General features: G+C 63.8%; 37 protein-coding genes. 18 read left to right on the top strand and 19 right to left on the bottom strand.

Features of this window, described 5'->3' with window-relative positions:
- Both KGA89_RS19005 and gspH read right to left on the bottom strand, forming a co-directional pair.
- On the bottom strand, positions 1–247 hold a 247-nt coding region (locus tag KGA89_RS19005), incomplete at its 3' end, for a type II secretion system protein J (protein ID WP_223472268.1).
- The gene (gene gspH, locus KGA89_RS19000; protein ID WP_003202620.1) at positions 244–696 is read right to left on the bottom strand and encodes a type II secretion system minor pseudopilin GspH; all 453 of its coding nucleotides are present in this window, start codon (positions 694–696) and stop codon (positions 244–246) included. The genes gspH and KGA89_RS19005, both read right to left, overlap by 4 nt.
- Before the next feature lie 117 nt (positions 697–813).
- Between gspH and KGA89_RS18995 the strand changes: the two genes are divergently transcribed.
- The gene (locus KGA89_RS18995; RefSeq protein ID WP_003202618.1) at positions 814–1284 is read left to right on the top strand and encodes a type II secretion system protein N; all 471 of its coding nucleotides are present in this window, start codon (positions 814–816) and stop codon (positions 1282–1284) included.
- Between the two features lie 75 nt (positions 1285–1359).
- Here the strand turns inward: KGA89_RS18995 and gspI are convergent, their stop codons facing one another.
- Positions 1360–1737, bottom strand: a complete 378-nt coding sequence (gene gspI / locus KGA89_RS18990; RefSeq protein WP_003202616.1) for a type II secretion system minor pseudopilin GspI — start codon at positions 1735–1737, stop codon at positions 1360–1362.
- A gap of 148 nt (positions 1738–1885) precedes the next feature.
- On the opposite strand from gspI, the gene gspG reads away from it, so the two are divergent.
- The 9 genes from gspG to KGA89_RS18945 all read left to right on the top strand — a co-directional run bounded on the left by gspG (position 1886) and on the right by KGA89_RS18945 (position 24603).
- Positions 1886–2335: a type II secretion system major pseudopilin GspG gene (gspG, locus tag KGA89_RS18985; protein ID WP_003202615.1), complete on the top strand. Its 450-nt coding sequence runs from the start codon at positions 1886–1888 to the stop codon at positions 2333–2335.
- A gap of 8 nt (positions 2336–2343) precedes the next feature.
- Complete coding sequence (gspK, locus tag KGA89_RS18980) at positions 2344–3330, top strand: type II secretion system minor pseudopilin GspK (RefSeq protein WP_223472267.1); 987 nt, start codon at positions 2344–2346, stop codon at positions 3328–3330.
- Positions 3327–4499, top strand: a complete 1173-nt coding sequence (gspL, locus tag KGA89_RS18975) for a type II secretion system protein GspL (protein WP_223472266.1) — start codon at positions 3327–3329, stop codon at positions 4497–4499. The genes gspK and gspL overlap by 4 nt, the downstream gene beginning before the upstream one ends.
- Complete coding sequence (gene gspM / locus KGA89_RS18970) at positions 4492–5070, top strand: type II secretion system protein GspM (protein WP_223472265.1); 579 nt, start codon at positions 4492–4494, stop codon at positions 5068–5070. Before gspL ends, gspM begins: the two co-directional genes overlap by 8 nt.
- Entirely contained in the window at positions 5067–7427 is a 2361-nt protein-coding gene (gspD, locus tag KGA89_RS18965; RefSeq protein WP_223472264.1) for a type II secretion system secretin GspD, read from the top strand. The genes gspM and gspD overlap by 4 nt, the downstream gene beginning before the upstream one ends.
- A gap of 139 nt (positions 7428–7566) precedes the next feature.
- A complete protein-coding gene (gspE, locus tag KGA89_RS18960; protein WP_223472263.1) occupies positions 7567–8985 on the top strand; it encodes a type II secretion system ATPase GspE in 1419 nt (472 codons plus the stop codon).
- Positions 8985–10196, top strand: coding sequence for a type II secretion system inner membrane protein GspF (gspF, locus tag KGA89_RS18955; RefSeq protein ID WP_223472262.1), 1212 nt, complete (start codon positions 8985–8987; stop codon positions 10194–10196). Before gspE ends, gspF begins: the two co-directional genes overlap by 1 nt.
- A 396-nt stretch (positions 10197–10592) precedes the next feature.
- Entirely contained in the window at positions 10593–11768 is a 1176-nt protein-coding gene (locus KGA89_RS18950) for a substrate-binding domain-containing protein (RefSeq protein WP_060613926.1), read from the top strand.
- Between the two features lie 211 nt (positions 11769–11979).
- On the top strand, positions 11980–24603 hold the full coding sequence (locus KGA89_RS18945; RefSeq protein ID WP_223472261.1) for a filamentous hemagglutinin family protein: 12624 nt from the start codon (positions 11980–11982) through the stop codon (positions 24601–24603).
- 148 nt (positions 24604–24751) lie between these two features.
- Here the strand turns inward: KGA89_RS18945 and KGA89_RS18940 are convergent, their stop codons facing one another.
- The 6 genes from KGA89_RS18940 to KGA89_RS18915 all read right to left on the bottom strand — a co-directional run bounded on the left by KGA89_RS18940 (position 24752) and on the right by KGA89_RS18915 (position 33038).
- Positions 24752–27325, bottom strand: a complete 2574-nt coding sequence (locus tag KGA89_RS18940; RefSeq protein ID WP_223472260.1) for an EAL domain-containing protein — start codon at positions 27323–27325, stop codon at positions 24752–24754.
- Positions 27326–27438: 113 nt separating this feature from the next.
- The gene (locus tag KGA89_RS18935) at positions 27439–28119 is read right to left on the bottom strand and encodes a DUF2238 domain-containing protein (protein WP_003202596.1); all 681 of its coding nucleotides are present in this window, start codon (positions 28117–28119) and stop codon (positions 27439–27441) included.
- A gap of 11 nt (positions 28120–28130) precedes the next feature.
- Positions 28131–29930 (bottom strand): thiamine pyrophosphate-requiring protein, encoded by a 1800-nt coding sequence (locus KGA89_RS18930; RefSeq protein ID WP_223472259.1) that lies wholly within the window; start codon positions 29928–29930, stop codon positions 28131–28133.
- Between the two features lie 143 nt (positions 29931–30073).
- Positions 30074–30715, bottom strand: coding sequence for a ferric reductase-like transmembrane domain-containing protein (locus KGA89_RS18925; RefSeq protein WP_003202593.1), 642 nt, complete (start codon positions 30713–30715; stop codon positions 30074–30076).
- A gap of 275 nt (positions 30716–30990) precedes the next feature.
- The gene (locus tag KGA89_RS18920) at positions 30991–32301 is read right to left on the bottom strand and encodes an ATP-binding protein (protein WP_223472258.1); all 1311 of its coding nucleotides are present in this window, start codon (positions 32299–32301) and stop codon (positions 30991–30993) included.
- A complete protein-coding gene (locus KGA89_RS18915; RefSeq protein ID WP_003202589.1) occupies positions 32298–33038 on the bottom strand; it encodes a response regulator in 741 nt (246 codons plus the stop codon). Before KGA89_RS18915 ends, KGA89_RS18920 begins: the two co-directional genes overlap by 4 nt.
- A gap of 223 nt (positions 33039–33261) precedes the next feature.
- Between KGA89_RS18915 and KGA89_RS18910 the strand changes: the two genes are divergently transcribed.
- From KGA89_RS18910 to KGA89_RS18900, 3 genes are all read left to right on the top strand, one after another.
- Complete coding sequence (locus KGA89_RS18910; protein WP_223472257.1) at positions 33262–33525, top strand: DUF2790 domain-containing protein; 264 nt, start codon at positions 33262–33264, stop codon at positions 33523–33525.
- A gap of 183 nt (positions 33526–33708) precedes the next feature.
- Positions 33709–34920: a cytochrome c biogenesis protein DipZ gene (locus tag KGA89_RS18905; protein WP_223472256.1), complete on the top strand. Its 1212-nt coding sequence runs from the start codon at positions 33709–33711 to the stop codon at positions 34918–34920.
- Between the two features lie 221 nt (positions 34921–35141).
- Entirely contained in the window at positions 35142–35471 is a 330-nt protein-coding gene (locus KGA89_RS18900) for a hypothetical protein (RefSeq protein WP_027911912.1), read from the top strand.
- 4 nt (positions 35472–35475) lie between these two features.
- On the opposite strand, the gene KGA89_RS18895 is transcribed toward KGA89_RS18900, so the two are convergent.
- Positions 35476–37341 carry a sigma-54-dependent Fis family transcriptional regulator gene (locus KGA89_RS18895; protein ID WP_223472255.1) on the bottom strand — a complete coding sequence of 622 codons (1866 nt, stop codon included), beginning with the start codon at positions 37339–37341 and terminating at the stop codon, positions 35476–35478.
- Positions 37342–37682: 341 nt separating this feature from the next.
- Between KGA89_RS18895 and KGA89_RS18890 the strand changes: the two genes are divergently transcribed.
- The 5 genes from KGA89_RS18890 (at position 37683) to KGA89_RS18870 (ending at position 43050) form a co-directional block, all read left to right on the top strand.
- Positions 37683–38756: an ATP-NAD kinase family protein gene (locus tag KGA89_RS18890; RefSeq protein ID WP_024616710.1), complete on the top strand. Its 1074-nt coding sequence runs from the start codon at positions 37683–37685 to the stop codon at positions 38754–38756.
- Positions 38757–38758: 2 nt separating this feature from the next.
- The gene (locus KGA89_RS18885; protein WP_003202577.1) at positions 38759–39736 is read left to right on the top strand and encodes a thiamine pyrophosphate-dependent dehydrogenase E1 component subunit alpha; all 978 of its coding nucleotides are present in this window, start codon (positions 38759–38761) and stop codon (positions 39734–39736) included.
- Positions 39737–39772: 36 nt separating this feature from the next.
- Positions 39773–40789, top strand: a complete 1017-nt coding sequence (locus tag KGA89_RS18880) for an alpha-ketoacid dehydrogenase subunit beta (RefSeq protein WP_013693530.1) — start codon at positions 39773–39775, stop codon at positions 40787–40789.
- Positions 40789–41901, top strand: a complete 1113-nt coding sequence (locus KGA89_RS18875) for an acetoin dehydrogenase dihydrolipoyllysine-residue acetyltransferase subunit (protein WP_223472254.1) — start codon at positions 40789–40791, stop codon at positions 41899–41901. The genes KGA89_RS18880 and KGA89_RS18875 overlap by 1 nt, the downstream gene beginning before the upstream one ends.
- An 84-nt stretch (positions 41902–41985) precedes the next feature.
- Positions 41986–43050: a 2,3-butanediol dehydrogenase gene (locus KGA89_RS18870; RefSeq protein WP_223472269.1), complete on the top strand. Its 1065-nt coding sequence runs from the start codon at positions 41986–41988 to the stop codon at positions 43048–43050.
- Positions 43051–43121: 71 nt separating this feature from the next.
- Here the strand turns inward: KGA89_RS18870 and KGA89_RS18865 are convergent, their stop codons facing one another.
- From KGA89_RS18865 to KGA89_RS18825, 9 genes are all read right to left on the bottom strand, one after another.
- Positions 43122–43676 carry a DinB family protein gene (locus tag KGA89_RS18865; protein ID WP_223472253.1) on the bottom strand — a complete coding sequence of 185 codons (555 nt, stop codon included), beginning with the start codon at positions 43674–43676 and terminating at the stop codon, positions 43122–43124.
- Positions 43677–43895: 219 nt separating this feature from the next.
- On the bottom strand, positions 43896–44813 hold the full coding sequence (locus tag KGA89_RS18860; RefSeq protein WP_003202565.1) for a dihydrodipicolinate synthase family protein: 918 nt from the start codon (positions 44811–44813) through the stop codon (positions 43896–43898).
- A gap of 109 nt (positions 44814–44922) precedes the next feature.
- Positions 44923–45951, bottom strand: coding sequence for a trans-3-hydroxy-L-proline dehydratase (locus tag KGA89_RS18855; RefSeq protein ID WP_223472252.1), 1029 nt, complete (start codon positions 45949–45951; stop codon positions 44923–44925).
- Positions 45952–46070: 119 nt separating this feature from the next.
- Positions 46071–46793, bottom strand: a complete 723-nt coding sequence (locus tag KGA89_RS18850; protein ID WP_003202562.1) for an amino acid ABC transporter ATP-binding protein — start codon at positions 46791–46793, stop codon at positions 46071–46073.
- On the bottom strand, positions 46786–47436 hold the full coding sequence (locus KGA89_RS18845; RefSeq protein WP_003202560.1) for an amino acid ABC transporter permease: 651 nt from the start codon (positions 47434–47436) through the stop codon (positions 46786–46788). Before KGA89_RS18845 ends, KGA89_RS18850 begins: the two co-directional genes overlap by 8 nt.
- Before the next feature lie 12 nt (positions 47437–47448).
- Entirely contained in the window at positions 47449–48114 is a 666-nt protein-coding gene (locus tag KGA89_RS18840; protein WP_013693525.1) for an amino acid ABC transporter permease, read from the bottom strand.
- The gene (locus KGA89_RS18835; RefSeq protein WP_028236925.1) at positions 48107–49885 is read right to left on the bottom strand and encodes an aconitase X; all 1779 of its coding nucleotides are present in this window, start codon (positions 49883–49885) and stop codon (positions 48107–48109) included. Before KGA89_RS18835 ends, KGA89_RS18840 begins: the two co-directional genes overlap by 8 nt.
- Before the next feature lie 10 nt (positions 49886–49895).
- On the bottom strand, positions 49896–50714 hold the full coding sequence (locus KGA89_RS18830; protein WP_014339130.1) for a transporter substrate-binding domain-containing protein: 819 nt from the start codon (positions 50712–50714) through the stop codon (positions 49896–49898).
- A gap of 234 nt (positions 50715–50948) precedes the next feature.
- The gene (locus tag KGA89_RS18825; RefSeq protein WP_223472251.1) at positions 50949–51698 is read right to left on the bottom strand and encodes an AraC family transcriptional regulator; all 750 of its coding nucleotides are present in this window, start codon (positions 51696–51698) and stop codon (positions 50949–50951) included.
- Positions 51699–51854 lie beyond the last annotated feature (156 nt).

Below are 51854 nucleotides of genomic sequence, written 5' to 3'. Positions count from 1 at the left end.
AGGGCGGGTCGTCGACGCCGGGTTTTACCGGTTCACTCAGCTCGATGCTGGCGCGCAGGGCCACGTCGCGCTCCAGTTGGTTCAATACCCGCAACAAGGCTTCGGTCTGTTCGGTACTGGTCTGCAAATGGCTGTCGGCACGGGTCACGCTGTCCAGCCCGCGCCAGGCGATCAGGCTGACCACCGCCATCAGCAGGATCGCCACCATCACTTCCAGCAAGGTGAAGCCGGTCTGCCGGGCGCTCATTGGAGTTGCACCCGCCCGGCGGCACTGCGTTGCACCGTGAGACTGTTCAGGCCGTCCGACAAGCGGATCTGCAAGGGCTCGCCGAGCCATTCGGCATTGAGCACGACCCGCTGCCTGGGTTCCACGCGAACCTCCATCGACGGGCTCTGCCAACGACGGGAATGCAATTGCGGATCGTCCTTGAAGCGATCCAGCCCCACGCCTTGATCGGCGCGACGACTGAAGCCGAACCCCTTGGCATCCCAGCGCCAGGTAATCGGCCGTCCGTCAGTGCGGGCTTCGGTCTGGGCCAGTTGCAACAGTTGCACCAGTCGCTCGCCATCCTGGCGCAGCAACTTCAACGGATCCGGCTTGATGCTCAGGCTCACGGCGGCGCTGGCAATGCCGATGATCACCAGCACCACCATCAATTCGATCAGGGTGAAACCGCGTTGCTTGCCGAGGTTCATGCGCGCTCCTTTGCGTGAAAGCCATCCTGCACGGTGAAGATGATAAGGATGTGAAATAAAACGGAGAGAATTGACGCGTACGCTGGACGCTGGAACCAAAAAAAGGAGATTCAGGCCATGACGTTCATAGAGCGTGTGTCCCCGGCGCAAATCGTCCAGGCCGTGGGCCTGTTGGCGGCGTTGGCCGGGGTGGCGACCTGGTCTTCGCTGCTGCTCACATCGGCCGAGTCGCGCACGCCGGATGTCGCCCCGCAACGCATGGCCGAGCGTTCCGATAACCCGGCGCTGCAATGGTTCTCCAACCAGCCGGCAGCAGTGGACATCAAGGTCAGCGGCGTGATGGCCGGCACTCGCACGCCCGTGGCGATCCTCAGTCTCAACGACGGACCGCCGCGCAGTTTCCTGGTGGGTGAACGGGTGGCCCAAGGGGTACGGTTGGTGGCGATCGAGGCGCAGGCGGTGGTCATCGAGCGCGGCAATGAGCAGACCCGGCTGGTCCTGGCTCGGTTGCCGGATTCGGTGAGTCTGCCTTCTCTGTGGGAGCAAGGCTTGCCCGCGATGAAGACGACGCAGTCTCCGAGGAAATGAGGCGCCTGCATCGCGGGCAAGCCTTGCTCCCACAGATAAACCCCTCGCCACAGGAGATGTGTCAGCCCACACCACTCAAGGCTTTTCCCGGCTGACCAACGTCTCCAACCGAGCCAACGGCGGTGCTTCGCGACTGCGGTCCGACACGCTCAGTTCGACCCGCAGCAGCCTACCGTTTTCCGCCGGGCGCAAGTTCTGTTCGCAACGCAACAGCAATCGCCCCTGATCGCATTCGAACACTTTCGAGCCCTGGGCAAAACGGCCTTCCAGACGCAACTGCGCCAGTTGGCTACGGGCGGCCAGCAGGGCGATGGATTTGTCGCGCAGCAGGCCGTTGCTCTGGGTCATCACCGCAGCCACGCGCACCGCGGCCGACATGGCCACGGCGATGATCGCCAGGGCCACCAGCACTTCGATCAGGGTGAAGCCGGCTTGCGGCGCAGGGCGTGACATGGCGCGGGCTCGGGGGCGAGGGCAGCCTTCAAGGCTAGCCGCCGTTCATGACCAATTGACGACGCAAGCTCCAGAGCAATTTCAATATCACTGACATATTTTCTTGCAACACTGCGCCTCGAATCGAATCCAGCGAAGGACCGTCGAGATGCAGATTGCCCGTTACAAAGCCCGTTTCCCAGGCCCTCGCGGGCAGTCGGGTTTCACCCTGATCGAAATCATGGTCGTGGTGGTGATCCTCGGCATCCTGGCGGCGATGGTGGTGCCCAAGGTACTCGACCGCCCTGACCAGGCGCGGGCAACGGCGGCGAAACAGGACATTGGCGGCCTGATGCAAGCCCTGAAGCTGTATCGCCTGGACCACGGCAGTTACCCGAGCATGAACCAGGGCCTCAAAGTGCTGGTGGAAAAGCCGGCCGATGCGAAAAACAGCACCTGGCGCTCTTATCTGGAGCGCCTGCCCAACGACCCATGGGGCCGTCCATATAACTACCTCAACCCGGGTGCCAACGGCGAAGTCGATATCTTTTCCCTGGGGGCCGACGGTCAGCCTGACGGCGACGGCGTGAATGCCGACATTGGCTCCTGGCAGTTGTAAGGGCCGTGATGCAGACGGATTCGCCCCTCGCGGCGAAGCAGCGCGGCATGGCGGTCATCAGTGCCTTGCTGATCGCTGCCGTGGTGGCGGTCATCGCCGGCGGCATGCTGACCCGCCAGACCCTGTTCACCCGCAGCCTGGAGGCCGAGCAGTTGCGCGTCCAGGGCACGGCGCGGTTGCAGGGTGGCCTGCAACTGAGTCGCCAGTTGCTCTGGGACGCCCGCCAGCGCGATCCGCTGACGCGCTTTGGCCAACCCTGGGCCAAACCCATCGTGATGCCGGGCTCGGGCCAGGTCGACACGCCGTTCGAAGGCCAGCTGGAAGATGAGCAAGGCAAGTTCAACCTGCGCAATCTCGTCGCCAATGAGCGTGTGGATGAAGAACAAGTGCGCGCCTTCGAACGCTTGTGCCAGCAGTTGGGTGTGGCCGCGACGGTTCGCACACGCATCGTCGAAAGGGTGGTCGAGGCCTATCCGCGCCTGTTGAATCCGCCGCGGGTGGGCCAGGCGCCAAAGGCCAACACCTTTAACAGCGGCCGCGAAACCTCGCCACAGGCCGACAACACGCCGCAGGCACCGACGCGCCCGATGCTGCGCACCTTGCAAGACTTGCGCAGCGTCAAGGGCGTCAATGCGCGGTTGCTGGAAACACTGGCGCCTTACGTGACGATCCTGCCGACCAACACCTGGCTCAACGGCAACACTGCCAGTGCCCCGGTGCTGGCCGCCTACGTGCCGGGACTGTCGCTGCAACGGGCCGAGGCACTGGTCAGGGAACGCGACGGTGGCCACTGGTTTATCAATCGTGGGGATTTCGTCAATCGCCTGCGCATGCCGGAGCTGGACACCGCCAGCGTCAAGGTTGGCATCACCAGCGACTGGTTTCTCCTGCGAGGCCAGGCACGCAGCGGACAGCGGCGGGTCGAACTGGAGGCGTTGCTGCAACGCACCGAGGACCGCTTGCCCCAGGTGATCTGGTCAAGGGTGGGCGTATGACGCGCTTGCGCATCGCCCTGGCGCCGCTGGGCAGTCTGGATCTCGACAGTGAGGTGGCATTTGCCTGGCTGGATCGCCAGGGCCAGGTTCGTGAGCAGGGCCGCAGCAGCCTCCGGGCGTTGGGCCAAGGCGGTAAGACTATTTCTGTGGAGTGCTTCCTTCATCCCCGCGACAGCCTGTTGACTCGCCTGGAGTTACCGTCGTTGCCAGCGGCCAAGATCACCGCCGCAGTGACGTGCGCAGCCCAGGCCCTGATGCTCGGTGCCAGCGAACACATGCAGGTGGCCCACAGTCCGCGCGGCGTCGACGGGCAGGTGCAGATCGCCTGGCTGGACCGTGAATCCCTCGCCACGCTGGGCCGGCTTGTGCACCAGGCTGGCATGAAGCTGCGTGGCCTCTATCCGGCGGCCTACACCTTGCCGGTGCTGTCGGGGCCGGTGGCCTGTATCGAGGACGGCCACCTGCTGGTGCGCCATGACCTGCAGCACGCCGTGGTGCAACCGTTGCAGGAGGAGGCGCTGGACGAATGGCTGCTGGAAACGGGGCCTGGGTTGCACTGGGTGGGCGAGGCGCCGCCGCAATCTTCGATCAGCACCTTGGCCGAAACCCAACGCTGGATGGGTGCTGCGCCAGGTTGGGGGCTGCATGCCGGCCTTGCACGCAACGCGGCCGAGCGCGGCGGTTGGGGCCGGGCGGCGGCGATCTGCGCGACAGCGCTGGCGGTATGGGTGATCGGGCTGAACCTCTACGCCGCCCGCGAAGCGGCCCAGGGCCAACGGCTCAAGGCGCAGATGAGCCACCGGGTGAAGCAGGCGTTTCCCGAGTTGCCGGTGATTCTCAACCCGCTGCAACAGGCGCGCCAGCAAATCGCGGCGCGCCAGAGCGGTGCGGCGACCGACCCGGCCCAACGCTTTGCCAGCCTGGTGCAGCAGGCGGGCAGTGCCATGCCGTTCATGAGCGGCAATGTCCAGGCGCTGGTATTCGAGAACGGTGAGTTGCGCCTGAATGTCGTGGCCGAGGCGCAGAAAACCACTGCCGAAGAGGATTGGAAAATTCCCCTGGTCCAGGCCGGCATTGACGTCGCTGCCATCGATCAGGGTTGGACCCTGCGTGTGGCTCCGGCCGGCCAGGGCAGCTCCGACGAAACTCCGGACGCCGAAGATGAATAAGCAATCCCTGGCCCTGGCGTGGGGGCGCTGGCAAGCCTGTCGCACGCGTTTGCGCACGTTCTGGCAGGGGCTGGCAGTGCGCGAGCAAGCCGCCGTGGCCCTGGCTGCGCTGTTGTTGGGCGGCTGCCTGGTCTGGCTCGCACTGATCCAGCCACCGCTCAAGACCATCGCCTACTGGCAAGCCGAAACCCCGAAGCTGCGTTCACAGACCGAAGCCCTCGAAGTGCTGTTGCGTGACGTCGCAGGGCTTGCGCCCGACCAGCCTCTTGAAGCGGCCTTGCGCCAGAGCCTGGACGCCAGCGGCTTGAGCGAGCACTACCAACTGCGAGCGCCCGACGCCGAGCGCCCCAACGCCTGGCAGCTCACGTTCGACCAGGCTCCGGCAGAGGCGGTGATCAGCTGGCTATTGGGCAACCCACGGCAATTCTCCCTGGAAGTGATCGAGGCCCGTTTGCAGCGCACCGCCCTTGCCAATCCCGACAACCACGACAACGACACCGACAACACCGCCGGCACACTGTCCGGAACCGTTCGCATGGATCAGGCGCAAGGCGCTAAGGAAGCTTCATGAAAGGGGCCAGATACCCACGTCATTGGCGCAAGGCTGCACCGCTGTTGTTGCTCGCGTTGAGTGCGTGCAACAGCACGCCACCCGCGTCGCAGCCGCCGTTGCTGGTGGACAGCGAGTTGGGTATTCCATTGGGGAGTACCCAGCGCAGTGGCGATGCATTACTCGATCGCCAGCGGGCCCAGGACCTGCGTGAACATAAGCCCGCGGTGCGGCACCAGGTCGACCTTACCGCCCGTGCCCGTGAGCCGCGCAGCAATGCGCCGGCGCGCACACCCTTGGGCGATCAACCGGTGACGCTGAATTTCGTCGAGGCCGATATCCAGGCGGTAGTGCGGGCCTTGTCCCGTTCCACCGGCCAACAGTTCCTGGTAGACCCGCGCGTCAAGGGCAACCTGACGCTGGTGTCCGAAGGCCAGGTGCCGGCCCACCAGGCCTACGACATGCTGCTGGCCGCGCTGCGCATGCAAGGCTTCAGCGTGGTCGACGTCGGCGGCGTGGCCCAGGTGGTGCCGGAGGCCGATGCCAAGCTGCTGGGTGGACCGATCTACAGCGCCGACAAACCGGCCGGCAACGGCATGCTGACCCGCACCTTCCGCCTGCAATATGAAAACGCGGTGAACCTGATCCCGGTGCTGCGCCCGATCGTGTCGCCGAACAACCCGATCAATGCCTACCCGGGCAACAACACCATTGTCGTCACCGATTACGCCGAAAACCTGTCGCGGGTCGCGCAACTCATCGAAGGCATCGACACCCCGAGCGCCATCGACACCGACGTGGTGCCGATCCACAACGGCATCGCCGTCGACATCGCGCAAATGGTCTCCGACCTGCTGGAAACCCAGGGCGGCGACCAGACCCAGAAGATCAATGTGATTGGCGATCCGCGCTCCAACTCCATCATCATCCGCGCCGGCAGCCCCGAACGCACGGAGCTGGCGCGCAACCTGATCTACAAACTCGACAACGCCCAGAACAACCCGAGCAACCTGCATGTGGTGTACCTGCGCAATGCCCAGGCCGGCAAACTGGCCCAGGCCCTGCGCGGATTGCTCACCGGGGAAAGCGAAGGCGAGGGCAGCGACAACTCGCGTTCGGTGCTCAGCGGCATGGGCGGCAACACCAATGGCCAGAGCGGGCAGAGCAGCAGTGGCGATGGCTCCAGCAGCACCACCGGCGGCAGTGCGTCGACCAGCGGCAACGGCTACGCCCAGGGCAGCAACAGCACGACCTCCGCTTCGCCGAAAAACGAACAGGGCACTGCCTTCAGCGCTGGCGGCGTGACCATCCAGGCCGACGCCACCACCAACACCTTGCTGATCTCCGCGCCAGACCCGCTGTACCGCAACCTGCGGGAAGTCATCGACCTGCTGGACCAGCGTCGCGCCCAGGTGGTGATCGAGAGCCTGATCGTCGAGGTCGGCGAGGACGACGCCAGCGAATTCGGCGTGCAATGGCAGACCGGCAACCTCGGTGGCAGCGGCGTGATCGGCGGGGTCAATCTCGGCGGCACGGGGCTCAATCTCAATGGCAAGACCAGCATCGACGTGCTGCCCCAGGGCCTGAACCTGGGAGTGGTCAACGGCACGGTGGACATTCCCGGTATCGGCAAGATTCTTGACCTCAAGGTCCTGGCCCGGGCCTTGAAGAGCAAGGGTGGCACCAATGTGTTGTCGACACCGAACCTGCTGACCCTGGACAACGAAGCAGCGAGCATTTTTGTCGGCCAGACCATTCCCTTTGTCAGCGGTAGCTACGTCACCGGCGGAGGCGGCACCAGCAACAACCCGTTCCAGACCGTGACCCGCGAGGAGGTGGGTTTGAAGCTCAATGTCCGGCCGCAGATTTCCGAAGGCGGGACGGTCAAGCTCGATATCTATCAGGAAGTCAGCAGCGTCGACAATCGCGCCTCGAGCACCACGGGTATCGTTACCAACAAGCGCGCCATCGACACCAGCATCCTGCTCGACGACGGGCAGATCATGGTCCTTGGCGGGCTGCTGCAGGATGGCTACAGCCAGAGCAATGACGCGGTGCCATGGTTGTCGACGATCCCGGGGATTGGCGCGCTGTTTCGCAACGAGCGTCGGCAGATCACCAAGACCAACCTGATGGTGTTCCTGCGGCCCTACATCATCCGCGACACGGCGGCGGGCCGCGGCATCACCCTCAACCGCTACGACTTCATGCGCCGCGCCCAGGGCCTGCTGCAACCGGAGCGCAGCTGGGCACTGCCGGACATGCAAGCCCCGCAACTACCGGCCTCGGCCCGGGCCATCCCCGGGGCTGCGCCGGTGAGCTTGCAGACACCCAGGGCGGTGATCAAGGCGGTGCCCGTCGAAGGAGGCACCCGCTGATGAACACCAACCCTGTGGGAGCGAGCCTGCTCGCGATGACGGCGCCCCGATCGATAGCCATGCAGGCTGACACACCGCTATCGCGAGCAGGTTCGCTCCCACAGGGGGCGTGTGTGTGTCTTGGGCCTGGGGGGGCAACATGAACACCCTCCCATACGCCTGGGCCAAGGCCCAACGCCTGGTGTTGCGCCAGTCCGAAGAAGGGGCGGTGCTGATGGTGTGTCCGTCCACGCCGGGCTGGTCCATCAGTGAAGTGCGCCGCCAGTTTGGCGAGGTGCGGTTGGAGCGGGTGCGCGACGAGGAGCTCGATGGGCTGCTCAACAGCGCCTATGCCGACACCGGCAGCGCCGCCGCAGTCGTGGGGGCGGCGGAAAACGAAGTCGACCTCGACCGGCTGATGCAGGACATCCCCGAGATCACCGACCTGCTGGACACCCAGGACGGTGCGCCGGTGATTCGCATGATCAACGCCTTGCTGACCCAGGCCGCGCGGGACGAGGCCAGCGACATCCACATCGAACCCTACGAGAGCCATTCGGTGGTGCGCTACCGCGTCGACGGCACCCTGCGCGATGTGGTTTCGCCGCGCAAGGCTCTGCACGGCGCGCTGGTGTCGCGGATCAAGATCATGGCCCAGCTCGACATCGCCGAAAAACGCCTGCCCCAGGACGGGCGCATCGCCCTGCGCGTCGCCGGGCGACCGATCGATATCCGCGTCTCGACGGTGCCCACCGGCCACGGCGAACGGGTGGTGATGCGCCTGCTGGACAAGCAGGCCGGACGCCTGCAACTGGAAACGTTGGGGATGGACTCGGACGTGCTGGGCAAGCTCGATCACCTGATTCGCCAGCCCCACGGCATCGTCCTGGTCACCGGCCCCACCGGCAGCGGCAAGACCACCAGTCTCTACGCCGCCCTGGCTCGGCTGGACGCCAGCGTCCACAACATCCTCACGGTGGAAGACCCGGTGGAATACGACCTGCCGGGCATCAGCCAGATCCAGGTCAACGCCAAGATCGACATGACTTTCGCCCTGGCTCTGCGGGCGATCCTGCGCCAGGACCCGGACATCATCATGATCGGCGAAATCCGCGACCTGGAAACCGCGCAAATCGCCGTGCAAGCCTCCCTCACCGGGCACCTGGTGCTGGCGACGCTGCACACCAACGATGCGGTGTCGGCCGTCAACCGCTTGATCGACATGGGCGTCGAGCCGTTCCTGCTGGCCTCATCGATGCTCGGCGTACTCGCCCAGCGTCTGGTGCGCAGGTTGTGCCCGCAGTGCAAACAGCCGGATCCGGCCACGCCCGGCGCCTGGCGGCCGGTGGGTTGCCCGACCTGTAACCAGACCGGCTACAGCGGCCGCACCGGCATCCATGAATTGTTCTGCATTGACGATGACATCCGCATGATGATCCACCAGGGGGCAGGGGAGCAGGCACTGCGCGCCGCTGCCCGCCGAGCGGGGATGTTCAGCATGCGCGAGGACGGCGAGCGCTGGGTGCGCAGTGGCACCACGGCCCCTGAAGAAATCTTGCGCGTAACACGGGACGCCTGATGAATCGCTACCGTTTCGAGGCCGCCGACGCCCAGGGCAAGATCGAATCCGGACACTTGGAAGCCGACAGCCAGGGGGCGGCCTTCAACCTGTTGCGCAGCCGTGGGCTGACGGCATTGCAGGTGCAGGTTGAGCGCAATACGCCGCCAGCCAACGGCGGTGGCTTGTTCAGCGCCAAGCTTTCGGACAACGACCTGGCCTGGGCCACCCGGCAACTGGCGAGCCTGCTGGGCGCAAGCCTGCCGTTGGAAGCGGCGTTGAGCGCCACGGTGGAACAGGCCGAGCGCAAGCACATCGCCCAGACCCTGAGCGCGGTGCGCGCCGATGTGCGCAGCGGCATGCGCCTGGCCGAGGCCCTGGCGGCGCGGCCACGGGATTTTCCGGAAATCTACCGGGCGTTGATTGCCGCCGGTGAAGAGTCCGGTGACCTGGCCCAGGTGATGGAGCGGTTGGCGGACTACATCGAGGAACGCAATAACCTGCGGGGCAAGATTCTCACGGCGTTCATCTACCCCGGGGTGGTGGGGCTGGTGTCGATCGCCATCGTGATTTTCCTCCTCAGCTATGTGGTGCCGCAGGTGGTCAGTGCGTTCTCCCAGGCCCGGCAAGACCTGCCCGCGCTGACGGTGGCGATGCTCACCGCCAGTGATTTCATTCGTGCCTGGGGTTGGTTGTGTTTTGGCGTGCTGGCCGGTGGCTACTGGAGTTGGCGCATGTACTTGCGCAAACCGGCGGCGCGGTTGAACTGGCACGCGCGGGTGCTGCGCCTGCCGCTGATCGGGCGTTTTGTACTGGGCCTCAACACCGCGCGTTTTGCCTCGACCCTGGCGATTCTCGGCGGAGCCGGGGTGCCGTTGCTGCGGGCGCTGGAGGCCGCGCGCCAGACGCTGTCCAACGATCGCCTGAGCCAGAGTGTCAGCGAGGCCACGGCCAAGGTCCGCGAAGGCGTCAACCTGGCGGCGGCGCTGCGGGTGGAAAAAGTCTTCCCGCCGGTGCTGATCCATCTGATCGCCAGCGGCGAGAAAACCGGCTGCCTGCCACCGATGCTCGAACGCGCCGCGCAAACCCTGTCCCGAGACATCGAACGCCGGGCGATGGGCATGACTGCGCTGCTGGAGCCGTTGATGATCGTGGTCATGGGCGGCGTGGTGCTGGTGATCGTCATGGCGGTGTTGTTGCCGATTATCGAGATCAATCAGTTGGTTCAGTAAATCCACACACCTCTTGGCAGGCACGGCCCCTGTGGCGATCAGCCAGTTATTTTTGCCGTGCCGCAACACCTCCCGACCCTCGCCAGCGCCAAACTCGGGTTCCTCGTTCTGTCATCTTCAGCCGCCCGGCAACCGTGCGCCGCCACCTCCACGGCCAGCCCTCGCCATCCCCCTGGAAAATCCGCCTGAACCCACGGCGCAGAGCCCTCGAACACCCGAGGAAAAAACTCGAAAAACAGCCCCCAGCTCCCGAGGTTTTTTCCTTTATCTGTCACCGGAAACTGCGAATTTCTAACCCATGGCCTCACCCCATCGCCATCGGCACAGGACCGAGCGCCATGACGGCAAGCACGCGTCACCCAACCTACGTACGAACACGATGAAAGGAGATTCTTCATGTTTAAGCGCAACGTTCTCGCGGTATCCCTGACCCTCGCCGGCCTCTGCGCCGCTCAGGCCGCCATGGCTGATGTCAACGGCGGTGGTGCTACCTTGCCTCAGCCGCTGTACCAGACCTCCGGCGTACTGACTGCCGGTTTTGCCCCTTACATCGGCGTGGGCAGCGGTGCTGGCAAGTCGGCTTTCCTGACCAACGACTACACCAAGTTCGTGCCTGGCGACACCAGCGGCAAGAAAGTGCACTGGGCTGGTAGCGACTCCAAGCTCAGCGCCACCGAACTGAGCACCTACGTCAGCGCCCACGGTGCCGCCTGGGGTCCATTGATCCAGGTGCCTTCGGTCGCCACTTCGGTTGCCATTCCGTTCAACAAGACCGGCACTGCCAACGTCGACCTGAGCGTCAACCAACTGTGCGGCGTGTTCTCCGGCCGTCTGACCGACTGGAGCCAGATCACTGGTTCGGGCCGTACCGGCGCGATCACCGTGGTTTACCGTGCCGAGAGCAGCGGCACCTCCGAGCTGTTCACCCGCTTCCTGAACGCCAAGTGCGCTGAAACCGGCACCTTTGCCATCACCACCAACTTCGCTTCCAGCTACAGTGGTGGTCTGCCAGCCAGCGCCGTATCCGCTACTGGCAGCCAGGCTGTAATGACAGCGTTGAACGCTGCCCAAGGTCGTATCACCTACATGAGCCCGGATTACGCCGCTACCACCCTGGCCGGTCTGGACGACGCCACCAAGGTTGCTCGCGTTGCCGGCGTTTCCCCAGCGCCAGCCAACGTATCGGCCGCTATCGCTCTTGTTCCAGTACCCGCCGCCGCCAACCGCGCCGACCCGAACGCCTGGGTGCCGGTGTTCGCCGCAACCACTAACGCTAACGACCCAAGTGTCGTGGCTTACCCAACCAGCGGCTATCCGATCCTGGGCTTCACAAATGTGATCTTCAGCCAGTGCTACGCCAACGCCGCCCAAAGCACCCAAGTGCGTGATTTCTTCACCCGTCACTACGGGGCAGTTGCTGCCAACAACAACGACGCCGCTATCACCGCGAACCGCTTCGTGCCGCTGCCAACGACCTGGAAAAACGCCATCCGTGGCAGCTTCCTGACCACTACCAGCGCTCAAAGCATCGGCAACACCAACGTCTGCAACGGCATCGGTCGTCCGCTGTAACACCACGCCTGAGCGACACGAAGTAGCAATCAGCAACGACGTAAGTCGTTGCTGATTTTTTGCGTAATACCCGTACAACACAGCCACATGAAATTTTCATGACATCCGTTCGGTCCCGAGCGGCTGTAACCGCCTATCCCCTATAACCAACGCTGGCAGCTTGATAGCACTGCGTTGCGCCCCTTAGAGCGAACCCGAAAGGATGAGTAGGATGCTGCGCTGCAAACCCCAGACGAACCTGAATGCTCCACGTCGCGATGGCGAGTTGTCGATGTTGCGGCTCAAGCCGCTGGCCCAGGCCATTGCCCTGCTGATGGTGGCCGGCAATGCCCACGCAGCGACGGCGTTCAGTTCGGCCTGGTTTGCCGCCAAGGGCGCGTCCCAGGCCGGTGGCGCGGCGCGGCCTACGACCGCGCAACCAGGCATGCCGCCGCCCCTGGCGCAGCAGCAACGGGCCAATGCGCAGTTGCAGCGTTCGCTGACCAACCTCAACAACACCGTGGCCGCCATCGCCGCCCAGCAGGCGGCCCAGGCCGCCGGACGGCAAGCCGCGCTCGGGCAGGTACAGGTCGTGCCCGACGGCTTGGGCGAGGGTGGGCTCAAGGTCGATAACAGCCTGACCCAGGGCTGGCTCAACGCCAAGGGCCCGCAGCAGACCCAGGCCGGTGGCAAGACCACGGTGAAGATCGAACAGACTGCCGACAAGGCGATTCTCAACTGGGAAACCTTCAACGTCGGGCGCAATACCACGGTGGATTTCCAGCAGCAGTCGGACTGGGCCGTGCTCAACCGGGTCAACGATTCCCAGGCGCGACCGAGCCAGATTCAGGGCCAGATCAAGGGCAACGGCACGGTAATGCTGGTCAACCGCAACGGCATCATTTTCAGCGGCAGCAGCCAGGTCAACGTACGTAACCTGGCGGCGGTGGCGGCCAACATCAGCGATGAGCAATTCAGCAAGCGCGGCTTGTATGTCGATGCCACTGGCAGCCAGCCGACCTTCACTGACGCGGCGGGCAAGGTTGAAGTGCAGCAGGGCGCACTGATCGAAACCCACCGCGCCGCTACCTCTACGGCCGGTGGTGGTTATGCCTTGCTGCTGGGTACCGAAGTGGAGAACGCCGGCTCCATCATCACCGCCAAGGGCCAGACGACGCTGGCAGCTGGCGACAGTTTTTATATCCGTCGCGGCCAGGGCACCAGCGGTAACGCACGGTCCACCACCCGTGGTAACGAGGTTGCAACCTCCCTCAAAACCGGCAGCACTGCCGGTACGGTGATCAACAGCGGCCTGATCCAGGCCAGCACCGGCGACATCACCCTTACCGGGCACAATGTGCAGCAGAACGGCGTGGCGGTGACGAGCAGTTCAGTGGACATTCGCGGCACCGTGCACCTGCTCAACGCCTCGAGCGACAGCAGCGGCAGCGTGATCCTGGGGCAGGGCAGCGCCACGGCGGTGTTGCTCGATGCTGCCGGCGGCAGTGCCCTGGACAGCCAGCGCAATGCCGGACCGGCCGGCTTGGATGGCACGCCGAACAACCTGATCACCGGTCGGTTCAACAACCTCAGCAGCGTGGTCGACCGCACCGATCAGTCGCGGGTCGAGATCGTCAGTGGTGGCAGCGTCGACTTCCAGAGCGGCTCCATCACCCTGGCCACCGGCGGTCAGGTCGCGGTCAGCGCCGCCGGTCGCAGCCTGGTGCGCGACGGTGCGGTGATCGATGTCTCCGGCGCCATCGGCGTCAAGGTGGCAATGGAGTCCAACTCCATCAAGGTCAACGTGCAGGGCAACGAACAGCGCGACGCACCGGTCAACCGCGAGGATGGCAAGCTGACCAACAACGATGTATGGGTGGACGTGCGCGACTTGATCTACGTGCCGGCGGGCACCAACGGCTACGCCACCGACCGTTGGTACACGGCGGGTGGGCTGTTGGAAGTCGGCGGCTATTTGGGGACCCGAGGCCACAGCGCCGGTGAGTGGGCTGCTCAAGGCGGCACCCTGACGTTCACCGGCAACGACGTGGTGACCCAGCAAGCGGCGCAGTTGAACCTGTCCGGCGGTACCCTGGATGTGCAGAGCGGCTACCTGCGTCAGTCCTGGCTCAAGGGCCCCAATGGGCGTTTGTATGACTTGTCCAAGGCGCCGGGGGATATCCTCTACACCGGGATTTACAAGGGCTACGAAGACCACAGCCAACGCTGGGGCCAGACTGATTACTACTACAACCCGCTGATCGCCCCACGACAGCGCTTTGAAGCTGGCTACACCGTCGGCCGTGATGCCGGCAAGCTGGTGGTGTCGACCCGCAACGCGGTGCTGGAAGGCCAGATTGTCGGTGAGGTCTATCAGGGCGAACGCCAGACCCAGGCACCCAATCTCAATCTCGACGGCTACCAGCAATCGCAAAACGCCGTGGCCCGACGGGCGCAATTGTGGGTGGGCAGCTACACGCCGATCTATGACAAGACCAGCGGTGTGATCAACAGCGCCTTGAACCCCACGCTCGATCAGATCACCGTCGGCAAGGTAGCCGACAAGATTGCTGCGGGCCTTGACCTGACCTCGGTGGTCGACACCGATCGGCAAGGCAAACTGGTTCTGGATAACAATCTGCTCAACGGCTTCCAGCTCGGTGCGGTCAAGATGGCGGCGCTTGAGGGCATCAAGGTCGATGGCGAGCTCAAGGTGGCCGATGGCGGCGACATCACGCTTTATGCATCACAGGTCGAGGTGAATGCCGACCTGACGGCCCGCAGCGGTCGCATTGTGCTGGGTAACGTGCTTAAACAGGTCAGAACCGATAATTTCCAGATGGGCGATGTCGTGCTTTCGCCCGTCACCGGTCAGCGTGCTGTGGTCACGTTGGGCGAGGGCGTGACGTTGAACGCCGCTGGCCGGTGGAGCAACCTGCTGCTTGACGGCAACGACCGTCAGGGCTTGCCATTCATCAATGGCGGCACCGTGTCTGTGCGCAGCGGCGGCGATATCGACGTGGGCCAGGGCAGCCTGATCGACGTCAGCTCCGGCGCCGCGGTCATGGCCGATGGCAAGACCCGCGGCGGCAAGGGCGGTGACTTGACCCTGACCGCCGGTCTAAGCGCGTCGTCCGGTAACGGCGCCTTGAACTTGGACGGTGAACTGCGCGGCACCGGGGTGAGCGGTGGCGGGACCTTGAAGCTGGCGGCCAATAAAGTGCTGATCGGCGACAGCGGCTCGCCGCTTGAACCGGGCACCTTGCAACTGAGTGGCGATTTCTTCGACAAGGGTTTCTCGGCCTATGACATCACCGGTAACGAAGGTCTGACCGTGGTCGATGGGACCCGGGTCGATGTGACGATGCCGGTGTACCGCTTTGGCGAGCAGGCGTTGAGCACCGGCAGCGGCGCAGAAGCGGCTGATGCGTTGCAGCGCTGGACGCCGCAGCTGTACCAGGAAGATGCGATCAAAGGCGTCCTCTCCCAGCGTCGCGGCGCGAGTTTGAGCCTCACTGCCGGCACCGAGAACGCCAGCGCCGCCGACATGGCCAGCACGGTGTTGAACCTGGGCAAGGGCAGTGTGATCAGCGTCGATCCGGGCCAGGGGATCGATGTTCGCAGCATCGGCCAACTGACCGCCAACGGTACCCTCAATGCGTGGGGTGGGCGGGTCAGTCTCAACGGGTTGAGCGTCACTGGTGCGGGCGAAGGGGTCAATGCCCAGGGCCACGGTCGTTCCATTTGGTTGGGCGAACAGGCGCTGATCGACGTCTCCAGTCGCGCCGTGACTGCCCAGGATATGCGCGGCCAGACCTACGGTCTGGTGCGCGATGGCGGGCAGATTGTCATCGGTGGCCAGATCGATGCCGCGAAAGGATCGGCTGCAGCGTCCGAATTGTTTGTGGTGGTGCGCGACGGTGCGCGTTTGCAAGCGGATGGCAGCCAGGCCGTGCTGGATATTCCCGGCCAGGGACGTACCTCGGTGGCGAGCAGCGGCGGCAGTATTTCCCTGGCATCGGCCAATGGTCTGTACCTGGACGGCGACTTCAGCGCTCGTTCGGGTGGCACAGGGGCTGCAGGCGGCAGTTTGTCGGTGGCCCTGGAAACGCCGTATTACCGCAACGATGCGGTCAGTGACCGGGTCTTGCAAGTGCGTGAGCTGGTGCTGGGGCAAAACGCCCAGGCGACCCTGCTGGGCGACACGGCCGAGACCTCGGCGGACTCACTGGTCTACGGTCACGGTCGCTTAGGCGCGGATCAGGTGCAGTCGGGCGGCTTCGACAGCCTTGCCTTGTTGAGCAATGGCCTGTTGAGCGTCGATGGCGACGTGTCACTGTCTCTGGGCCAAAGCCTGAGTCTGTATGCCCGCAGCTTTGTAACGAGTGCAAACGCGCCAGCCAATACCCGGGTCCAGCTCAATGCCTCCCATGTGCTGCTGTCCGGGCCTGCGGCTGGTCGGCCGAATCCGGACGGGTATACCCGGCCAGCGGTCGAGGGCGGCGGTGTATCGCTGTTGGCAAACAAGGCAAAGTTTTCCGTTAACGCAGACCTGCTGGATGTGCAGGGCAGTGTGATATTTAGCGGCAAAGGCATGCTGAGGCAGGCAGACGGCCGTACCGTCGAGCTGGAGCGCGCCGGTTTCGACCGGGTCCAGCTAAGCAGTCAGGGTGATTTACGATTCCTGGCCGGATTCTCTGGCGCCTATATGCCCGAAGGCTTCACTACCCAATTGCTGACCCCTTCGGACATGATCTTGCAAGCGGCGCAGTTGTATCCCGCGACCGGGGTCGGCGCACGGATATTGGCAGGATATGGCTGGGGCACTGAACCCGGTAGCGGCATGATTCTCTATGATCCGGCGCGTAGCCTGGTCATCGGACGCACCACACAGGTAGCACCTCAAGTGCCTTATTCGGTGTTCGGTCGCTTGCAACTGGGTAGCGCCAAGATCGAACAAGGTGGTGTTGTCCGTGCACCTTTGGGGTTGCTTGAAGTCGGTACAAACGACAGCTTGGCGGGTGTATCGGCTCGAGTAGACTTGTTGCCGGGCAGCCTGACCTCGGTCAGCGGCCTGGGGTTGGTGCTGCCTTATGGTGGCACTGTCGATGGACAGAGCTATCAGTACGCTGGAAAGAAGGTTGTGTTGCTAGGGCAAGGAGCGGCTACCGGAAATGGTGACCTGAGTATCGGCGTGATTCTCGGCGGTAAGTCGGTGGCGGCCCAGGAAGGCTCGGTGCTCGATCTCTCTGGTGGCGGTGAACTGCTTGGCGCCGGTTTTATCTCTGGCCGAGGCGGTTCCACCGATGCGCGCTTCAACCCGCTGGTACAAATCGGCGCCAATGGCGGTTTCACCTTGCCGGGGCTGTCCAGCAATCCGGTCTACGCCATCGTGCCGGGCAATCGGAGCCAATACGCGCCGGTCGCCCCCGAAGGTGGAGCAGTGGATCCCAGGGTAGGTCAGCAAATTACCATTGGCGCCGGTGTGCCAGGGCTCGCCGCCGGTACCTATACCCTGATGCCATCCACCTACGCCTTGCTGCCGGGAGCGTTCCGGGTCGAGGTCAACGGTTTGGCGGGGCAAGGCTCCACTTCAAGCGCGCAACAGATGCGCAACGGTTCCTGGACCACCGCCGGGGTGCTGTCGGTGGCCAATACCGGGCAGCGCAACAGTTTGTCCAGCCAAGTCATCCTGACCTCGGGAGATGTGCTGCGTCGCTACTCCCAATACAACGAAACCAGCTACGCCCAGTTCGCCGTGGCCGACGCCGCGCGTTCGGGCGTTCCCAGGGCTTTGTTGCCGGTCGATGCCAAGACGTTGAAGTTGAACCTTACAAAGGGTACCGCAGATCAGGCTTTCTCCTTCAAAGGCATCGGCAAGTTCGCGCCTCAGAGCGGGGGGTACGGCGGCACCGTCGCGGTGGTCGCCAGCAATGGTACCGCGCTGGAGGTGGTCGCCGAAGGGCGGGGGGCTACGGCCGGCTTCGAGGGCGTAACCCTTAATGCCGAAAGCCTCAATGCGTTGAATGCCTCACGCCAAGTGATCGGCGGCCAGTTTTCGGTGCTCTATGGCCAAGGTGGCAACTACATCACGCCGCAAAGGGTCTCCCGCAGTGTCGCGCTGCGTGAAGGTGCGACCCTGTCGGCGCCTGAGGTATTCCTCCTGGCCGACGGCGGCGAGCTGTTGGTGGAACAAGGCGCAGCCATCAACACCATCGGACGGGGCAAGGCCGCTTACGATGCCCGTGATGGTTTTATCTATAACCTCAATGTGACGTTCCAAAACTACAGCTTGCTGGCTGCCTCCAATGGCTTGCTCAGTGTATTGGCCCCTCTGTCAGGCACCACCGGCACAGTCAACATCGGTGGATGCAGCCTGACGCCGTGCAGCGGCGTGACCCGGATTCACTCCGAAGGCAGCATCGTTGCTGCGTCCGGCAGCAGCCTGGCGTTGGACGACCAGGTGCGGTACGGCACCCGTCACCTGACCCTGGCCCTGAGCAACATCAACGTCGGCACCGCCCAGGCCCTGAGCAACGCGGCGACGCGCCAGGTGCTGCCTGCCGGTCTGACCTTGAGCCAGACCGTGCTCGATCGCCTGTTGCGCGGGGACACCGAATACGGTGCTCCAGCCCTGGAAACCCTCGAACTGTCGGCCAGTCAGGCGCTGAATTTCTACGGCACCGTCAGTCTCGACACCTATGACCCGACAACAGGCAAGTCGCGCCTGAACAACCTGATGCTCAGCACCCCGGCCATTTATGGCGCCGGCAGCGCCAGTGACGTGGCGACCATTCGCACCGCCAACCTGATCTGGAACGGTGCCGTTGGCGCGCCGGGTTCGGTGATTGCCGGCGGGGCCGGTACCGGTGCTGGTCGCCTGGACATCCAGGCCCAACGCATCGAATTCGGCTATGGCGAGTTCGCCCAGCCGAGCTCCATCACTACCCTGGATCGTCTGGCGCTGGGCTTCGCCAACGTCAACCTCAGTGCCAGCGAGCGCCTGACCGCCAACCACAAGGGCAGCCTGGCGGTGTATCAGAGCCAAGGGGCCTATGACGCAAAAACGGGCTATGCCTACGGCGGCGGCAACCTGAATATCCTCACGCCATTGCTCACTGGAGAGGCCGGTTCGGTGAACCGCATCACGGCGGGTGGGGCGATCAATGTAACCGGCACGACCGCCAAGCCGGGCGCTGTCTCCGGGCTCGGGGGCGAGTTGTCCCTCAAGGGCGCGAGCCTCAACCTCGCCAGCGCGGTGATGCTGCCCAGCGGCAAGCTGACGCTGAGCGCGACGGATGACCTGACCCTGGTCGATGAGGCGCTGATCGACGTGGCGGGCCGCACCGTCACCTTCAACGATGTGACACGCTACAGTGCCGGTGGTGAGGTGATTCTGCAAAGCCTGAACGGCAACATCCGCCAGGCTGATGGTTCAAGCATTGATCTCTCGGCCCGCAACAACCAGGCTGGCCGGCTCAGTGCCGTGGCCCTGGACGAGGGTGCCGGGATCGTCGATTTGCAGGGGCGGATTCTCGGCAGCAGCACGGGCGAATATGACGCTGGCGGCACCGCCATGCCGTACCTGGCCGGCGGCGTGGAAATCCAGGCCCAGCGCCTGGGCGGCAGCGGCAACCTCAGCGAGCAGTTCGCGGCCTTGAACCAACGATTGAACGACGGACAGGTGTTCGGCTCCCGTGGCTTCCAGCTCAAACAGGGCGACCTGGTGATCGGCAACGAACTCAAGGCCTCGACCATCAGCGTGTCGGTCGACAACGGAAACCTGTTGGTCAATGGCAAGGTAGACGCCAGCGGCGAACGGGTCGGCAGCATCCGGCTCGCCGCCGGGCGCTCCCTGACGCTGGGCAGCAACGCGGTGCTCGATGCCCATGGCAATCGTCTGCGTGTAGACAGCTACGGCAAGATTATCGACTCACCGAACCGCGCCATGGTCGACCTGACCTCCCGGGGCGGCGTGCTGACAGTGGCCGACGGTGCGCGCATCGATCTGCGCCATGGCACCGCAGCGCCTGCGGGGCAGCATGATGGTCGCGCTCGCGGCACCCTGGAACTCAATGCCCGGCGCGCCGGGCCAGATGCCACCCATGGTGACATCGCCATCGACGCCAGCGGGAACCTGGATATCCAGGGCGCTCGCTCGATTGCCGTCAACGGTATGTGGCAGTACAGCGATGCCGACTATGGCAGCGATCCGGCGGCAAGTGGCCGTCCTTATCAGGTCATCGACCAGGCCTACCTGGATGGCAAGCATCTGGACAGCATCGCCTTCATCAACGCGGCGCTGACCAACAGCGATTTGATGCAACGTAAACTCGCCGGCCTGAACAACGCCCGTTATGCCGATGCATTCCACCTGCGGCCTGGTGTGGAGATCGTCAGCGCCACCGCCGACGGCGACCTGGTGGTGCAGGGAGACCTGGACCTGTCCCGTTATCGCTACGCCAGTGTGAACCCGCATACGCAGAAAACCGACATATACGGTTCCGGCGAGGCCGGTGCGCTGACCCTGCGCGCCGGTGGCGACTTGAGCATCTACGGCAGCATCAACGACGGTTTCGCGCCACCGCCGCCCACGCAGGATGACAAAGGCTGGGTGCTGCTGCCCGGCATCGATTTCACCGGTGGCGACATCGTCGTCCCCGGTGCCGGCGTGACGCTGGCCGACGGTACGGCGTTCCCGGCGGGAACCACGCTCAACTACGACTTGCCGATCAAAGATGTGACCCTGGCTGCCGGCACCCGGTTGCCAGTGGCGGCGATCCTGAAGCAACCCCTGGAACTGCCGGCTGGCACGGTATTGGCGGCAGCGGTGCACGACGCCTCCGGTAACCTGCTGTTTGCCGCGGGCACTTTGCTGAGCCGGGCCCAGACCCTCGAAGCCGGCTCGCAGTTGGGTGCTGGCAGCGTGTTGAGCGGTGCCGCCGAATTGCGCGGCTTCACCTGGCCCAAGGGCGTTGCGCTGCCCAACGTGGCAAACGCGGGCAATGCGCAGACCAATATCCTCAAGCTAGAAGGTAGCCTGGTCTTGAATCGCGGTTCACTGATTCCGTCAGGGACTGATGTGAAGTTGCCGGACGGTGTCGAATCAGTGCAGTTTCGTCCAGAGGTCGCGGGCAGCGACGGCCGGATGTGGGCCATCGCTCCGATGCTCGCTGAAGGCTCCCAGTCCTGGTCGCTGAGACTGGTCGCCGGGGCCGACACGACGGCTGCAGACAGCCGGATCGTCCGGCCTGAACCCGTCCATGGCGACTTGCGTCTCGCCGACAGCCATTACGGTATGTTCGGTGTGCTCGTGCCTGGAAAGGGCAGCCTGATATGGACCGAAGCGGGCGTAGAGGACATGTTGAACAACGGAATCACGGTCGAACTGGGACAGCCTGTCGACGAAACCATCTTTCGCGATATTTTCGGTTACGAATCGGCCGAGGCTTTTTGTGCCGATTTCGGTGGCAATTGCACGCTCCAGTCTTCTTACAAATGGACCAAGTCAGCAGAGGAGCAATTGGCAAATTCCGGCTTCGAGGTCAAGGCAGGCGAGTTGATCAGCCAAGCAGCTGCGCAGTTTTTCAAGTTCGACTCGGTCCAGTCGCTCTGCGACGCGGTACCGGAAATTTGTACCCCCGCTGACGGAGAGTATAAACCGGTTGCCGGCAGTGTCCGTCCAAGTGTCATCCGCACCGGAGTCGGTGACCTGGAGCTGCTAAGCGGTGGCAGCCTGCGCATGGATTCGTTGTTCGGCATCTATACCGCTGGCACCTCGTCGGGACCGACGTTCCCGGGCGACCCCTACAACCAGCCCAAGGCCCTGGGCAGCAACGATGCGGTGCTCAACGACGCTGATGGCAGCAATGAGAAACTGGTCGATGGCGGCACTGAAAGTCTCTATCGCGCCTGGTATCCGGATGCGGGCGGCAACCTGTTGCTTAAGGTCGGCGGTGATCTCAGCGGCAACTTGACCGCGCCTGCCACCCCTAACGGGCGTCCGAACCCCGCCGACAAGGGCCAGGATTCGGTCAATGTTGGCAATTGGCTCTGGCGCCAGGGCAATGGTAATTCGTTGAACGGCCAGCCGACGGCCTGGTGGATCAATTTCGGCAGCTATACCGCGTCGACAGAGCTTGGGGGCGCTGATCAGATGGCCGGTTTCACCGGCTTCGGGACCCTGGGCGGCGGTGATCTGGATGTACAGGTGGATGGAGACGCGGGTGTATTGAACCAACTCACCGGCAGCGATTTCAGCGCAAACATTAACCCTCGCAGCCAGGGGTTGCTGTTGGCGGTGGGCAGCACCGGCCGCGTGGGCGCCGATGGCAGCCTGCAACTGACCGGCGGCGGTGATCTCAATCTGCGTGTGGGTGGTGCTTTGAATCCCGAGGGCCTGTTCGTGAGCGGGCATCTCAACGGCGCGGTCATCAACCTGCGGGGGCACGCGCAGATTGACAGCGGCGCCATCGGTCGAATCGATCTTCAATACGGCAATGCTGTCGCAGCACAGTCCCCAGGAGAAACGCGGGCCTACGACTCCTTCAAATCCACACGAGGGTTTGCGACCGGCGGCCTGACCCTCATGCCGGGCGATGCTACCTTCGATCTGACGACTTCAGGCGACCTTGTGGTGATGGACGTCGCCGATCCGGGGCGGGCGCCGATGATGAGTGCCTCACGCTTCAAGGACGGTAACACCAACGGATCGGGCCTGAGTTGGTTCACGCTGTGGACGGCCAATACTGCGGTCGACTTGTGGTCGTCGGGAGGTAACCTGACACCTTTCACCTTCAGTACCGCAACGGATCTGGCGGTCGTCTATCCGTCGATCCTGAGGGCTGTGGCAGCCAGTGGCAGTCTTTATTACGGGAAGTCCTCGCAACTGTATGACACAGGCTATAAAGGCGACAATCGCCCAGCCCTGCTGCTCGCTCCCGGCATCAACAGTGAGCTGCAATTCATGGCCGGCGACTCCATCTACGGTGGCGACATGTCGGTCAGTCGCTCCGGTGCCGCATCGACTGCCTTGGCGACGCCGTTGCGACCAGCCTTTGTCGGTATCGTCGATGGTTTCATCATAAAGGCCAGCAATCTCTCAGCCGATGGCAACCTCGCTCGCCCTGATGCGAACATATTGCCGCTGTTTGCCTTCGACACCAGCAGCGCTTCCAGCGAATGGGCCCTCAATGTCGATCCTGCTCGCTTCTATGCGCTTGAAGGTGACTTGCTGGCAGTCGCCACTGGACGGTCGATGACATCAGTCTCCACGGGCAGATGGCCGGGGCGAATCGCCTACGAAGGCGCCGGACCTGTACGGATGATGGCTGGGCGAGACATTGTCAGCAGCGGCATACCGCTGGGCGGGTCTCTGAATGAGAACTCCGACGTGGGTAATTACACCAGCACCGGCAACCTCTTCATCCACAACAACCCCACCGACATCTCCATCGTGTCAGCCGGGCGCGACATCCTTTACAGCACCTTCAACGTCGCCGGCCCCGGCCTGCTTGAAATCACCGCCGGGCGCAATATCCTGATGGACGACAAGGTCAGCATCACCAGTATCGGCGCGGTGGTGCCAGGGGATCCGCGTCCTGGGGCGAGCCTGGTGCTGCAAGCCGGCGCGGGCCTCAATGGCGCGGATTACGAGCGCTTCGTCAAGGCCTACCTGGACCCGGCCAACCAGGCTTTGGCCGGTGTGCCCCTGGCGAACCAGGACGGCAAGGTCGCCAAGACCTACGAGGCGGAACTGGTGGATTGGCTCAAGGAACGCTTCGGCTTCAGCGGCGACACCGAGCAGGCCCGCAACTTCTTCGCGGCACTGCCGGCGGAGCAGCAGCGGGTGTTTGCCCGCGACGTGTACTTTGCCGAGCTCAAGGCCGGTGGTCGGGAGTACAACGAAGCCGGCGGCGTGCGCCAGGGCAGCTACCTGCGCGGGCGGGAGGCTATCGACTTGTTGTTCCCAAGCAAGGATGTGGCGGGCAACGCGATCACCTACAAGGGTGACATCACGATGTTCGGCGGGGCGGGTGTGCACACCGATTTCGGCGGCAGTATCCAAATGCTCACCCCGGGCGGCGGGCAAACATTCGGCATCGAGGGCAATGCGCCGCCGTCCACCGCCGGGGTCATCACCCAGGGCGAGGGCGATATCCAGTTGTATGCGCAGAACAGCATCCTGCTGGGCCAGAGCCGGATCATGACCACCTTTGGTGGCTCGATCCTCGGCTGGTCGGCCCAGGGCGACATCAACGCCGGTCGTGGTTCGAAGACCACCGTGGTGTACACGCCGCCCAAGCGCTTGTACGACACCTGGGGCAACGTGACGCTGTCGCCGTCGGTGCCGAGTACCGGTGCCGGTATCGCCACCCTCAACCCGATTGCCGAAGTGGCGCCGGGGGATATCGACCTGATCGCGCCGTTGGGCACCATCGATGCGGGCGAGGCGGGGATCCGGGTGTCGGGCAACGTCAACATCGCGGCGTTGACCGTGGTGAACGCAGCCAACATCCAGACCCAGGGCAAATCCACCGGCGTGCCGCTGGCGGCCTCGGTGAACACCGGGGCCATTACCTCGGCCAGTTCGGCGGCGTCTTCGGCTACGCAGGCCGCTGAAGACGTGGCGCGTCAGCAACAGAACGCGGCGCGGCAGAACCAGGCGTCGGTGTTTACCGTGCAGGTGGTGAGCTTTGGCTCCGAGCAACTGGCCCCGTCCCGCGACGGCGCCAGCCGCGAAGCGCCTCGGGCCTACGACCCGGCCAGCCCGGTGCAGGTCCTGGGCGCAGGGCCTTTGGATGAACAGAGCCGTCAGCGGCTGACTGAGGAGGAGCGGGGGCGGTTGAGTTTGTAAGAGACCGAGCTTGCAGTGAGGTTGGCTGTGCTGGCCTCATCGCGAGCAAGCCCGCTCCCACAATAGGTCCAGCGGTGCGCATAGCTCATGAACACCCCACAGATCCCTGTGGGAGCGAGCTTGCTCGCGATAGCGGTGGGGAGGTGGGTTACAGCCACCTCGGCATGGTGAAGAACGAGGCCATTTCCGAGCGGGCCAGGGCCGCGCCGAAGTAGGGGCCTTGGACATGGTCGCAGGACACGTTGCGCAGCTGGCTGAATTGCCGCGCGTTCTCGATGCCTTCTGCGGTGACCATCAGCCCTACGCTGCGGCTCAATCGGATCATCGCCAGGACGCCCTCCTTGTCATCCTCCAGACCCAGCTGCGTGAGGATGTTGCGATCGAAGCGGATGCCATCGAACGGCTGGTCCAGTACTTCGCGCAGGGAGGCGATGCTGGTGCCGAACTTGTCGATGTTGATCCGCACGCCGAGGTCCTTGAGCGCATGGAGGGTGCTGGCCACGGTCTTGTGGTCGGCCAGCAGGACACCTTCGGCCACTTCCAGGGTCAGCCGGTGGGGCGCCAGGCCGCTCGTTTCGAGGGCTTCCTGCACCTGGTTGAGCAGGAAGCTGCTGTTGAACCACCGGGGTGAAACCGCGATGGAAACATTGACGGCGCTCGGCCAGGTGGCGGCCTCTTCACAGACGTTGATCAGCATCCAGGTGCCCAGTTCTTCAAGCTGGCCCGAGGTTTCGGCCACCGGTATGAAATCGGCCCCACCCAGCTCGCCTTTCTCGGGATGGTGCCAGAAGGTCTGGGCTTCGAAACCGTGCAGTTGCTCGGCGCTCACATCGAAGCGAGGCAAGTAGCGCAGTTCCAGTTGATCCCGTTGCATGGCGTCGCGCAGTTGCTGTTCGTATCGCCGCCGGTCGCGGGCCAGGTTGCCCATGGCTTCCACGTACACGCGCCAGGTGTTGCGGCCGGCTGCCTTGGCCGCATACAAGGCGATGTCGGCGTGGCGCAGCAGTTCATCGGCACGTTCGTCTCCGGGCTGCGACCAGGCGACACCGATGCTCACCCCCAGGTACAGCGTGTTGCCGTCCAGGTGCATGGGCCGTTGCATGCAATCGATCAGCCGGGCACAGAGTTGATCGAGATCGCTGGCATCGCCCGGGTCGGGCATGACAATGACAAACTCATCACCGCCCAGACGTGCCACCAGATCGGTGCCACGGACGTTTTGCTGGAGGATATGCGCCACTTCCTTGAGCACTTTATCGCCCACGGCATGGCCCAGGGAGTCGTTGACCGGCTTGAACCGGTCCATGTCCAGGTTCAGCAGCGCCAGGGGCGGGCGGTCAGGTCGGTCCAGGTGTTCGCGCAGGCAGTCGAACAAGCGGTTGCGGTTGGCCAGCCCGGTCAGTGGGTCATGCAGGGACAGGTGCTTGATCTGGGCCAGAGCCCTCAGTTCGTCGGTGATATCGGTGGCGGTGCCGCGAAAACCCAGGGCACCTGCCTCGATGGCCCGTACCGACAGTTTGCAGGTGCGGATGCGCTGGTTGCGCGCGGTGTACTCGCACAGTAGCGGCGCCGAGGAAACGCTGTTGGCCCCGCCGAGCAGCCATTGGGCAATCGAGATCGAGCCGCCATGGGGGTGAAGCAGCCGGTGCAGCGGTTTGCCCAGCCACTCCGTGGGACTGAAGCCGGTCACCTGGTCGAAGCGTTCCGACAGATAGGTCAGGGTCCCGGTCGAATCGACCTCCCACAACCAGTCGGATGAGACTTCGGCAATGTCGCGGAAACGTTCCTCACTGCGTTCCAGCGCTTTGCGGTGGGCCAGCAGGCTGGCGTACTGGCGTTCCTGGGCGCGGAGCATGGCCAAGGCATGGCGCAGAACGGCCAGGGCCAGAATCCCCAGTACCAGTAACGCCACGGCCAGCAACGGCAGGAGGAATTTGCGCAGGTCCTGGCCCGGGGTCTGCGGCCGCCAGGCCAAGGCCTCCTGGGTCAGCTCGTCGAGCTGCAACTGGGCGGTATCGGCTGGGCCCGGTGTCCTGGCGATATGGGCATCGGGCAGGGCGAAGTCCCGCGCCAGGTTTTCCAGGGCTCCGGGATCAAGGACCTTGACGAAGAGCATCAGGCTGGGCGGGCCGGGGATTTCGGGCACGCTGCTGTCCGTGCCGACGGTGATGGCGGACGCGGCGACAAACGCAGGGGCGTCCTCGTGATGGAGCATCTCGACCACCACTTCCTCGTGATTTTCCGCGGCGCTGGCTTTTTTCAACAGCGCTCGCAAGTCGCCGGCCAGCCAGGTATCGGCATCGACCTCACTCATCTGGCCATCGATCACCGAATAGACAGTCTGGCCGGTTGGCGAAATGACAAACACCGCCTGGTAGCCATAGAGCGAAAACACGCTGCTGCCGACGTTTTCCTGGTCATAGGCCCATTCCTTGTCCACGCTGGCATGCAGGTGCCGGTAGGCGTCGCTCCACTTGGAGTAGTCGCTCAGGTCCCGTCCGATACCTTTGCGGATCCCCTCGATGGCCCGCTGGGCGAAAAACAGGCTCTGTTCACGGGCGCGGCGGTCCTGGGCGCCGGTGATGTTGAGCAGCACGGCGATCGCCAGTGCAGACATGACAAACAGCAGGAGCATGATGGCCGGAAAAGTGCGACGGGTGAAACTTCGGGTTGGCGAACCCGGGGAAAGGACAGTCGAGTCATTGCCTGCAATTTCAATCATAAAAATAAGTCATCAGCCAAAAAGCGATTTCATCCGCACCTGTCTTATATCGGCTGGTGGGCTGATTTACTTAGACGTGATCACACAGGAACTGGCGGACATGGGGGCCTGCATCAGGTGCGGGCCTTGAAGCGCAACGTCCATTCGAGGGCGAAGTCCCGCTGGCGCAGGTAACTGACCCCGGCGGCGACCAGCAGGGCCATGAACGCGGCGAGCGCCGCCAGGGCCATGTCCTTTTGTGAATCCCAAGGGTCCTGTTGGGCACCGACAAAGGCCTTGGCGGTATCGCCCCCGATGTAGGCGCCACCCAACCATTCGATGATTTCATAAATCGCCGACGACGCAAGAATCAGGCTCCAGGCCAGGAAATAGCCCCTGAACCCCGTTGCTGGCGCAACCCGAAGCAAGGCCTCGCGCAGCGGATAGGCCAGCAGCAGGCCGTAGCTGAAGTGCACCAGCCGGTCGAACTGGTTGCGCTGGAAACCCATGAACTGATCAAGCGACTGGCCCCCCGTCAGGGCCTGCCACCACTGGTTGTAAGGCACCTTGGCATATGTGTAGTGGGCGCCGACTTCATGGATGCAAAGGAACACGAACAACAGCGTCGCGGACAGCCGGGAGAAGCTGAATCTCCGATGAACGGTCACCAGGACCACCAATAACGCGATGACCAGCAGGTTCTCCGCCAGCCAGTCGCTGCGTTTTATCGGCGCAATGGCCAGCCACCCCCACACCACGCAGAAAGCCAGGAGCAGGGATCGTTCATAGCGACGATGCAGCTCAATGGTTGGCATCGCGTCGTGCCTCACTCTTTATCCGTGCGCTGGCCCGGCAGCAGGCTGCTCAATACCTGCTTGGCGGTTTCGACCACGATGCCCCGCTCGTTCGGGTCGCCCTGGAGCAGGGTCGAGGCAAACTTTTTCGCCTGTTCCAGCTTGATGTGCGGCGGCAGCGGTGGCACGTCGGGGTCGGTGCGAAACTCGATCAGCACCGGGCGATCCGCCGCCAGCGCGGTTTCCCAGGCCGTGGCCACGTCGTCCTCGTGCAGCACCAGGATGCCCTTCAAGCCAATGGATTCGGCGAACAGGTGGTAGGGCACGTCGGGGATGTCCTGGGAGGCGGCGAATTTCGGATCGCCCTCCATGACCCGCTGTTCCCAGGTGACCTGGTTCAAATCCCGATTGTTGAACACCGCGCAGATCCAGGTGCCATTGGCCCAGGTGCGCCAGTATTTGGCGACGGTGATCAGCTCGGTCATGTTGTTCATCTGCATGGCGCCATCACCCACCAGGGCGATCACCGGCCGCTGCGGATGGCAGAACTTCGCCGCGATGGCATAGGGCACGGCCGCGCCCATCGACGCCAGGCCACCGGACAGCGAACACATCATGCCGCGGCGGATCTTGATATCCCGGGCGAACCAATTGGCGCAGGAGCCGGAATCGCAGGTAATGATGGCGTGCTCCGGCAGCCGCGGCGACAGTTCGAAGGTGACCCGCTGCGGATTGATCGGCTTGGCGCTGACCCGGGCGCGTTTTTCCAGAGTCCGCTCCCAGCGTTCGCACCAATGTTCGATCTTCTTGCGCCAGGCACGGTCGGGTTTTTCTTCGATCAGCGGTAGCAGGGCGCGCAAGGTATCGACGCTATCGCCGTGCAGGTTGACTTCCATGGGGTAACGCAGGCTGAGCATGTCCGCCTGAATGTCGATCTGCACGCCCCGGGCCTGGCCTTCAGGTGGGAGGAATTCTGCGTAGGGGAAGCCGGAGCCGATCATCAGCAGGGTGTCGCAGCCGGCCATCAGGTTGTCGCTGGGCTCAGTGCCGAGCAGGCCGATGGTGCCCGTGACCCAGGGCAGGTCATCCGGCACGGCGGCCTTGCCCAGCAGCGCCTTGGCCACGCCGGCGCCGAGCTTCTCGGCGATGGCGATCACTTCGTCGGTGGCGTGCAGCGCTCCGGCACCGACCAGGATGGCGACTTTCTTGCCGGCATTGAGGACCTCGGCGGCCTTGCGCAGGTCCTCTTCGTAGGGGACGACGCTGGGTTTGCGGTAACCGACGCCGGAGTGAACCGTACCGTGCTTGTGGCGTGGTGCGGTGTATTCCATGTCCTGGAGATCGTTTGGCAGGATCAGCGCCGTGACCCGGCGCTCGCCCACCGCCGTGCGTACGGCGCGGTCCAGCAGGTGGCGCACCTGGGCGGGCACACTGGCTTGCTGCACGAATGCCCCGGCCACGTCCTTGAACAGGCTGACCAGGTCCAGCTCCTGCTGGTAGTGCCCGCCCAGCGCTGCGCGCGCCTGTTGGCCGCTGATGGCGAGCACTGGCATGTGGTCCATCCGCGCGTCGTAGAGGCCGGTCACCAAGTGGGATGCGCCGGGCCCGGAGGTGGCGATGCAGACGCCCAGCTCACCGGTAAACTTGGCGTGGGCGCAGGCCATGAATGCGGCCATTTCCTCGTGGCGGGCCTGGATGAAGCGGATTTTTCCCTGGGCGCGGTTCAAGGCGCCAAAGACGCCGTTGATGCCATCGCCCGGATAGCCATAGATACGGCGAACCCCCCATTCGTAAAGACGTTCCACCAGAAAATCACCAACGGTCATGCTCATGCCTGTCCCTCGCTTCAGGCCGCCGTCGCTTGGCGCGACGTGCAGCGGTTGACGTTCATACAGGACTTGACCAGTGCTTGCCGTCCAAGGTTTCGATTTTTTCAACGCCAAGGTGCTGCGGCGCAGGCGCTATGTGCGAGCTCCTACAGATCAGTCGCGTGTTGCGGTCGTTGGCGTCGCTGGGTGGCCTGGGCCAGCTTGCCCACCAGGCGGATGGCGGTGGCGGCGCAGATCAGGCCGAAGGGCAGCACATACCAGGCGCTCATGGGGATGCGTTTGAAGTTGGAATAGGCAAAGATCGCCGCCAGCACCCACATGCCGGTGACATGCAGGCGCTTCCAGGCCTTGAAACCGATCAGGCGCGTGGTGCTTTTGAACGAGGTCAGCGCCAGCAGCAGGATGAACACGTAGCCCACCGTGCCAGGCACGTTGCCAAGGGTGGTGCGGCCGGGCCAGAACTCGGGATTGAGCTGGCCGTAGCTGTAGATCAGCACGGCATGGACCAGATGGGAAAACGCAAAGGCCAGCCCGATGAAGCGCCGTTCGCGCACCAGGGACCGGCTCAGGGGCGAGGGCACCAGCACCGCGAATGCCGAGGCGGTGAAGGCCAGCAGGAACAAGATAAAAGACGAACGCGCCGTGGCGCGAATGGCACTGCGCACGCCTTCGGTCAGGTCCGGGTTGAGCACCAGGATCAACCCGGTCATCAACAGCACCAGGGCGGCGAGCAGGCTGAACAGCGACCAGCCCTGATAACGAAAGGGGGATGCAGTTGCGGTAGGCATGTAAAGGCTCCGTGGATGGTGAGACCCGGCCGTGATAGCCGCCGGGAACACCGGGGAGTCTTGCAAGCAGGTGTAAGCGGGGTGTGTCCGCAACGCAGGATTGTGCAAGTTTGTGTATGCCGATCACCCGCAGACACACTGGCATACAAATCGTATCCAAATCCAACACCCAGCCCCTGTGGGAGCGAGCTTGCTCGCGATGGCGTCAGGTCAGTTGAACAGGTGCTGGCAGATACACCGCTATCGCGAGCAAGCTCGCTCCCACAGAGGCTATGTCAGCTTGCGAATGCCAGCCGCAACTCGGCGCACAGACCACCGCCGTCGCGGTTGCTCAGGGTCAGTGAGCCGCCCATGGCGATCGCCAGTTGCTGGGCGATGGCCAAGCCCAGGCCGGTGCCGCCGGTTTCCCGGTTGCGCGAGCTTTCCACCCGGTAAAACGGCTTGAGCACCTCGGCCAGTTCCTGCTCGTTGATCCCGGGGCCACGGTCCAGTATCTGTATCGCCAATTGCCCGTTGTCGGCGATCTGCACATGGATCTGCGCCGCGCCACCGAACTTCAGGGCATTGTCCACCAGATTGACCAGCACCCGCCGCAAGGCATGGGGACGGGTGTCGATGACCGCGGCGTTTTTCCCGGTCAATTGCACGTCCTTGCCCGTGTCCTGGTAGTCGAACGCCAGGCTGTCGAGGAACGCATCCAGGCTGATCCGGCAACTGGCCTCCGTGGCGCCGTGGATGCTGCGGGCATAAGCCACGCCTTCACGCACCAGGTGCTCCATTTCACTCAAGTCGCTCCACAGCTTGTCCCTTTCGATCCCCTCGTCCATGAATTCAGCGCGCAGCTTCATGCGCGTGATGGGGGTCTGCAAGTCGTGGGAAATCGCTGCCAGCAACTGCATGCGCTCCTTGAGGTAGGCAGCGATGCGGTCTTGCATGGCATTGAACGCTTTGGCGGCATGCACCACTTCGGTCGGGCCTTTCTCGTCCAGGCGAACGCTGTGGGCGTTAGGGTCGAGGGTTTCCACCGCCTGGGCCAGCCGGGTCAGTGGGCCGACGGCGAGGCGCACGGCCAGCCAGGTGCAGCCGATCAACAGCGCCAACTGCCCCAGCAACACCATTGGCAGCCAGGGGGAGAGGGGTGTCATCGCCGGGCGTACGTCGATGGTCAGCGGGCTGCCGTCCCCCAGGCGCAGGTGCGCCTGATAGTGCATTTTCGGCCCGGGAATCTGTTTGAAGGTCAGGCCATACGCCTGGCCGATGGCTTCCTGGATCGAACTGACCGAGATCGGCGCGTCGGCAAGATCCATCGGCTGCCCGGATTGGCCTTCGTCGAGCAGGTAGCCATAGTTGCGCCGGGCGAGTTTCGGCAGCCAGGCCTGGCGTTCGGAAGCAGGCAGGCGGTCAAGAATGGCGACGGAGGTCGAGACGTCGGTTTCCAGGTTGCCGAGCATGGTCGACTTGGCGCTCTGGTAGCGCTCGTAGTACTGGACGCCGAAGGACAGCCCCTGGGCCAGGATCAGGCCAATCAGGAAGATCAGCGAGAGCCTCGAGGCCAGCGTACGCGGCCAGCGCAGCGGCAGGCTCATACCGAGGCCTCGAGGATCTCCACCGGCAGCGAGAACACGTAGCCTTCGCTGCGCACGGTCTTGATGTAGGCCGGCTCCCGGGCATCATCCAGCAGGCGCTGGCGCAGGCGGCTGACCAGCAGGTCGATGGAGCGATCGAACAGGTCGGCGTCCCGGCCCTGGGTCAGGTTAAGCAACTGGTCGCGGTTGAGCACCCGTTGCGGATGGTCGAGGAATACCCGCAACAAACGATATTCGGCGCCGCTCAAGGCAACCATGGTGCCGTCGGTGTCCAGCAGGTGGCGGGCGGTGGTGTCCAGGCGCCAGCGCCCGAACGCCAGCAGGCGACCGCTTTCGGTGACCACCAGGTTGGGCGGCAGCATGCGGGTGCGGCGCAGCACGGCGTTGATGCGCGCCAGCAGCTCCCTGGCGGCGAAGGGCTTGACCAGGTAATCATCGGCGCCCATTTCCAGGCCGATGATGCGGTCGGTTTCGTCGTTGCGCGCGGTGAGCATCAATACCGGCGTGGCCTTGTGCTTGCCGGCACGCAGCTCCCGGCACAGCACCAGGCCGTCGTCGCCGGGCATCATGATGTCCAGCACGATCAGGTCCACCGGGGTGGTTTCCAGGAAGGCGCGCATTTGCCGGCCATCGGCGACGACAGTGGTGCGCAGGCCGTTCTTTTTCAGGTAGTTGCCAACCAGTTCTCTGATCTCGCGATCGTCATCCACTATCAACACGTGATCGACATGATCCATGGTGTCCAGCTCCTCGGCGTTTCGTTGTGAGCAGTCTACAGGCGCCGGCCGGCCCGGCTCGCGGCGGTTTGTATTGCAGTGTATCTGGCGCGCGACGGATACACAGCGATGCAAAAAGCCACCTGGTTCGATACAGGCGCGATACCTGCGCGGCATTCAATGGCGTCCATCGAGGCAACACAACAGGCCTCGGCAGATAAAACCATTGAATCGAGGAATCGCCATGAACAGCAAAGCCATCTACGCCGCCTGCCTCTTCGCCGCACTGAACATTTGCACCCTGTCGGCCCGGGCCGAAAGCAACGTGCAGGCGCAGACCTACACCTACGGCACCCACCTGGACATCCAGAAGGTGCTGTCCCTTAGCGAAGACGCCGAGCCGACCTGCGGCGTGGTCAACGCCCAGATGACCTACCTGGATTCGGCAGGCCACAAGCAGGCGCTGGACTACCGCAAGTTTTCCGACAACTGCAATGACGGTAACTGAGTCGCCGTGGAAGCCAACTTGTGACAGTAAACCTGTGGGAGCAAAGCTTGCTCGCGATAAACGATGACGCGGTGATTGCCAGGAATCGAGGCGTCTGCATCGCGAGCAAGCTTTGCTCCCACAGAGGTGCTGACCGATTGGGTGTGTTCTGTCTACCTACCTACCTACCATTGAGGTGTTGCCATGCTTCTGATCGCTTTTCTCGGCGGGATCCTGACGATCCTCAGCCCCTGTATTCTTCCGGTGGTGCCGTTTCTGTTTGCCCGGGCCGATCGCTCCCGTGGCTCGGTGCTGCTGACCCTTGGCGGCATGGTGCTGACGTTTGCCCTGGTCTCCAGCCTGGCGGTGGTCAGCAGCGAGTGGGTGCTGCGTGCCAGCAGCGTCGGCCGCCAAGTCGCCTTGGCGGTGATGGTGGTGTTTGCCTTGTCGCTGATCTTCAGTCGGGTCGGCACCTGGCTGGCGCGGCCGCTGGTCAGCCTGGGCAATCGCCTGGACGCCGGCGCCGGGCGGATGGCCGGGCCTGTGGCTTCAGGGCTGATCGGGGTCGCCACCGGGCTGCTCTGGGCACCGTGCGCCGGACCGATACTCGGGGTGATCCTGACCGGGGCCATGCTGCAAGGCGCCAGCGCACAAACCAGCTTGCTGTTGCTCGCCTACGGCCTGGGCAGCGCCTTGTCCCTGGGCACACTGATTCTGGCCGGGCGCGGACTGGTCGGACGCCTGAAACTCTCGCTGCCGATCACCACCTGGCTGCGCCGGGGAACAGGGTTGGCCGTGTTGCTGGCGGCCGTGGCGATTGGCACCGGGGCGGATGACCGCTTGTTGGCGGCGACTTCCTCCCAACAATCGGCCAGCTTGGAAAAAAGCCTGCTGGAGAACGTGCCCAAGGCCATCGACTATGTGGTGAGCAAGGCCGGCGCAAGTTCTATGCCGGCCCTCGAATCCCAGGGCGCCATGCCTGCGCTGGACGGCGCGGTGCAATGGCTGAACTCACCCCCGCTGAGCAGCGAATCACTCAAGGGCAAGGTGGTGCTGGTGGACTTCTGGACCTACGACTGCATCAACTGCCAGCACACCTTGCCCTATGTGAACGGTTGGGCGAAGAAGTATGAAAAGGACGGGCTGGTGGTGATCGGTGTCCACACCCCGGAGTACGGCTACGAGAAAATCATCGACAACGTGCGCGAGCAGGTGCGCAAGCTGGACATCCATTATCCGGTGGCGATCGACAATCAGTATGCGATCTGGCGTGCCTTCAACAATCAGTACTGGCCGGCTCATTACTTCATCGATGCCAAGGGGCAGGTGCGCTACAGCCATTTTGGCGAAGGACGCTATGGCGAGCAGGAGCAGGTGATCCAGCAACTGCTGCAGGAGGCGAAGGCGGGCCAATGACCGTGGCGAGGGAGCTTGCTATTGGCAAGGGATCTGTGGGAGCAAGGCTTGCCCGCGATGAAGTTCGCACGGTCTATCGGGAATCGAGTCGTCTGCTTCGCGGGCAAGCCTTGCTCCCACAGATAATCCCCTAGCCACAAAAATTGCACAGCCGTGCTGGCCCCTTGCTCAGTTACATAAGGTCAAACTTCTTTCCTTTCAGAAAGTTGGGCGACAAACCTATGCGTATTTCTATGTGGGTCGTGGCGACGTTTCTCCTGGCCGCCGTTTCGCTTGAGGCCCAGGCCAGGGCGCTGACGCAAAACCAGCAGTCGGTGTGCCGCTGGGGTTCGGATATCGCGGCAGGGGCGCAGGCGTCGAAGCTTTCCGGCGTCAGCCTGTACGGCGCGCGCAAGAAGCTGCAAGTGCGCAAGTTTCCCCGGCCCTGGATGCGCATGACCGCCCTGGGCATTACCGAGCAGACCTACAACAGCGCCTCGCGTCTCAAGCCGGTCGCAGTCAAGCAGACCTACTACGAACAATGTGTCCGTCACGAACTGGCGCGACGATAGGCCCTCAGGCCGGGCTGCGGCCTGGCATTTCGATGCCATGCAGGTTTACCCGTCGATACAGGGTCGCCCGGGAAATGCCCAGGGCCCGGGCGGCGGCGGTGGGTTTCCAGCGGTGGCGCACCAAGGCATCGAGCAGTGCCTGGCGTTCCGGGCTGGCGCTCGGTTCCGGCCCGTGATCGGCGGCGTCCACGCGGTGCATTGATTCGGGCAGGTGGCTGAGTTGGGCCACGCTGGCTTCGCACACTGCGCACGCATAGCGCAGCACATGGCGCAGCTGGCGCACATTGCCCGGCCAGTGATAGCCGAGCAGGCATTCCAGGGCCGCGCTGCTCAATTGCACTGTTGCCCCGCACAGCGCCGACTCCTCGGCAAGAATTCGATTGATCAACGCCAGCCGATCGCTGCGTTCGCGCAACGGTGGCAGTTGGAAGCGCGCGCCACCCAGGCGGAAATACAAATCCTCGCGAAACTCGCCGGCGGCCACCAGGGTCTCCAGGTCGCGGTGGGTGGCGCAGATCACCTGGATGTCCACGGCCTTGCGGCGGGACGCGCCCAGCGGCGCCACTTCACCCTCGGCCAATACGCGTAGAAGGCGGGTCTGCAAGGCCAGCGGCATGTCGCCGATTTCATCCAGGAACAAGGTGCCGCCATCGGCCTGTTGCAACAGGCCCTGCATGCCCTTGGCCGAGGCGCCGGTGAAGGCGCCGGCGACGTAGCCGAACAGTTCGCTCTCGATCAGGCTTTCGGGAATGGCGGCGCAATTCAATGCCACGAAAGGGCGATCACGGCGCTGGCTGGCCTGGTGTAACTGACGGGCGAACACTTCCTTGCCGGAACCGGTTTCGCCCTGGATCAGCACCGGCAGGTTGCGATCTTTCACCCGCACCGCCAGGCGCAGGCTGTCGGCCAGGCGTGGATCGATTTCCAACGGGGTCATCGCCACCCGCGAACGTGAACTGACCCGCTGGCGTGGCGCGCTCAAGCGCCCGTGCATGGCGTGATCGAGCGAGCAGAGGCTTTCGTCCCGGGCACGGTGCAGCAACTGCTGGTCGAATACCTGGCCGATGTGTTGCGGCAACTGCCCGTAATGTTGCAGCAGGTACTGGCGGGCGGCCGGGTTCAAGGCTTGCAGGCAACCGTCGTCGTCCCAGGCGAACAGGAAGTCCGGCTGGCTGTCGACGTAGCCGGCGTTGCGATGGGCCCGCAGCACCCAGTAACCCTGGGCGCTGCTCATGAAAAACGCCTGTTCGATCTCCCGGGCGCTCTGCACCACCATTTGCCGGATCAGGTGCTGCGAGCGCCGATCATCCGGCGAGCGCACCGCCGAGACGTCCAGCACCCCGAGCAATTCGCCCTGGGGATCGAAGACCGGCGCGGCGGAGCAGGTCAGGCCAATGAACGCCGCCCGGAAATGGTCGCGCTTGTGCACCGTCACCGGGGCCTTGGCCGTGAGCACCGCCGCCACGCCGCAGGTGCCTTCCTCGCCCTCCGACCAACAGGTGCCCAGGTACAGCCCGGCCTTGCGGCAGTCATTGCGAATCGTGGTTTCCACCCGGTAGTCGATGGTCTGGCCCTGGGCATCGGTCAGTAGCACGCAGTAGTCGGCATCGCGGACCCGGCCATGGAGGCGAGCCACTTCTTCGCTGGCGATATTGAGGAACAGCTCGGAGCGTTCACGGCATTGCTTGAGCACGTCCTGGGACAGGATGCGCGGGCCCTGCAGCGAACCGGGGTCCAGGTGATGTTGCTCCATGGACCGGCGCCAGGAGTCGAGGATCAGGTCCGGGACGGGCAGTTGTGGCAATTGGTTCGCGTTTTTCACCACGCGGCTGACGCAATCCACGTGCGCCCGGGAGTGAGCGGAAAGCATAGAGGCCTCCGATTCAGCTTCTTATCGTTGTGCGCACATTAAGCGCCGTTCGCCGGGTGCAGACAAGCTCGACGGGTTCTTCGGGCGGTGTGAGACGCCACGTCTCAGAGTCTCGCCGAAACCTCGTGCAGGCTGACATGGGGCGTCTCACCGGGACTCGGTTCGCTTCCTCGAAAATTCCATGGGGCCGCTCTGGCCCGGGCTTTGAGCAGGTTTTTTTCACAACTGGCACCGCCCTTGCTCTACCTCTGGGGCCCGCTCGACGGGTCATCCAATAATAACAACGAGGTGTCTATGGTTTCCTGCCCAGGCTGTGTGCCTGCCCCCTCCACGGTGGTGTCATGAGTCGCCGGCCATTGACCGTGGGCATCATCGCCAACCCTGCATCGGGCCGTGACGTGCGGCGCCTGACCGCCAATGCCGGGTTGTTTTCCAGCACTGACAAGGTCTCGGTGATCCAGCGCCTGCTAGCCGCTTTCGGCGCCACCGGCATCGAACAGGTGTTGATGCCCACCGACATGATTGGCATGGCCGCCGCCGTGCTGAAGAACAGCCACAGCCGCCAGGCCCGCAGCAGCCACTGGCCGGCCCTGGAGTTTCTCGACCTGACCCTGCGCCAGACCGTCGAAGACACCCGCCGGGCCGCACGCCTGATGGCCGAGCGCGAGGTGGCGCTGATCGCCGTGCTTGGCGGCGACGGCACCCACAAGGCGGTGGCCGCCGAAGTGGGGGACATCCCGTTGCTGACCCTGTCCACCGGCACCAACAACGCCTTTCCCGAACTGCGCGAGGCCACCAGTGCGGGCTTGGCCGGAGGGTTGTACGCCAGTGGCCGAATCCCGGACTCGATCGGCTTGCGCCGCAACAAGCGCCTGTTGGTCTGTGATGCCGGACGTGGCTTGCGCGAAGTCGCCCTGGTGGACGTCGCCGTGTCGCCGCTGCGGTTTGTCGGCGCCCGGGCGATCAGTCGCGCACAGGACCTGGCCGAAGTCTTCGTGACCTTCGCCGAACCGCAATCCATTGGCCTGTCGGCGCTGTGCGGCTTGTGGTTTCCGGTGTCGCGCCAGGCACCGGGTGGTGCCTGGATGCGCCTGGACCCGCAATCCCCCGAAGCGCTGCTGGTGCCGCTTGCGCCAGGGCTGCTGCAAGGCTGTGGCGTGCTCGCTGCCGGGCCCCTGGAACCTGGCATCGCCCACGGCCTGTCGCTCTCCAGCGGCACCCTGGCCCTGGATGGCGAACGGGAAATCGAATTCAACGCGCAGGACCGGCCCACGGTCACCCTTGATGCTGGCGGCCCGCTGAGCATCGACGTCAACGCGGTGCTGGCCTACGCCGCGCAACACCGTTTGCTGGCCATCGGCCGCGAACACCCGCAACACCCTCTGAATCTTCAAGAAGACACCCCAGGAGAATAAAAATGTCGACACCGCTCACCCACGATCAACTGCTGCACGCCTATCAGGTGATGCGCACCATCCGCGCCTTCGAAGAGCGCCTGCACGTGGAATTCGCTACCGGCGAAATTCCCGGTTTCGTCCACCTGTATGCCGGCGAAGAAGCCTCGGCCGCCGGCGTCATGGCCCATCTGGGCGATGACGATTGCATCGCGTCCAACCACCGTGGTCACGGCCATTGCATCGCCAAGGGCGTGGACGTCTACGGGATGATGGCCGAGATCTATGGCAAGAAAACCGGCGTCTGCCAAGGCAAGGGCGGTTCGATGCACATCGCCGATTTCGAGAAGGGCATGCTCGGTGCCAATGGCATTGTCGGTGCCGGCGCGCCGCTGGTGGTGGGCGCCGCACTGGCGGCCCGGCTCAAGGGCACCGACAGCGTTGCCGTGGTGTTTTTCGGCGACGGCGGCTCCAACGAGGGCGCGGTGTTCGAAGCCATGAACATGGCCTCGGTGTGGAACCTGCCGTGCCTGTTCATCGCCGAAAACAATGGCTACGCCGAAGCCACCGCCTCCAATTGGTCGGTGGCCTGCGATCACATCGCCGACCGTGCGGCCGGGTTCGGCATGCCCGGGGTGACGGTGGATGGCTTTGACTTCTTTGCCGTGCATGAGGCCGCCGGGGCCGCCGTCGAACGCGCCCGTGCCGGGGAAGGGCCGTCGCTGATCGAGGTCAAGCTGACGCGCTACTACGGTCACTTCGAGGGCGACGCCCAGACCTATCGGGCGCCCGACGAGGTCAAGCATTTTCGCGAGAACCAGGACTGCCTGATGCAGTTCCGCGAGCGCACCACCCGGGCCGGATTGCTCACCGTCGAGCAGTTGGACCAGATCGACAAGGAAGTGGACATGCTGATTGAAAACGCCGTGAACAAGGCCAAATCCGATCCCAAGCCCACCGCGGCGGACCTGCTGACCGACGTCTACGTCAGCTATCCCTGAACGCCCCCCTGAATAACAACAATAGAGAATCCCATCATGGCGAGAAAAATCAGCTATCAGCAGGCAATCAACGAGGCCCTGGCCCAGGAAATGCGCCGCGACTCCAGCGTCTTCATCATGGGTGAGGACGTGGCCGGTGGTGCTGGCGCACCCGGTGAAAACGACGCCTGGGGCGGTGTGCTCGGCGTTACCAAGGGGCTTTACGCCCAGTTCCCCGGACGCGTGCTGGACACGCCGCTGTCGGAAATCGGTTACGTCGGCGCGGCGGTCGGGGCCGCCACCTGCGGCGTGCGCCCGGTGTGCGAACTGATGTTCGTCGACTTTGCCGGCTGCTGCCTGGACCAGATCCTCAACCAGGCGGCGAAGTTTCGCTACATGTTCGGCGGCAAGGCCTCCACGCCCCTGGTGATCCGCACCATGGTCGGCGCCGGCCTGCGCGCCGCCGCCCAGCATTCGCAGATGCTCACGTCGTTGTGGACGCACATTCCGGGACTCAAAGTAGTGTGCCCGTCATCGCCTTACGACGCCAAGGGCCTGCTGATCCAGGCGATCCGCGACAACGACCCGGTGATCTTCTGCGAGCACAAGTTGCTCTACAGCATGCAGGGCGAGGTGCCGGAAGAGCTCTACACCATTCCCTTTGGCGAGGCCAACTTCCTGCGTGACGGCAAGGACGTGACCCTCGTGTCCTACGGGCGCACCGTCAACACCGCGATGGACGCGGCGCGCAGCCTGGCCGGGCGTGGCATCGACTGCGAAGTCATCGACCTGCGCACCACCAGCCCATTGGACGAGGACAGCATCCTGGAAAGTGTCGAGAAGACCGGGCGCCTGGTGGTGATCGATGAGGCCAACCCACGCTGTTCCATGGCCACCGATATTTCGGCGCTGGTGGCGCAAAAAGCCTTTGGCGCGCTCAAGGCGCCGATTGAAATGGTCACCGCGCCGCACACCCCGGTGCCGTTCTCCGATTCGCTGGAAGACCTGTACATCCCTGACGCGGCGAAGATCGAACAAGCCGTGCTCAACGTGATCGAGTGGAGCAAGCGCTGATGAGCCAGATTCATACCCTGACCATGCCCAAGTGGGGCCTGTCGATGACCGAGGGCCGGGTCGATGCCTGGCTCAAGGAGGAGGGCCAGGCCATCACCAAGGGCGATGAAGTGATGGACGTGGAGACCGACAAGATCTCCAGCAGCGTCGAGGCACCGTTTTCCGGAATCCTGCGCCGCCAGATCGCCCGCCAGGACGAAACCCTGGCGGTCGGCGCCTTGCTCGGCATCGTGGTCGACGGCGATGCCAGCGAGGCCGAGATCGATGCGGTCATCGAGCAGTTCCAATCGACCTTTGTGCCCGGCGATGCGGCCGACGAAGACAGTGGGCCGAAACCGCAGAAAGTCGAGTTGGACGGCCGGGTGATCCGCTATTTCGAGCGGGGCGAGGGCGGTACGCCGTTGTTGCTGGTGCATGGTTTCGGCGGCGACCTGAACAACTGGCTGTTCAACCACGAGGCGTTGGCGGCCGGGCGTCGAGTCATTGCGCTGGACCTGCCGGGCCATGGCGAATCTTCGAAAACCCTGCAGCGCGGCGATCTGGACGAATTGAGCGGCGTGGTGCTGGCCTTGCTCGATCACCTGGACATCAACGCCGCGCATCTGGTCGGGCATTCCATGGGTGGGGCGGTGTCGCTGAATGCCGCACGCCTGATGCCCCAGCGAGTCCGGTCGCTGACCTTGATTGGCAGCGCCGGGCTGGGCGCGGAGATCAACGGCAGCTACCTGCGAGGTTTTGTCGACGCGGCTAACCGCAACGCCCTCAAGCCGCAACTGGTTCAACTGTTTTCCAATGCCGAACTGGTCAACCGCCAGATGCTCGACGACATGCTCAAGTACAAGCGCCTGGAGGGCGTGGACGCGGCGCTGCAGCAACTGTCAGCGACGCTGTTCGCCGACGGCCGCCAACAGATGGACTTGCGCGAAGTGGTGCAGGCCGGCGACGTACCGAGCCTGGTGATCTGGGGCAGCGATGACGCAATCATCCCGGTGGCTCATAGCGAGGGGCTGAGTGCCCAGGTGGAGGTGCTGTCCGGCCAGGGCCACATGGTGCAAATGGAAGCGGCCGAGCAGGTCAACCGGCTGATCCTCGGCTTCACCGAGCAGCACTGATCAAGTGGACGGCGACATGCGTCGTCGTCCCTACAAAATTCTGGAGGCAACGTCATGAACGTTTCAATCAAGCCGACCCGCAGCATGCGCGCCGCCGTCTGGCATGGCCGCAACGACATCCGCGTCGAAGACGTGCCACTGCCGATTTCGCCGCCCGCCGGTTGGGTGCAGATCCGCGTGCAATGGTGCGGCATTTGCGGCTCCGACCTGCATGAGTACGTGGCCGGGCCGGTGTTCATCCCGGTGGACGCGCCACACCCGCTGACCGGAATCAAGGGCCAGTGCATCCTCGGCCATGAGTTCTGCGGCGAGATCGTCGAACTGGGTGCCGGCGTCGAAGGCTTCAGTGTCGGTGAACCGGTGGCGGCGGACGCCTGTCAGCACTGCGGCACCTGCTATTACTGCACCCACGGGCTCTACAACATTTGCGAGAACCTGGCCTTCACCGGGCTGATGAACAACGGTGCGTTCGCCGAACTGGTCAACGTACCGGCCAACCTGCTCTATAAACTGCCTGCCGATTTCCCAGCCGAGGCCGGTGCGTTGATAGAGCCGTTGGCGGTGGGCATGCATGCGGTGAAAAAGGCCGGCAGCCTGCTGGGCCAGAACGTGGTGGTGGTTGGCGCCGGCACCATCGGCCTGTGCACCATCATGTGCGCCAAGGCCGCCGGCGCGGCCCAGGTGATCGCCCTGGAAATGTCCGGTGCGCGCAAGGCCAAGGCCCTGGAAGTCGGGGCCAGCCATGTGATCGATCCGAATGAATGCGACGCCCTGGCCGAAGTCCGCCGCCTGACCGGTGGCCTGGGGGCCGATGTCAGTTTCGAATGCATCGGTAACAAGCACACCGCGAAACTGGCCATCGACCTGATCCGCAAGGCCGGCAAGTGTGTGTTGGTGGGTATCTTCGAGGAACCCAGCCAATTCAATTTCTTCGAACTGGTCTCCACCGAAAAACAGGTGCTCGGCGCGCTGGCCTACAACGGCGAATTCGCCGATGTGATTGCCTTCATCGCCGATGGGCGCTTGGACATTTCGCCACTGGTCACGGGTCGCATCCAGCTGGAGCAGATTGTCGGCCAGGGCTTCGAGGAGTTGGTCAATAACAAGGAGCACAACGTGAAAATCATCGTGTCTCCCGCACGGATCTGAGAGCGCCTGACGTGGGCGATTTGGCGATGGCCGGCAGCGGCCATCGCATTTTTTTCGGCCAGGGGCGACGTTCAGTCCGGCAGATAGTCTTGCCAGACGGTCGTTTCGTTGAGTTGCAGTTGCTGCTCTTCGTCTTGCCGAAAAGTACGGTCGCAATCGAGGAAGAATTCATCGAGCTGCGGTGGCTTGATGCCGGTGCCACTGAGCATCGAATGCACCTGGCCGCGGTGATGGATCTGATGTTCGAACAGGTGCAACAGCAGCCGGTCGATGCGCTCGCGCACCACACCGTCGACACGTACCAGCTCCACGCAGCGGGCGAGGTCTTTCTCCCGCAGGGTTTCGCAGAACGCCACCAGCCGCTGGTCGGTTTGGGTTTGGCTTTGCTTCAGTTGGGCAAAGGCCAGGGTCTCGGAAAAGTCCTTTATCTGCCCATCGCGGTCGCCTTCCAGGGCAGTGAGGTAATAGCGGTCCACTTCCAGGATGTGGCAAAGCGTGGCTTGTATGGACGGGAAGAACCCCGTGCGCGGCGCTTCGTATTCAGCCTCGCTCAACTGCGCGCAGGCAGTGAGTAGCCGGTGGTTGGCCCACTGATTGTTCAGAGCCTGGGCCAGGAAATAATTCATGGGAAGCCTCGTCAAGACTTTGTGGGAGCGAGCTTGCTCGCGATTTAGTCGGCACATCCAGCATAGCCGGCTCAGGCAGACCGCTATCGCGAGCAAGCTCGCTCCCACAAGGGATTTTGTATGGGCTGCAAATCCTCCTTGCACCTTGGTCCCTGTGGAAGCGAGCTTGCTCGCGATAGCGGCGGCACAATCACCGCCGGTTAGCGTCATGCCTTGTGGTCAAAGCCCCACATCCGGCAACACCGGCCGATTCGCCAGGGCCTTGGCCATGATCTGCTCCACATATACCCGGTCCGCTTCCGGCAGGGCCAGGCGCGGTGGGCGGGTGAGGGCGCTGCCGCGGCCGGCGATGGCTTCGCACAGCTTGATGCATTGCACCAGGTCGGCGCGGGCGTCCAGGTGCAGGATCGGCATCAGCCATTCGTAGATTGGCATCGCCTCGGCGAAGCGTCCGGCGCGGGCCAGGCGGAAAATGGTCTCGCCTTCCTGCGGGAACACGTTGGACATGCCCGAGACCCAACCTTCGGCCCCCACGGCAAGGCTTTCCAGCACCACGTCATCAAGGCCTGCAAACAACACAAAACGGTCGCCGACTTCGTTGCGTACGTCGATAAAGCGCCGGGTGTCACCGGAGGAATCCTTGAAACACACCACGTTGTCGCAATCGGCCAGGGAAATCAGGATGTCCGGTGTCACGTCATTCTTGTAGATCGGCGGGTTGTTGTAGACCATCAGCGGCACGTCGGCATGTCGGGCCACGTAGCGGAAATGCTCGGCGGTCTCGAACGGCTTGGAGCCATAGACCAGCGCCGGCATCAGCATCACTCCGTCGACGCCGACCTTGCGCACCGCGTTGGCAACCTTGGCGGCTTGCACGCTGGTGAATTCGGCCACGCCGCAGATCACCGGCACGCGGCCACGGGAGGCGTCTACCGCGACTTCGGTCACGGCGATTTTTTCCTCGGCGCTCAAGGACGTGTTTTCCCCCACCGACCCGCAGACCACCAGGCCGGAAACACCGTCACGAATGACGTTGGAAATCACTTGGTGGGTTTTTTCCAGGTTGATGGAAAAGTCGTCGTTGAATTGGGTGGTGACGGCAGGGAAGACGCCGCTCCAGTTGATGCGTTTGCTCATGGGTTGTCTCCGGTTATGGTATTTCGTATACGCAGGTAAAAGTGAATTCACAACAAATCCCCTGTGGGAGCAAAGCTTGCTCCCACAGGGGCGACGCCAGTTCAAAAAATCATGCGCCCGGCCAGGTATCCGAAAGCCGGTAGCCTTGCGGCCACGGATCGGCCGGATCGAGCAACAACTGATGCGTCCCGGTGATCCACGCCCGTCCGGCGATGCACGGATAAATCGCCGGGCGTCCGGCCACGTCGGTCAGTGAATCGATGTGGCAGTGGAATTCGGAGCCGATGATCGAGCGGCCGATAAAGCGTTCGCCGACCTGCATCAGCCCCTTGGCGTGCAGCACCGCCATGCGTGCCGAGCAGCCGGTGCCGGTGGGCGAGCGGTCGATCTTGCCGGGCTGGATCACCACGGCATTGGCGCCGGTGGCGATGCCGCTTTCCTGGACGATGGGCGCGGCGAGCTGGCAGAACGAGATGTGCGACCAGTCGGGGTTCAGCGGATGCACGAAGCCCAGTTGTTCGTTGGCGGCGCGGGTGATCTTCAAACCCACGGCCACCAGTTCGGCGGCTTCGTCAGGGCGGATGGCAAAGCCCAGGCGCTGGGCGTCGACGATGACAAAGCTGTCGCCGCCATAGGCCGTGTCCACCTGCAGCGAGCCCAGGCCCTCGACCTCGATCCAGGCATCGAGGCGATCGGCAAAGGACGGCACGTTCTTGATCTCGACCCGTTGCACCTTGCCGTCGCGGCAGTCGGCCACGGCTTCGATCAGGCCACCTGGCGCTTCGAGCACCAGGCGGGTCTGGGGCTCGGTCATTGGCAGGATGCCGCTGTCCAGCAGCACGGTGGCGACGCACAGCGAGTTGGAGCCGGACATCGGCGGGGTGTCGGCCGGTTCCATGATGATCCAGGCCATTTGCGCCCGTGGGTCCTTGGCTGGCACCAGCAGGTTGACGTGGCGGAACACACCGCCGCGGGGCTCGTTGAGGACAAAGTTGCGAAGGGTCTGGTCCTGGGCGATCCAGCGTGACTGTTCCCACACCGTGGCGCCAGGCGGAGGGGCGACGCCGCCGACGATCACATCGCCGACTTCGCCTTCGGCGTGGCAGCTGACGACATGGATGATTTTTGATGAGCGCATGAGTCAAATCCTTGTGTGTCTGGTCGGGCCTCATCGCGGGCAAGCCTTGCTCCCACAAAGGGTTTTGTGGTGCACACGAAACAGTGTGGGAGCGAGCTTGCTCGCGATGAGGCCATCCGCTATTTCACCGACTTGAGAAAAGCCGCCGTCTCCGGCTGCACCGGATTGCCAATCACCTGGTCCGGCGGCCCGATTTCATGGACCCGGCCATTGCAAAAGAACGCCACGCGGTCGGACACGTCCCGGGCGAAGCGGATCTCGTGGGTCACCAGCACCATGGTCATGCCGTCTTCGGCGAGCATGCGCATGGTGTCCAGCACTTCGCCCACCAGTTGCGGGTCCAGGGCCGAGGTGGCTTCGTCGAAGAGCATGTAGTCCGGCGACATCGCCAGCGCCCGGGCGATGGCCATGCGCTGCTGCTGGCCGCCGGAAAGCTTGCCGGGGAAGGCCTTGAGCTTGTCCCCCAGGCCCACATGTTCAAGCTGTTGCACCGCCAGTGCTTCGGCGTCCTGCCTGCTTTTGCCCAACACCTTGCGCGGCGCGAGCATCACGTTTTCCAGCACTGTCAGGTGGGGGAAGGCGTTCCATTGCTGGAACACGATGCCGATCTTCTGCCGCAGGCGATTGAGGTCGGTGGTCCGGTCATGGACCTCGATGCCGTCCACGCGGATGCTGCCTTTCTGGATCGGTTCCAGGCCGTTGATGCACATCAGCAAGGTCGACTTGCCGGAGCCGGAACCGCCGATGATCGACACCACTTCGCCCTTGTCCACGGTCAGGCTCACACCCTTGACCACTTCCAGGTCACCGAAGGATTTGTGTACGTTTTCGATCTCAATCATTTTCCTGCCACCTTCTTTCCAGGCGTGCGCCGAGGCGGGCGACCACCAGGCTCATGACGTAGTAAATGAGGCCCGCGATGCACAGCACCAGCAGGGGTTCCTGAATGCGCGTGACGATGGTTTGCGATGCCCGCAGCAATTCGACGATGCCGATCCACATCACCAGGGCGGTGTCTTTCATCACGCCCAGCACCAGGTTCAGCCAGCCGGGAAAGGCCACCCGGGTGGCAATCGGCAGGACGATGAACCGCAGGTCCTGCACATAGCTCAGGCCCAGTGACCGACTGGCCCGGCGGGTGCTCAACGGCACCGCCAGCACGCCACCGCGGACGATTTCGGTGAAGTAAGCCGCGGCATAGACCCCGAGGACGATGCAACCGACGGCGAAGGCGCTGAGGTTCAGGCCGGCGATGCTCTTGAGCGAGTTGAACAGCACGAACTGGATCAGCAGCGGCACGCTGCGGAACACGTCCAGCAACCAGGCCAACGGCAGGCTGGCCCGTGGCAACAACGCCCGCAGCAGACCGAACAGCAACCCGGCCAGGGTGCCCAAAAGGATCGACCAGACGGTCAGTTGCAGCGTGACCCAGGCCCCCTCGAGCAAATACAGCAGGTCGTTGACGCTGAGGCTTGTAGAAAACATGACCCACGCTCCTCAATAACGAAACAACCGCCAGGACAACAGCCGGGCCAGCCCGACGATCAGCTTGGCGATCAGGTAATACAGCACTGCCGCGAGGGCGAAGTATTCGAAGGTGCGGAAGGTCTTGACGTTGTATTCCTGGGTGACACCGGTGAGGTCGTTGTTCAGGCCGACCACCACCCCCAGGGACGTCATCAGCACCGCCCAGACCATCTGGTTGGTCAACGGGTAGAACACAATGCGCAACAGTTGCGGGACGATGATCATCCGGTACGCCTGGAAGGCGCTCATCCCCAGGGAGCGGGCGGCACGCATTTGCGTACTGGGCACGGCCTTGAGGCCGCCGCGAAAGTTTTCCGCCAGGTAGCCGGCGTTGTTGAAGGTGATCCCGGCCAGCAAGGCCAGCCAGGAACTGACGTGCAGCCCGAGGGAGCCGAGGCCGAAATAGAGGATGTAGATCTGGAACAGCGAGGGCGTGTTGCGGGCGATGGACACCCAGCCATTGCCCACACCCCGCAGCAAGCGATTCGGGGCCTGGCGCATCACCGTCAGCACCAGGGCGATCAGCACACCGAAAATCATCGACAGCGCGGCCGTCTCGAACGTCACCCAGGCCCCGGCGAGCATGTCGGGCAGGGCGCGCAAGGCCGGGCGCCATTGGAAGCTGTAGTCAAACATGAGTCGGGCTCCCCGTGCGGGCGGTGGGTTGCAGCCATGCCGGCGGCTGGCCGCGGGTCGAGGCAGTGCAGGCGGCCTCGACGCATTCGGCGAGGGCGGCAAAGTGCACCCCACGCCCGACCAGGCCGGGTGCGTAGTGGGCGTATTTACCGGAGTTGGTCATCAGCGTGGTGGCGTGGGGCGGAATCACCGGTTCGCCCAACATGCACCAGCAGGTGTCGGTCACCAGCACCGCGCCGAAGGTCTCGATGGCGGCCAGGTACCCGGCTTTGCGGGCCTGCTCCAGCACCGTCCGGCCGCAGGTGATCGCCAGCACCACATACGGATGCTTGACCCGGCCCGTGCACAAGGTCGCGAGGGCAGCGAATTCGCTGAGGGAGAAATGCGGGTTACCCAGGGACACCACGTCCACCCAGTTGTCCCGGGCGCTGTTGAGCTCGCGCCAACTGGCAAGCAGGCCGGCGGCATCGACGCTTTCCTGCGGCAAGGTGACGTCGCTCTCCAAGACATCGGCAGGGTCGAGGGCTTCCGGCGTTACCCCGGCGATGTGGAACAACGGCGCGGCGCTGGTGGTGGCGAACGCGGCGCCGAAGGCCTTGAGGTCGTCCAGGGTGGGGGCGGCGTGTTCCAGCCCACGTATCAGCGGGATGCGCCGGCCCGCCAGGCTGCCGATGTGATAGCCCAGCAGCGGATAGAAACTGTCGTCCACGTGACCCAGCGCCGGTACGTCGACGATCAGTTGGGCCTTGCGCCGGTCGTCGAGGTGGCAGCCGGTCAACGGTGCCCGTCCGCACAAGGCGATGCAGATATCGAGGAAGTCCGGGTACTTCTGCGTGCGCGCCCCCAGCACGCTGTTGGCGTAGACCACCGCGTTGGATTCGGCCCAGACGATTTGTTCGCCGGCCTTTGGCGCGGTGTCCAGCAGGTAGGGGGCGCAGGTGAAACTCAGTTGCGCGCCCATCGCCATGTAGGCATCGCCCAAGGCACTGGCCGGTTCGCCCAGGGCCGGATCGACGCCCAGTTCCCGCCAGCGTCGCTGGTCCACGGAAATGGAATTGAGGGTGGTGGGGACGCGAACCTTCGCCCCCCACTGCACCAGTTGTTCGGCAAAGCGCAGGCTGGCCGGGCCGGTGTAGATGCAGCCGTCGATATGGGCCTGGGTCACGTCCAGCAGTTGCGTGGCGCCCTGGATCTGCGCCATGCGCAGCACGATTTGCATCGCCACTTGGGCAGCCTTGCCGTGAGCGCCGTCGAGCAACGCCCGGTCCTGTTCGCTCAATTCCAGGGTTGAGGATGTGGGCGGCTGCGGCGCTGGGTCAGAACCTTGCCAGCCGTCGTTTGGCGGCCGGCCAGACAGTGTCAGGATGTCGCCTTCCAGGCGCACGAAACCCTGGCCGCGCAGTCCATTGAAGGCCTCATGCCCCACGCACACCACCGGCAGCGAGCGTTGGAAAATCACCTGCGCCACCAGCACGCCCAGGGTCAGGATTTCATCGGCTTCGGCGAGCACCAGGGCCGCGGGTGCGTGGCCGTTGCTGATCAGCTCCATCAAGACGCTGCTGCCGGTGCAGGAACCGCGTCCGCTGGGGATCGCCAGCACGCGCCCGGCCAGGCGCTGGCCACTCAAGGGATGGTGGCGGTCGATGACCTCGCCGCTGGCTGGATCGACCCCGCCCCAGAAACTCAGCCCCACGTCGGCGAACAGCAGGGCGCCCTGGGCGGCACCCTCCACCAGGCTGCGGCCTTTCACACGGACAGGCGTGCTTGGCATGCGTCGATCCTCAGTAATAGACCTGGGGAACGGTCAGGTTGGCCGGCGGGATGTCGGTGCCGACCCATTTGACGAACAGTTCCTTGTAGCGACCCGTGCGCACCTGCTGGTTGACGAACAGGTTGAGGTAGTTGAGCAGGCCGTATTCGCTGCGCTTGGCGCCGAGGGACACGTAGTCGATGACGTAGGGCGCGTCACCGGCAATCTTCAGGCCCTTGTACTTGCCCGACTTGATGGTCGCGGCGGCCACGGTGTTGGTCACCACGGTGGCGTCGATGTGCCCCTGGGCGACGGCCAGCAAGGTGTCGTTCTGCGACTGGTAGGCGCGGAAGCTGCCGCTGCCCCAACTTTTCTGGTCCTTCTCCAGGGCGATGGCTTCGTAGGTGCTGCTGGTGTTGCCCAGGGCTTTGCCCTTGAGGTCGGCGTAACTGTTGATGCCGGTGTTGTCGCGGGTCAGCACGACCATCTGGAAGGCGAAGTAGGGCACGGTCAGGCCCACGGTCTTGGCCCGCTCCAAGGTGTCGGAGGTGGAGGCGACGATGACATCGGCGCGGCCCGACAGCAGCGCGGGGATTCGGTCGGAGAATGGGGTTTCCACCACTTCGGCATCTACACCGAGAACCTTCGCCAGATCGTTGCAATAGTCCACGTCGAATCCCGCCGGCTTGTTGCTTTCATCGCGAAAGCCCATGGGTGGGAAGTCCAGGGTCACGGCGCAACGCAGCTTGCCGGAGCCGATGATGTCATCGAGCTTGTCGGCGTGGGCGGGGGCGATGAAAAGCGGGGTGAGGACAACGCTGAGGGCTACGGCCAATGCAGGGTTTTTCATAAATGCCTCGCTGTCGAATAAATGCGGTGAGATATCGTATTGAGGATTTCGTATACGATATTAGATAAGCAATCGGCGTGCCCGTTTCTGGTTGAGGCGCAGTAATGTCACTGGAGGGCTGATCTAGAGGCTTTCATGCCGGGCGTTAACAAGCAGGGCGAGGAGGCGGTGCTGGGGCGGGGTGTTACAGATGGGAGCAATCACGGGGCTCGACGCCCCATCAGGGAACAAGAATCAGCGCTGATTTTCGCGATACTGGCTCGGCGAAAGGCTGGTCAGGGCCCGAAACTGGCGGCTGAAGGCGCTGTGGTCGGTGTAACCGCAGCGCAGGGCGATCTCGGTGATTGGCAGGTCTTTGTCGAGTAACAGCCGCGAGGCTTCTTCCAGCCGTGCCTTGTGAATCATCTGCCGCGGCGTGAGCTGGAAGATGCGTTTGCAGTGCCGCTCCAGTTGCGCCACCGACAATTCGGCAATGGCGGTCAGCTCGACAAGGCTGATGGGGCGGGCGAAGTGCTGCTTGATATGGGCATCCACCGCCGCCAGTTTGTGGAACGCCGGATGGCTCGATTGCGGCAGTTGCAGGTCGCGGGAAATGCCGGCCAGGCCGACGACCTGGCCGTCTGGATCGTGCAGGGCGAGCTTGTGGGTCAGGCACCAGACGGGCTGGTTGCCGTAATACAAATGCAGTTCGAGCTGGTCGGCCAACTCCCGCCCGCTGGCCAGCACCCGGCGGTCCTGTTCGGTGTACAGCGGGCCGAAGCGCTCGGGGAATACCTGTTCGGCGGTGAGGCCGAGCAGGTCGCCGCTGTGTTTGAAACCGCAGCGGCGGGCCAGGGTCTGGTTGACGAAGGCGTAGCGGGCCTGCTTGTCCTTGATGAAAAACACCACGTCCGCGAGGGTGTCCAGCAGAGGAGCGATGGGCTGCAGGCTGCGCAGCAGGGTGTCGAGGTCGCAGGGGGCGAAGGCGGTGAGCGAGGGGTACATGGCCGGCGTCGTCTTTTTTGTGGGAGCTATGGCGCAGTGTCAGTCGAAAATGTAGTGCCTGTCACGCCGCCATCGCGAGCAGGCTCGCTCCCACAGGGAAGTTGTTTTCGGGTTCAGGTGGGTGGGGTTTCTTCCAGGTTCAGCAAGGTTTCGATT

The sequence above is a fragment of the Pseudomonas sp. A-RE-22 genome (assembly GCF_019956035.1).
Classification (GTDB): Bacteria; Pseudomonadota; Gammaproteobacteria; order Pseudomonadales; family Pseudomonadaceae; genus Aquipseudomonas; species Aquipseudomonas brassicacearum.
This window is presented reverse-complemented; position numbering and strand designations above follow the sequence as displayed.

What these genes read in the sequence shown, in the direction of transcription:
- gspH (WP_003202620.1), bottom strand. Translation starts at nt 696, where the DNA reads ATGAACCTCGGCAAGCAACGCGGTTTCACCCTGATCGAATTGATGGTG.
- KGA89_RS18995 (WP_003202618.1), top strand. Translation starts at nt 814, where the DNA reads ATGACGTTCATAGAGCGTGTGTCCCCGGCGCAAATCGTCCAGGCCGTG.
- gspI (WP_003202616.1), bottom strand. Translation starts at nt 1,737, where the DNA reads ATGTCACGCCCTGCGCCGCAAGCCGGCTTCACCCTGATCGAAGTGCTG.
- gspG (WP_003202615.1), top strand. Translation starts at nt 1,886, where the DNA reads ATGCAGATTGCCCGTTACAAAGCCCGTTTCCCAGGCCCTCGCGGGCAG.
- gspK (WP_223472267.1), top strand. Translation starts at nt 2,344, where the DNA reads ATGCAGACGGATTCGCCCCTCGCGGCGAAGCAGCGCGGCATGGCGGTC.
- gspL (WP_223472266.1), top strand. Translation starts at nt 3,327, where the DNA reads ATGACGCGCTTGCGCATCGCCCTGGCGCCGCTGGGCAGTCTGGATCTC.
- gspM (WP_223472265.1), top strand. Translation starts at nt 4,492, where the DNA reads ATGAATAAGCAATCCCTGGCCCTGGCGTGGGGGCGCTGGCAAGCCTGT.
- gspD (WP_223472264.1), top strand. Translation starts at nt 5,067, where the DNA reads ATGAAAGGGGCCAGATACCCACGTCATTGGCGCAAGGCTGCACCGCTG.
- gspE (WP_223472263.1), top strand. Translation starts at nt 7,567, where the DNA reads ATGAACACCCTCCCATACGCCTGGGCCAAGGCCCAACGCCTGGTGTTG.
- gspF (WP_223472262.1), top strand. Translation starts at nt 8,985, where the DNA reads ATGAATCGCTACCGTTTCGAGGCCGCCGACGCCCAGGGCAAGATCGAA.
- KGA89_RS18950 (WP_060613926.1), top strand. Translation starts at nt 10,593, where the DNA reads ATGTTTAAGCGCAACGTTCTCGCGGTATCCCTGACCCTCGCCGGCCTC.
- KGA89_RS18945 (WP_223472261.1), top strand. Translation starts at nt 11,980, where the DNA reads ATGCTGCGCTGCAAACCCCAGACGAACCTGAATGCTCCACGTCGCGAT.
- KGA89_RS18940 (WP_223472260.1), bottom strand. Translation starts at nt 27,325, where the DNA reads ATGATTGAAATTGCAGGCAATGACTCGACTGTCCTTTCCCCGGGTTCG.
- KGA89_RS18935 (WP_003202596.1), bottom strand. Translation starts at nt 28,119, where the DNA reads ATGCCAACCATTGAGCTGCATCGTCGCTATGAACGATCCCTGCTCCTG.
- KGA89_RS18930 (WP_223472259.1), bottom strand. Translation starts at nt 29,930, where the DNA reads ATGAGCATGACCGTTGGTGATTTTCTGGTGGAACGTCTTTACGAATGG.
- KGA89_RS18925 (WP_003202593.1), bottom strand. Translation starts at nt 30,715, where the DNA reads ATGCCTACCGCAACTGCATCCCCCTTTCGTTATCAGGGCTGGTCGCTG.
- KGA89_RS18920 (WP_223472258.1), bottom strand. Translation starts at nt 32,301, where the DNA reads ATGAGCCTGCCGCTGCGCTGGCCGCGTACGCTGGCCTCGAGGCTCTCG.
- KGA89_RS18915 (WP_003202589.1), bottom strand. Translation starts at nt 33,038, where the DNA reads ATGGATCATGTCGATCACGTGTTGATAGTGGATGACGATCGCGAGATC.
- KGA89_RS18910 (WP_223472257.1), top strand. Translation starts at nt 33,262, where the DNA reads ATGAACAGCAAAGCCATCTACGCCGCCTGCCTCTTCGCCGCACTGAAC.
- KGA89_RS18905 (WP_223472256.1), top strand. Translation starts at nt 33,709, where the DNA reads ATGCTTCTGATCGCTTTTCTCGGCGGGATCCTGACGATCCTCAGCCCC.
- KGA89_RS18900 (WP_027911912.1), top strand. Translation starts at nt 35,142, where the DNA reads ATGCGTATTTCTATGTGGGTCGTGGCGACGTTTCTCCTGGCCGCCGTT.
- KGA89_RS18895 (WP_223472255.1), bottom strand. Translation starts at nt 37,341, where the DNA reads ATGCTTTCCGCTCACTCCCGGGCGCACGTGGATTGCGTCAGCCGCGTG.
- KGA89_RS18890 (WP_024616710.1), top strand. Translation starts at nt 37,683, where the DNA reads ATGAGTCGCCGGCCATTGACCGTGGGCATCATCGCCAACCCTGCATCG.
- KGA89_RS18885 (WP_003202577.1), top strand. Translation starts at nt 38,759, where the DNA reads ATGTCGACACCGCTCACCCACGATCAACTGCTGCACGCCTATCAGGTG.
- KGA89_RS18880 (WP_013693530.1), top strand. Translation starts at nt 39,773, where the DNA reads ATGGCGAGAAAAATCAGCTATCAGCAGGCAATCAACGAGGCCCTGGCC.
- KGA89_RS18875 (WP_223472254.1), top strand. Translation starts at nt 40,789, where the DNA reads ATGAGCCAGATTCATACCCTGACCATGCCCAAGTGGGGCCTGTCGATG.
- KGA89_RS18870 (WP_223472269.1), top strand. Translation starts at nt 41,986, where the DNA reads ATGCGCGCCGCCGTCTGGCATGGCCGCAACGACATCCGCGTCGAAGAC.
- KGA89_RS18865 (WP_223472253.1), bottom strand. Translation starts at nt 43,676, where the DNA reads ATGAATTATTTCCTGGCCCAGGCTCTGAACAATCAGTGGGCCAACCAC.
- KGA89_RS18860 (WP_003202565.1), bottom strand. Translation starts at nt 44,813, where the DNA reads ATGAGCAAACGCATCAACTGGAGCGGCGTCTTCCCTGCCGTCACCACC.
- KGA89_RS18855 (WP_223472252.1), bottom strand. Translation starts at nt 45,951, where the DNA reads ATGCGCTCATCAAAAATCATCCATGTCGTCAGCTGCCACGCCGAAGGC.
- KGA89_RS18850 (WP_003202562.1), bottom strand. Translation starts at nt 46,793, where the DNA reads ATGATTGAGATCGAAAACGTACACAAATCCTTCGGTGACCTGGAAGTG.
- KGA89_RS18845 (WP_003202560.1), bottom strand. Translation starts at nt 47,436, where the DNA reads ATGTTTTCTACAAGCCTCAGCGTCAACGACCTGCTGTATTTGCTCGAG.
- KGA89_RS18840 (WP_013693525.1), bottom strand. Translation starts at nt 48,114, where the DNA reads ATGTTTGACTACAGCTTCCAATGGCGCCCGGCCTTGCGCGCCCTGCCC.
- KGA89_RS18835 (WP_028236925.1), bottom strand. Translation starts at nt 49,885, where the DNA reads ATGCCAAGCACGCCTGTCCGTGTGAAAGGCCGCAGCCTGGTGGAGGGT.
- KGA89_RS18830 (WP_014339130.1), bottom strand. Translation starts at nt 50,714, where the DNA reads ATGAAAAACCCTGCATTGGCCGTAGCCCTCAGCGTTGTCCTCACCCCG.
- KGA89_RS18825 (WP_223472251.1), bottom strand. Translation starts at nt 51,698, where the DNA reads ATGTACCCCTCGCTCACCGCCTTCGCCCCCTGCGACCTCGACACCCTG.